The following is a 57109-nucleotide window of genomic DNA, read 5'->3' as shown; positions in this document are numbered from 1 at the left end:
GGCTGTACACGACGGCCGAGGCGATCAGCGCGACGTACCAGCGGAGACGGGAGACGAACGTCAGCACGAAGAACAACCAGGCGGTCGCGCTCCAGAGCAGCCCGACCAGCCACGTCGTTAGCAGGAGCAATCCGACGACCGCGATCCAGGCGGCCAGTCGCCGCCTTTCCCCGGGTTCGGGCCCTGCGTCGACCGGGGGCACCTCGACGGGAGTCGACGCCTCGTCCGGGGCCACCTCGTCCGCTGGGGCGCCCCGGCGCCGGGCGGCGGCCAGGCAGGCGAGGAGATGGGTCAGGGTCAGCGCGATCCCGGTGACGCTCACGGCGGTCGGGAACCATCTTGCGACCTCCGACAGCCCCTGGGTCGCGATCAGGGCGGACACGAACACCGCGAGAAGGGCGAGCGAGGTGAACAGATCCGATCGCAGTCCCGGGACCTTGACCTCTGTGTCCGACGGCGCCTGGCTGGTCCGCATCTATGCTCCCCTCATCGCGTGGCTGTTCTCGACGTTGAGCTTCTTGCGCAGCCGGATTCCGAGGTAGATCGACAGGGCCAGGAACGCGGCGAGGACGAGCACCCCTGGGCGTACGAGGAACTCGATGCCGTAGCGGTCCAGGCTGATGCGGAGGTAGCGCTCGATCGTCGGTCCGAGTACGAACCCGATCAGCAACGGCGGACGCGGCCAGTTCTGCCGCTTCATGAACCACCCGAGCAGTCCGATCGCGAACACCAGCACGACGTCACCCCAGCGCTGGCTGGCCTGGTAGCTGGCGAGGACGAGGATCACGAACAGGAACGGCAGCAGCAGCTTCGGGTCGACCTTGCTGACCCGTGCCAGGACGTTGGCGGTCCCGAAGCAGAACACGACGGCGATGACGTTCGCGATCGCCAGGCTCCATACGACGGTCAGGACGAACGGCATGCCCTCCGGCGTCATCAGGTCGGGTCCGACCTCGACTCCCAGGAGCAGCAGTCCGGCCAGGAAGACGGCGGCGGTCCCGCTGCCGGGAATCCCGAAGAACATCGTCGGCATCAGCGTTCCGGCGTCGACCGAGTTGGTGGACGCCTCGGGGCCGATCACCCCTCGGACGTCGCCCTTCCCGAACTTCGACTTGTCCTTCGACACGGCCTGCGTCGTTCCGTAGACCAGCCATTGCACCGCGGACCCGCCCACGCCCGGGATGACACCGAGCAGCACGCCCAAGCCACTGCTCTTCATCACGATCCCGAAGTGCCGGGCCGCGTCCTTCGCGCCGGTCACCAGTCCCCGGCCGATGCGTTCGACCCGGCCTCCCCCGGCGATCGCGCTGTTCGCCGCGGCCAGGCTGAAGAATTCCGGCACGGCGAACAGCCCGAGTGCCAGCAGGACCAGCGGCACGCCGCCGTAGAGGTACTCCCAGGCCAGCGTGAACCGGTCGCCGCCCGCCGGGGCGGCCCCCACACAGCTGATGAGCAGCCCCACCGTCGCGGAGAGAAGGCCGGCGCGCAGTGCCCCCTGGGCGAGAATGCCGACCACGGATATCCCGATCAGCGCGAACACCAGGAGCTCCGGCGCCTCGAGCGCCAGCACCAGGGGTCGGACGACCGGAAGCGCGATGACGATCGTGAGGGCACCGAAGATGCCGCCCATGAACGACGCGCCGAACGCCGCCCCGAGGGCGCGAGCCCCTTGGCCCATCTTCGTCATGGGATAGCCGTCGAGGATCGTGGCCTGGGAGCTCGACGATCCCGGAACCCCGAGCAGGACCGACGCGAACGTGTCCGTCGTGGCGGTGACCGCCATCATCCCGACCAGGAGCGCGATGCCCGAGACGGGATCGAGGCCATAGATGAAGGGGAGCAGGATCGCCATCCCGGCGAGGCTGCCGAGGCCGGGCAGGAACCCGATCGTCAGGCCGACCAGCACCCCCAGAAGCAGGTACTGAAGTCGCGTCGGATCGGCCAGCGCGATGATGGCGGTCGTCGCGGCGTCAAGCATCGGTTGACCCCCGGGCCGGACGTGGGACCGTCGGCCGGGTCGTCGGAGCGCAGTACGCGGTCACTGGAGATCCATCCCGTAGCGTGCGGCGAAGTCCTGCCGGAGCCATTCGATCGGCTCCTGGTCGACGTCGGTGAGACTCTGTTCGATCGATGTGCGGAGATCCGGACCGACGACCGGGGGGTAACCCCCGAGTTCGGCCGCGCTCTGCTCCAGGAAGCGGGGATCGGCGGCGATCTCCTCGACGGCTTGGAGGAGCGCCTCCTGTACGGGTTCGGGGGCGTCGCCGTGGACCCACAGTGTCTTCGACAGGGTGAGCCCGGCCGCCACCTGCATCTTGTAGGCCTCGAACTGCGGTCCCAGCGACTCGACGGGTGCGCCGTGCAGCTCCTCGTACACCTCGCCCACGTGCGGGAGCTCGGGGAAGCCGTCGGACCGCGCTAGTTCGCCGTCGACGATCTGGCCCATCGAGTAGAGCGGTACGGCCTCTCCGGCGTCGACCATCGGCTGGACCACCCGGATGAAGTCGGGCCCCGTCGCGCCGAGGATGTTCACTTCCCCCTGCTGAAAGGCGATCAGCGTGCTGCTGGCGCCCTCGTATCCCCACAGCTCCCGGATGTCGGGTCCGAGGAGGTGGTAGGAGGAGACACGGGACAGCTCCCCGCCTACCGGCTCCCGGCCGCCGGTGTAGAGCTGTACGTCCGGATCGAGGAGGTCGGAGGCGGACCTGAGGCCGGTGTTCGGGTTCGCGTAGATGATGGTGTCCATGGGGAATCCCATGAGCGGGGTGAACTCGCCCAGGTCGTAGCGCACGCTGGGAGAGCCGTAGAGCATCGCCGAATGCGTCGACTCCGACGCCATCAGGATCTGGGTTCCGTCCGGCCGGCCGTTGGCGTACTGGTTCGCCCCGACGCGGTGGTCTCCGTTCCCGGTCACGTTCACGACCTGGACGGTCGGGTTGCCGGGCAGGCGCTCCTCCAGGAACGGCGCCACCATCCGGGCAGTGACATCCACGCTACCGCCGGGACCGAACGGGACGACGAGCTCCAGCACCTGGTCCGCGTAGATCGGACCGTCACTCGACCCCGGGCCGACGTTCTGCGCGCAGCCCACCACGAAGAACATCACGCACGAGATCAGCAGACCGACGGCGCGTGGACCGGTGCGGCGCACCGGTCTCCTGACGCCCGTCGTCGTTGGCATACGGCCCATCGCGAACCCCTCTGGCATCGTTGTCGAGGTCGGGTCGGTTGGTGTCCTGCCGGCTGCAGGTGAGCTGGCCGCGATCCGTCTGGCTGGGCGAGGCGTCGCGGCGATCCTCGCTACGAAGGGGGCCGACGGGCGCCGTGCCGCGGTTCAGGCGCCTCCGCGGTCCACCCCGGAGCCAGCATCCCGCTGTCGGGAGCCCGGCGAACGCACACCGAGATTCATTGACGCGTACGGGTCGGTCCGGACCGCCGCGTCGGGCGCCACCGCAGGCCCCACTTGTGGGGTGGCGCCGCACTTACCGTCTCTCGGGATCGCGTCGTGTCCGATCACGCCAGGCTCCTCGGCGAGCACGGTCGGCGCGTCGGATGATGCGTCGTCGGTGATCGCATATATGAACAATCGTCCTGAATGGCGATTCGGACGCTACAGGGCCCGGCCCACCAAGGTCAACGTGGGTGCGCGCAGGGTGCCGCGGTCCGGGCGTCCCGACCCGGTCCGCGGCGACCGGAGCTCGGCGGCGGCCGAGCCGGCTACCAGCGCCCCGTCCGGTTGGGCAGGCGCAGCATGAGCGGCGTGGTGAGCAGCAGGATCGCCGCCAGGACCAGGTAGCCGATGGCTTGGGTGTACCCCGGGTCCGGGCTGCCGGTCACGACCGCGGTGAGTACCGAGATCCCCGCGATGCCGCCGGAGAAGCGGAACATTCCGCGCAGTCCGGCCACCGACGCGACGTGATCAGGGGCCAGGTGCAGGCCGGCGTTGCTCGAGGCCGGCGCCCCGAGCCCGATGCCGAGTCCGGTCAGCGTCGTGGAGGCCGCGATCCAGGCGACGACCGGGACCGGCGTCGGTGGAGGCATGGCGAGGATCACGAGCCCGGCCACGACGAGGAGCGATCCCCAGACCAGCAGCGGTCGGAAGCCGAGCCGGCGGATGACGGCCACGCTGATCGCCGACGCCGCGATCATGCCCACCGCGCGGAAGGTGAGGAGGCCGGCTGCGACCAGGGGGTCGAGGTGGTAGCGGGTGACGACGTACCACGGCACGAGCGCGGCCTGACCGAGGGCGGCGACGCCGAAGAGGAAGTTGACGAGGTTGAGCGTGGTGAAGGTCTTCCCGCGCAACAGACGTAGCGGGACCAGCGGGTTGGCCGACCGGCGTAGGTGACGCAGCAGCAATCCGGCGGACAGGCCGGCCACGACCGTGGCGCCGGAGGCGACGATCAGCTCGGTCCGCCAGGTCAGCCCGGATCCCGTGATGGTCACTGCGACCATGCCGCCCAGCAGCATCGCGACCAGCAGTCCGACGCCGATCCCGTCCACCCGCTCGCCGGGGCGGGGCGGGGTGCGCGGGATCAGGAACCAGGCCGCGACGAGGACGAGCGTCCCGACCGGCACGTTGACTAGGAAGATCCCGCGCCAGCCGGCCGTCGCGACCAGCAGGCCGCCGATCGTCGGGCCGATAATCGCGCCGATCGGGATGATCGTGGTGAACGAGGCGATCGCGCGGTCGCGCTCCCGGCCGAACAGGTCGGACACGATGCCGGTCGCGGACGGGAGGAAGGCGCCCGCGGCGAGGCCCTGCAGCAGCCTGCTGCCGACGAGCGCCTCTATCGACGGCGCGAGACCGCTGAGTACCGAGGCGACCGTGAACACGGCGACCGCGGTCAGGAAGACGCGGCGCCGGCCGAACTGGTCGCTGAGCCGCCCGGCGAGGGGGAGCGCGACGATCTGCCCCACCATGTAGACGGTGACGGTCCAGCCGACCCACGACAGCGGCGCCTGCAGGTCCGCCTGTAGCGCGGGCAGTGCGGCCGCGACCGCGGTCTGGTCGATGGAGCCCATCAGCAGGTTGGTGGCCACGACGGCGAAAACGAGCCGGCGCCGCCGAACTCCGGCAGCTGCGGTCGTCCCGGGCGGAGCGAAGGACTCGGTGGCTCCCGGGCCAGGCACGTCAGCCACCTACTCTCTCCGCGTCGACACTGCCAGATTAGTTGCTTGCAGATAGGCAATCAAGTGAGGAGCGACGGGTGGAACTGGATGCCGAGACTCTGGGCCGTCTCCGCCGGGCCATCGTCAAGGTGGGGCGGTTGCTGAACGAAGCCGCCACCGCCGAGGGGCTCACGCCGGCGCAGGCATCGGTACTCAACATCGTGTCCTCGCGCGGCTCGGTGTCGATGTCCCAGCTCGTGGCGATGGAGGGGATGAACCCCACCATGCTCTCCCGCGTGATCGCCAAGCTCACCGCGCACGGGCTCGTCGTCCGGGCGCCGGGTGCCGGCGACCAGCGGACCGCCGTCGTCGAGAGCACCGCGGTCGGACGCGAGCACAGCGACCGGATCCGGGCCCGGCGGGCCGCGCGGGTCGCCAGCCTGATGGAGGGGCTGGACGACGGTGTGGCGGCCTCGGTGATCGACGCCATCCCGGCTCTGGAGGCCCTCGCCGCGCGCGCCGACGAGGGCTAGCTCACCGGTGGGTCAACGGGTCGCGACGAAGCTGCCGGCCTGCATGGGAGGCGCGGCAGTCACGTCAACCAGTCACGTCAACGGGGTACCGCCCGTGCCTCCCACGACGGCGACGACCACCGTAGCGTGGTCGTGGTGGACAACAGGGCCGAGATCCGAGAGTTCCTGACCTCCCGCCGGGCCAGAATCACTCCGCAGCAGGCCGGGTTGCCGGTCTTCGGCGGCGGGCACCGCCGGGTCTCGGGCCTGCGACGGGAAGAGGTGGCGATGCTCGCGGGGGTCAGCATCGACTACTACACGCGACTCGAGCGGGGCGCCCTCGGCGGAGTGTCCGAGGGTGTCCTCGACGCACTGGCCGACGCACTGAACCTCGACGCGGCCGAGCGGGCCCACCTGTTCGACCTGGCTCGCAACGCGGGAACCTCGGCGGGGCGCATGCGGCGGCGACCGTCTCAGTCGCATGTCCGTCCGACCGTGCTGCGGGTGCTGGAGACGATGACGGCGCCGGCGTTCGTGCGGAACTCGAGGACGGACCTGCTGGCCGCCAACGACCTCGGGCGGGCGGTCTACTCGCCGCTGTTCGGCGGCGCGGCGCGGATGCCGGTCAACACGGCGCGGTTCACGTTCCTCGATCCGCGGGCACGTGACTTCTTCGGGGAGTGGGAGCGGAGCGCTCGCGACGTCGTGCAGACGCTGCGCAGCGAAGCCGGGCGAAACCCGTACGACAAGGCGTTGACCGACCTGGTCGGCGAGCTGAGCACCCGCAGCGCGGAGTTCCGGGTGTGGTGGGCGGCCCACGACGTGCGACGGCACCGGGCGGGGACGAAGCACCTGCGGCACCCGATCGTGGGCGACCTGCACCTGGCCTACGAGCTCATGGAACTGCCCGCCGACGACGGCCTGTCCCTCGTCACCTACAGCGCGGAGCGGGGGTCGGCGACGCAGGAGGCACTCGACCTCCTGGCGAGCTGGGCGGCGACGGGCGAGGACGCCCCCGGTCCGGACCGGGTCGTTGACTCCGCCCCCAACCGAACTTAGCGTCATCGCGATCTAGCATTCGCAATGACGAACTGAGGTCTCCCATGCAGACTATGTCGTCCGAGGCCGAACGCGCCTACGCCCGGCCCGAGGAGCGACCCGCTCGACGCATCGAGGGGTTCGCGGTGGCGGGCGGGGTGTGGGCCACGGCGATCCCGTTCCCGAGCCCGTTGGCCTACTCGTACTCCTACGCGCTGCGCTACGGCGAGGGCCTCGTCGTCGTCGACCTCGGTTGGGACTCCGACGACGCCTGGGACGCCCTGCTCGCCGGCCTCGCCCGGGCGGGGGCGAGCCTCGAGGAGGTGCGCGGCGTCGTCGTCACCCACGCGCACCCGGACCACTACGGGCTGGCCCCTCGCATCCGCGAGCACACCTCGGCCTGGATCGCCGCCCACCCCGCGGAGCGGGCCAACATCCGGGTCGACGCCGCGGAACGCCGGGCCCGGGTCGCCGAGATCTCGGCGTGGCTCGAGGACTGTGGCGTACCGGGTGGCCTGCTCGCCGAGCTCGACGGCGAACTCGGGGCGCTCGACGCCGTCCTGCCCGAGATCGAACCGGACGTCGAGCTCGCGGACGGCGTCCCGGTGCCCGGCACGGACGGCGCCCTCGTCCCGCTGCACACCCCCGGCCACACCGCGGGCCACCTCTGCTTCCACGACCGCGAGCGCGACCTGCTGCTGACCGGCGACCACGTCCTGCCGAAGGTCACACCGAACGTCGCCCGACGGCCGGGATCGGACCCGGACCCGTTGCAGGACTTCCTGTCCTCGCTGGACGCACTGCACGGCGTCTCCGACGGCGCCGTGATCCTGCCGGGGCACGAGTGGCCCTTCGACCGGGTGTCCCGGCGCCTCGGCGTCCTGCGGGAGCACCACCGGGCGCGGCTCGCCGAGATCGAACGGGCCGTGTGGGCCGGCTGCGACACCGTGTGGCGGGTCGCCGAGGCGGTGCCGTGGGCGCGGGAGTTCTCGGCGTTCACCCCGCGCTCCCTGCGGTCGGCGCTCGCCGAGACCTCCGCCCACCTCATGCGACTGGCCGAGGACGGGCGGATCCACCGGACCGGGGGTCGTCCGGAGCGATGGGGGAGAGCATGACCGGGACACAGTTCGTGCTGGTCCACGGTGGACGGCACGGGGGATGGTGCTGGCGGCCCGTCGCCCGTCGCCTCCGGGCCGCCGGGCACGAGGTGTTCACCCCGACGTTGACCGGGCTGGGCGACCGGGCCCACCTGCTCACGCGCGACGTGGGGCTGGCGACCCACGTCGCCGATATCGTCGCGACCTTCGAGTACGAGGACATCCGCGACGCCGTGCTCGTGGCACACAGCTACGGGGGAGTGCCGGCCACCGGGGCACTGGAGCGGATCGCGGACCGCGTGCGCGTGCAGATCCTGCTCGACGCCCAGGTCCCGCGGACCGGCGAATCCGTGTTCGACATCAACGGGCCCGACCGCGCGAAGGCGATGATCGCGCTGGCGGACGAGGGCGGCGAGGGCTGGTACATCCCGCCGGCGGACGCCTCCCGCTACGGCGTCACGGATCCGGTCGACGCCGCGTGGGCCAACGCCAGGATGACGGCCCAGCCGCTCCGGACCTACCAGGACCCCAGCGGGCCGACCGAACACGCCTGGCGGCACCCGGGTGTCTACGTCGAGTGCGTCCCGTCGTCCCAGGAGCCGCACATGCTCGAACGGATGCGGGCCCGGGCCGCTGTGGACCCGGGCTTCGACCACCGCGTCCTCCAGACCGCGCACAACGCGATGGTCACCGATCCCGCGGCCGTCACCGCGCTGCTGCTCGCGGCCCTCGACCGGAGTTGAGGACGGGCCGGCGCCGCGGCGCCGGCCCCGTCCTCAGATGATCCCGGCCTCGCGCAGTTCGGCGATGGCGTCGGCGGACATGCCGAGCTCGGTGGCGAGCACCTCGTCGGTGTGCTCGCCCGCGTCGCCCGAACGCGTCGGCTCGACCATCGGCGAGTCGGACAGGAACAGCGGGCTGCCTAGGGTCATGAAGGACCCCTGCTCGTCGGTGACGGTGCGCAGCACGCCCCGTGCCTTCACGTGCGGGTCTGCCAGCAGTTCGGGCAGGGTCACCACCGGCGCGCACGGGATCTTCAGCTCGCCGAGCCTGCGGGTCAGGTCGTCCTTGGTGCGGGTCACGGTCCAGCTCTGCACGACCCCGTCGAGGTCGTCCATGTGCCGGCAGCGACCCGCCATCGTCGCGAAGCGGGGGTCGGCGGTGGCCGGATCGTCGATCTGGGCGCACAGCCGCTCCCAGTGTGCCTGGGTCGGGCAGAGCAGCGTGACCCAGCCGTCAGCGGTCCGGTAGGCGTTGTACGGGGCGACGGCGAGGCTGCCGTGCCGATTGCCCGTGCGTTCGGGGCTCTCCGTCGCCGGGCTGAGCAACCCGGCGATGTTGGACGTCAGCGCCGGCACGATCGCGTCCTGCAGCGCGACCTCGACGTGCTGGCCGCGCCCGGTGCGGTCGCGCTGGAGAAGGGCCGCGAGCACACCCGCCATCATGTGGGTGCCCGCGACGAAGTCGACGACCGAGGGCCCGGTGCGGACGGGGGCGCCGTCGTCGAAGCCGGTGGTGGACATGATGGCGGTGCGGGCCTGGATGGTGAGGTCCATCGCGGACTCGCCGGCGTAGGGGCCGAACGACCCGAAGCCGGTGCCGGTGGCCATGATCAGCCGCGGGTTGACCTCGCGCAGCTGCTCCCAGCCCACCCCGAAGCGGTCCAGCGCACCGGGTGACAGGTTCTGCACCAGCACGTCGGCGCCGCGCACGAGGTCGCGCAGGACCTGCTGGCCCTCGGGCCTGCTGAGGTCGAGTGTGATGGTGCGCTTGCCGGAGTTGAGGAAGCGGAACTGGATCGGATACCCGTCGGCGTCGACCGTGGGCAGCCGCCGGTAGGGGTCACCCTGCGGGGACTCGACCTTGATCACGTCGGCGCCGAGGCGGGCCATCAGCATGGTGCAGTACGGGGCGAAGTAGAACTGTCCGACACAGATCACCTTCACGCCTTCGAGGGCGGACATACGGAGCCTCCGTGCTCGGTTCGGGGGGCACGCGTGACGACCACGCGGAGACCGGCGCCTCGCGAAGGACCGCGATGGGAGAGTGCGACACGCCACAATGGTTCGTAGTTGCGATCGCCAGTCCGCAACCCCGTCCCGAGGCTAGGAGTGGGCGGGGCTGTGCGTCAATGAGCCACCGTGCACGAGTCAGTGCGTGGGCGTCTCAGCGGATCACGTTCTCCCGGTGCAACGCCTGGACCTCGTGCTCCTCGAATCCCCAGTCGACGAGGGCCTCGTGCGTGTGCTCACCGGCAGCCGGCGGGCCGGTGCGCAGTGTTGCGGGCGTGCGGCTGAGCCGTGGCGCGGGCGCGGGCTGGGGGATCCCGTTCAGGCTGAGGAACGCGCCGCGGGCGCGGTGGTGCGGGTGGTCGGCGACCTCGCCGAGAGCGAGCACGGGGGAGTAGCAGCCGTCGACCTCCGCGAGCAGGGTGGTCCACTCGTCCCGGGTCCGGGTGGCGAACACGGTCGCGAGCCTGCGCTTCACCTCGTCCCACTCCTCGGGGTCGACCGCCGAGACCGGGACGGTCAGGCCGGTGAGGTCCACGCCGATCGCCGCGAAGAGCTCCTGCTGGAACTTCGGCTCGATCGCGCCGATCGCGATGTACCGGTGGTCGAGCGTCTCGTAGACGTTGTAGAAGGGTGCGCCGGAGTCGATGTAGTTCGTGCCGCGGGCGTCGTTCCAGGTGCCCATCATCCGGCGGCCGTGGAACAGCGTCATCAGAAGCGAGGCCCCGTCGACCATCGCGGCGTCGACGACTTGCCCGCGGCCCGAGCCTCGGGCTTCCAGGACGGCGCAGACGATTCCGAAGGCCAGCATCATCCCGCCGCCCGCGTAGTCGCCGAGCAGGTTCAGCGGGATGGTGGGCGGGCCCTGCGCGTGGCCGATGGGGTCGAGCGCGCCGGCGAGGGCGATGTAGTTGATGTCGTGGCCCGCGGTGTGGGCGAGCGGTCCGGACTGTCCCCAGCCGGTGCCGCGGCCGTAGACGATCCTCGGGTTGCGGTTCAGGCAGGCCTCCGGCCCGATGCCGAGCCGCTCCGCGACGCCGGGCCGATGGCCCTCGTAGATCGCGTCGGCCGCAGCGACGAGTCGCAGCACGACCTCCGCGCCCCGCTCGTGCTTGAGGTCGACGATCGCCGAGCGCCGGCCGCGGTTGTAGAGCTCCAGGCGGTGGTCGGGTGCCTGCGGCCGGGCCGGTGGGTTCGGCCGGTCGATGCGGAGGATCTCCGCACCCATGTCCGCCAGCAACATGCCTGCGAAGGGGCCCGGCCCGCGGCCGGCGATCTCGAGGATCCGAAGGCCTGCGAGGGGGCCTGGGTTCGCGTCCTGCATCGGGGGACTCCTCTGTCCTGGGGATCGGCTCGTTGACCGGCCCTGGACGGGGACTGTAACGTGATGCTTCGCAATAGCAGACATTAGTTCGTATATGCGATCACCGGCGATGCGCATGTTGTGCCGCGGTGGTGCTCGCACGAGGGAGACTGTCGTGATCGAGCGGGATACGATCTTCATCGACGGCAAGTGGGTCGACTCAGCCGACACCGGGGTGCTGACCGTCGTCGACCCGGCCACCGAGCAGCCGATCGCCACCGTGCCCCGGGGGCACGTGGACGACGTGGACCGGGCCGCCCAGGCCGCCGCACGGGCGTTCGAGACCTGGTCGCAGAGCTCTCCCGAGGAACGCACCGCGGTGCTCGTCCGGATCGCGGACATCCTCGAGGCCAAGGCCGAGCAGCTCGCCAGGTCCACGACCCGCGAGATCGGCACACCGATCGCGCTGGCCCGCAGCTCGCACGTCGCCACCCCCATCAACGACCTGCGGATCGCCGCGGCGAGCATCAAGGACATCGTCTGGGAGGAGCGGTTCGACGACACCGTCGTCCGCCGCATCCCCGCGGGCGTCGCCGGGGCGATCACGCCCTGGAACGGCCCGATGCGGATGATCACGTTGAAGGCCGGTGCGGCCATCGCGGCGGGCTGCACCATGGTTCTCAAGGGTACCGAGGTGGCTCCGCTGAGCTCGTTCGTCTTCGCCGAGGCGGCCGCCGAGGCCGGGCTGCCGGACGGGGTGTTCAACCTGGTCAGCGGCATCGGACCGGAGATCGGCGAGGCCGTCGCCGTGCACCCGCTGATCGACATCGTGTCGCTGACCGGTTCGGTGCGCGCGGGCAGCAGGGTCATGGAGCTGGCGTCGCAGCGGGTCAAGCGCGTCGCGCTGGAGCTGGGCGGCAAGTCCGCCAACGTGATCCTCGAGGACGCGGACCTGGAGCGGGCGATCAACGACGGCCTGACCGACGCGTTCCGCAACGCCGGGCAGGTCTGCGGTGGTCTCTCCCGCACGCTGGTTCCGCGGTCGCGCCTGGCCGAGGCCGAGGAGATCGCGCGGGCCCGGGCGGCCCGGTTCGTCATGGGCGACCCGTTCGACGAGGCGACGACCCTCGGCCCGGTCGTCTCCGAGGTGCAGCGCGACCGCGTCCGCGGCTACATCCGCACCGGCATCGACGAGGGCATGCGCCTGGTCACCGGGGGCCCGGAGGCGCCCGAGGGTATCGACACGGGCTACTTCGTGCGGCCCACGGTCTTCAGCGGGACCAACCAGGACACCCTGGCCCGCCAGGAGGTGTTCGGGCCGGTCAACGTCATGATCCCGTTCGACGACGAGGCCGACGCCGTCGCGATCGCCAACGACTCGGACTACGGGCTCGCCGGTGGCGTCTGGTCGGCGGACCCGGAGCGGGCCCGCACCGTCGGCCGCCGGCTCCGGACCGGGCGCGTGCGCATCAACGGTGCCCCGATCGACATGCGCGCCCCGCACGGCGGTCTCAAGCTCTCCGGCATCGGCCGCGAGATGGGCCGGTACGGGATCGAGGAGTACCTCGAGTACCAGTCCCTGATCAGCTGAGAACCGGCCACACCCGCGAGAGGAGAGTCAGTGTTGACCACCGTCAAGGCCAGGGCCATGTCGAGCCCGACCGCCCCGTTCGGCACGATCACGATCTCCCGGCGCGACGTCGGGCCGTCCGACGTCCTGCTCGACGTCGTGCACGCCGGGGTCTGCCACACCGACGTCCACCACGCTCGTGCCGAGTTCGGCCACACCCACTACCCGATCGTGCCGGGGCACGAGATCGCCGGCGTCGTCCGGGAGGTGGGCCCGGAGGTCACCGGGCTCGCCCCCGGTGACCATGTCGGGATCGGCTGCCTGGTCGACTCCTGCCGGGAGTGCGCGGTCTGCCGGTCCGGGCAGGAGTCCTACTGCCGGCGCGGGAAGGTGCTGACCTACAACGGCATCGGCCGGGACGGTCAGGTGACGCTCGGCGGCTACAGCGAGGCCGTGGTGGCCGACCAGCGTTTCGTCGCCCGCATCCCGGACAGCCTCCCGCTGCGGAACGCGGCGCCCCTGATGTGCGCGGGGATCACGATGTACCAGCCGCTGCGCTACTGGGGCGCCGGACCCGGCAAGCGGGTCGGCATCGTCGGGTTCGGCGGGCTGGGGCACGTGGGCGTGCAGATCTCGCACGCCCTCGGTGCGCACACCACCGTCCTGGAGCTCACCGACGATCGCCGCGCCGACGCCGAGCGCCTCGGGGCCGACGACTACCGTGTGACGCGGGAGGCGGGGGCCCTGGCCCGGCTGAAGGACTCGTTCGACCTGATCGTGTCGACCGTACCGTCGACCTACGACCTGTCCGCGCACCTGGACCTGCTGGACTTCGACGGTACCTTCGTCAACCTCGGCGTGCCGGACGAGTCGCTGCGGGTCGACCCCTACACGCTTCTGACGAACCGGCGGAAGCTGGCGGGCTCGATGAGCGGCGGGATGCCCGAGACGCAGGAGATGCTGGACTTCTGCGCCGAGCACGGTGTCCAGGCACAGGTCGAGATCATCGCGGCCAAGGAGCTGGACGAGGCCTACGACCGCCTCACCGCGGGGGACGTGCGTTACCGCTTCGTCCTGGACAACTCGACCATCGCCGACGCCTGAGCGTCCCCGGACGGCGGGCCCGGCACCGGGGCGGCGGGTGCCGGGCCTGCCGTGTGTCAGCGGGGTGTCCAGGTCTCGCCGGGACGACGGGGGTGCCGGTAGGCGTGCGTCGGAACGTACGGCTTGGCGTCCGCCGGCCATTCCCGGCGGACGGTCTCCCACCGCCCGATGAGGGCGTCCTCGTGGGCGTAGTCGAACGGGTCGCCGAGCCGCGACTCCTCGGGCCCGCCGGGGGCCGGGGGGTGCTCGACGAGCCCGTCGACCGTCGCGCCCAGGGCGTCCGCCGCCGACGTGGTGTCCGCGTAGCCGAGCTCGGCGCGGATCCGCGCGTTGCTGCGCAGCCGGTGGTCCGGCCCGTGGCGCCAGTAGGGGTGGCAGGGGGTCGCCATCGCGTAGGGAAGGTCGACGAGCTCCACCTCGGCGCCGAGCCGGGCGGCGACGAACTCGATGCGCTGCCGCATGGTGACCACCTCGTCGTCCGTGACGACGAACTTCCGCCCTGCCGCGGCTGCGGGGTCGTCCACCGCGAGCAGGACGGCGTGCACCGCGTGCTCGGAGTAGAGCCTGCTCTCCATCCGAACACCCCCGTCCGCGACGACGATCCGGCGCCTGCCGTCGAGGATCCGCCGCACGATGCACCACTCGTGCGGCGCCGGCTGCCTCGGGCCGTACACCACGGGATAGGCCAGCAGGGTCGCCGCGAAGGCACCGGCGTCGTGCGCCGCGAACAGCGCCTCCTCGGCGGCCGCCATCTTCACGGCGAGCCTCCCGCGGGCCGGGTCGCGCTCGAGGTGTTCGTGCTCCTCGGGGGGCGCTGCGGGCCTGCCCAGCGCCCCCCATCGCGGGTCGGCGGGGTGCGCCAGGGAGCCGTGCGCCCCACCGACGGCGATCAGCCGGTCGGTGCGGTGGGCGAGCACGCCCGCGGAGACCGCGAGCCGGCCGTACTGCGCCACGACCAGATCGAACTCGCGCCCGCCGAGCCCGTCGACGAGTGTCTCCGGCCAGTGCGGGTCGGTGTGGACGTGCTCCACCTCGGGCGGCAGCGGGACCTCGTGCTGGCCGCCGTGCAGGATGGTGACCGCGTAGCCGCGCCCGAGCAGCCCGGCCACCACCCCCGGTCCCGTCGGACCCGTCCCACCGATGACGAGCGCCGTGCCCCCCACGGCTACGAGGAGGCCGCGGCGGTCTCCGCCACGAGCTCGGCGCCGAGGGTGTGCTTGTCGACCTTCTCCGACCCCAGCACCGGCAGCTCCTCGGTCTGGAACCGCCAGCGGGTGGGGATCGAGAAGGAGGCCAGGTCCCCGCGCAGCACCCCGGCGACGTACTCCTCGAGATCCGGCCGGTCCGCGGTGACCCGGTCGACGACCACGACCGCGGCGACCTCCTCGCCGAGGTCGGTGTGCGGCAGGCCGAGCACGGCTGCGTCGAGCACCCCGGGTACCCCGACGAGCGCCTTCTCGACCGCGAGCGGGGCGATGTTCTCGCCGCCGCGCAGGATCAGGTCCTTGCTGCGCCCGGTGACCCAGAGGAAGCCGTCGGGGTCGAGGTGGCCGAGGTCACCGGTGTGCAGCCAGCCCTGCGCATCGATCGGGCCGCGGTCGATGCGGCCGTCCTCGCCGAGGTAGCCCAGCATCTGCGAGGCCGCCCGGACGAGCACCTCGCCGTCCTCGCCGAACGAGATCTCGACGGTGGGCAGCGGCACCCCGCACACCCCCGGGCGGTCCCGGGTGTCCCGCCCGGTCGCCGCCGTGGCCTGGCCGCCGTTCTCGGTCAGCCCGTAGCCGGTGGCGATGCGGGCCCGTACCGAGGGGAGCTCGTCCCGGATACGCCGGTAGAGCGTGGGGTGCGCCGGCGCGCCGCCGAGGGTCAGCGACCGCAGGCTGCTCAGGTCGACCGGGCGCTGTGCCTGGGCGTCGAGCAGCCTGCCGACCATGGTCGGGACGGCGCTCCAGCGGGTGACCCGGTGCTCGGCGATGAGGTCCATCGCCTCGTCCGGGTCGAACCGGCCGGTGGGGAACACGAGGGACTCGCCGACCACCACGCCCCGGGTGAGGGTCTGCACGCCGCCGACGTGGAACAGCGGGCCGGTGTGCAGCGCCACGCTGGCCGGGGCGCCGTCGAGGTCCTGCGGGAGCCGCCTGGTGACGGCGAGCAGCGGGTGCGTGCCCGAGATGACCGAGCGGTGCGAGAGCACCACGGCCTTCGGGGAGCCGGTGCTGCCCGAGGTGAACAGGATGACGGCGGGCTCGTTCTCGTCCCCGCTCGCGGGCCGGTCCGCCTGCCCGGCATCGCTGTCGGTGACCATCGCCCAGGGCAGGACCGTCGTGCCCGCGGGGAGCTTGGCCGCCAGCCGCTCGTGCGCCAGTACCGCGCGCGGGTGCAGCAGGTCGACGGCGTGCTCCATCTCGCGGTGGCCCCACCACGCGTTGGCGAACACGGGCACCGCGCCGCACCACAGGACGGCCCAGAATCCGACGACCCAGTCCAGCCCGTTCCAGCCCAGCAGCACGACCCGGTCACCCGGGCGGATGCCGTGGCGCTGCAGCTCCGCGGCCTTGCGCCGGACCGCGGGGCCCAGCTCGGCGAAGTCCAGCCGCACCGAGCCCTGCACCGCGTGCGCCCGGCCCGCCCAGCGGTCCGCGTGCTCCAGCAGCTCGGGCAGGCGCCGCGCCCGGGGCGAGTAGAGCCGGAAGGGCACGCCGTCGACCTCCTCGACGGACAGGTCCCGTCCCCAGGGCGCGATCGAGCCGGTCATGGTTCGTCTCCTCGTCGGACCGGACGGTGGGGCTGCCGGATCGGCGACCCCACCGCGGGGGTGTCAGCGGAACTCGCGGCGTTCGACCACGAGCGGATCGTGGCTCGGGATGACCTCGCACCCGAGCTTCTCGATCCGTTTCAGGCTGTCGTCGTACGCCACGATGTCGGTGAAGAAGCCCGACGGGATGTGGTCGTCCTGGGCGTCTCCGGCCCAGTTCTCGTACAGGTCGATGCAGTCACCCGCGAGCAGGTACCGCTTCGTCCCGGCTGCCACCACGACCCCCTGCGAGCCGGGAGTGTGCCCGGGCAGGGTGACCACCGAGATGCCGGGAGCCACCTCGGCGTCGCCGTCGATGGCGTCGATCCGGTCCTCGGCCCTTCGCCACGCCGCCGTCAGACCGGGCTGGGCCTCGAACTGCTTGCGGTGCCAGGGCACCGGGTCGCTCGCGTAGTCGATCTCACGCTGCTGCACGACGACGCGGGCGTTCGGGAACAGGTGGTTGTTCGAGCTGTGGTCCCAGTGCAGGTGGGTGTTGACGACGACACCGACCTCCTCCGGGTCGACCCCGATCTCCCGCAGGGCGGTCTCCGGCCGTTCCCGCGGGGACTGCTCCATGCTGATCCCGTGGTGTTCCTCGGCCCGGTCGATGTCGGCTCCGGTGTCGACGACCACCGGGGCGCCGAGCCCCTGGATCACGAACATGATCAACGGAATGTCGAGGGTCTCGCCCCACCCCCGCAGGTAGGTCAGCGACGGCTTGTGCAGCCCGAACACGCGGCCCACGGACAGCGCGGTGATGGTAGGGGTCATGCGGTGGTCTCTCCGATCGCGGGAGCGGGTGTGGTGGCCTCGATGAGGTCGCGGTCCTTGGTCTCCCGCACCGCCAGGGTGCAGAGGAAGCCGGCCAGGCAGTACCCGGCGAGCAGGACGCCGAAGAAGAAGCCGCCGTAGGTGCCGATGATCGCTGCGGCCATCAGCGGCGGGATCGCACCGCCGAGTACGCCGCCCAGGCTGTAGGTCAGCCCGGCCGCGGTGTAGCGGTAGTGGGTCGGGAAGAGCTCGGAGAGGAACGACCCGGCCACGCCGAAGCCGGTGCCGGCCAGCATGAAGGTCACGATCATGCCGACGTAGAAGGCACCGAGGCCGCCGATGTCGAGAACCGGGAACAGCGCCAAGGCCCACGGGATCCCGAGTGCATTCGCGACCAGCAGCACCTTCCGACGCCCGAAGCGGTCGGACAGGGTTCCACCGATGATGCAGAACACCGCATTCACCAGGTTGCCGACTATGCCCGCGACCAGCACCGACGGCCGGCTGAGCTCCAGAGTGGCGGTGCCGTAGTTGATCAGGAACGCGATCCCGATGTAGCCGAGCGAGAACGCCATCACTAGCGCGCCCGCGCCGAGCAACATCTGCTTCCACCCCTGGGCGATGGCCTCCTTGAAGGGCAGGCCGCCCTGGGCGCCCCGGTTGGCCTGGGCGGCGAACGCGGGAGTCTCCTCGATCTTGAGCCGCACGTAGAGGCCCACGACGAGGAGAAGAATGCTGAGCAGGAACGGGATCCGCCAGCCCCAGGTCATGAAGGTCTCGTCGCTCATGTAGAGCGCGGCGAGGAGGAACGTCCCGAGGGCGAGCATGTTCGCGACGGCGCCGCCGAGGTTGGTGAACATCGCCCAGAACCCGCGGCGTTCCTTGGGGGAGTGCTCGGAGGTGAACAGGGCGGCTCCGGCCCACTCCCCTCCGGCCGCAAGGCCCTGAGCGATCCGCAGGACGACCAACAGGATGGGCGCGACGACGCCGATCGCGGCTGCCGTGGGGAGGAGGCCGATGAGGACGGTCGCTGCGCCCATCAGCGTCATGGTCGCGATCAGCGTGCGCTTGCGGCCGAGCCGGTCTCCGAAGTGGCCGAAGAGGATCGAACCCAGGGGGCGGGCGACGAACGCGACGCCGAGCGTCGCGAACGCGACCGCCGTCCCGGCCTGGGTGCCCAGCGCAGGGAAGTAGACGTGGGCGAAGACGAGAGCGGCTGCTGTGCCGTAGATGGCGAAGTCGTAGAACTCGATGAGGGTGCCCATGAAGCTGGCGAGCGCCACCTTGCGCATCTTGCGCGGGGACGAGGCCTGCCCGGCGGGAACGGTCCCTCCGCCACCCGGCCCGTGGGGGGTAACGCCCTCGGCGGGCAAGTGTGTGGTCATCGGACAACTCCTCGGATACTCATCATTGAGGGCGACGGGCGCGGGCTTGTTCGTCCGTCTCGGGGTTCCGTGTCTTCCGGCTGCGGACCGCGTGGTCCGATCCACATCTCCCGAAGTTCGTACATAAGAACTCATGTGTGCCATCGGGAACTAACTGCAGGAAGCTAGCCAGGTGGGTCGCTGCAGGTCAATACTCTCTCCGGAGGATGGCCGGGCCGTTGACACTCGTGGACGCCCAATGCGAGCATGTCGACATATCGATCGATGGTTCGTAAATATGAACCTGGCCGAGAAGTCTGGAGACAACGATGTCCGCATCCACCGCGTGGCCGCAGCTGCCGACGCGTGAGGACGACCCCGTCGCCATGCTGATCGACGGCGAGTGGACGCGTGCGTCGGCGACGTCGTCCACCCCGGTCTTCGACCCGAGCACCGGCGCCGTGATCGCGTCCGTGCCCGACGCCGGGGTCGACGTGGTCGACGAGTCGGTGCGCGCGGCCCGCCGGTCCTTCGAGGAGGGGCGGTGGCGCGGGCTCCCGGCGGCCGAGCGCGGAGCGGTGCTGTGGCGGGTCGGCGATCTCATGCGCGAGCAGGCCGACGAGCTCGCCCGCCTGGAGAGCCTCAACCTGGGGCTGCCGGTCGCCCAGGCCACGGCAATGGTGCTCGAGGCCGCCGCCCAGTTCCGGTACTACGCGGGCTGGGCGGACAAGATCCACGGCCGGACCGTCGACCTCGGCCCCGGTGACCGCCGGGTCCAGGGCTACACCCTCCGCGAGCCGATGGGGGTGGCCGGCCTGATCACCCCGTGGAACGCGCCGCTGTCCATGGCGGCCAAGAAGCTCGCCCCGGCGCTGGCCGCGGGGTGCTCGTGCGTGCTGAAGCCGGCCGAGGAGACCCCGCTCACCTCGCTGTGGCTCGGGCAGCTGCTGGTGGAGGCAGGTGTCCCGGCCGGGGTGGTGAACGTCGTCACCGGTCTCGGTGAGCGCGCGGGAGCGGCGTTGGTCGAGCACCCGGACGTCGACACCGTCTCGTTCACCGGGTCGACCGAGGTGGGTCGGCTCATCGTGCACGCGGCGACGGGCAACATGAAGAAGCTGTCGCTGGAGCTGGGCGGCAAGTCCCCGGTCGTGGTGTTCGCGGACGCAGACCTCGATGCCGCGATCCCGGGGGCGGCATCGGCGGTGTTCTGGAACTCCGGGCAGGTGTGCGCGGCCGGGACCCGGCTCTTCGTGCACGAGTCGGTTTATGAGCAGGTCGTGCAGGGCGTGGCCGAGGTCGGTCGCTCGATGCGGGTGGGACCGGGATCCGACCCGACCGCCGATCTGGGTCCGCTGATCTCGCAGAAGCAGCTCGACCGGGTGTCGGGATACGTGGACCAGGGTCGCCAGGACGGGGCGCGGGTCGTCAGCGGGGGCGCTCGGGTCGGCGAGGAGGGCTACTTCTTCGAGCCGACCGTGCTGGTCGACGTCGACCAGTCGATGACCGTCATGCGGGAGGAGATCTTCGGACCGGTACTGGGGGTCATGCCCTTCTCCGGCACCGACGAGGCCGTCGCGCTGGCCAACGACAGCTCCTACGGTCTGGCCTCGAGCATCTGGACCCGGGACGGCGCTCTCGCGCACTCGGTGGCGCGCCGCCTGCGCGCGGGACGCGTCGGGATCAACGTGCACCGCGCGGGCGGTTCGTACATGCCCGCGGGGGGCTACCGGCAGTCGGGCTGGGGTCGGGAGAGCGGGCCCGAGGCCCTGGAGAACTACCTGGAGACGAAGTCGGTGGTCTCGCAGCTGGCCTGAGGACCTCGGCACCGGCGGCCCCCGACACGCGTGTCGGGGGCCGCCGTCGTGCGTCCCGGACCGGAACCGCCGCGGCGCCCTATCTCCGGGGAGGCCCCACGAGCCGGCGGGGGCCCGCCGCGCGGAGTGCCTCGGTGACCTCGTAGCGGAGCGGTTCGCCGGTGGGAACCGCGATCTCCCGGATCTCCTCGGCGGGGATGCGTTCGAGATGGCTGATCAGCACCCGCAGGACGTTGCCGTGGGCCACGATCAGGACGGTGCGTCCGGCGGCGAGGTCGGCGGCGACGACGCCGTGCCAGTGGGGCAGCAGCCTCCGCAGCACGTCCCGGAGTGACTCGCTCGTCGGGACCTCGAGGCCGCGGTAGCGCGGGTCCGCCTCGGCCGGCTCGCCGGCGGATCGTTCGCGAGCCGGCGGGGAGACGGCGTAGGAGCGCCGCCACGCCGCGAACAGATCCTCGCCGTAACGGGAGCGGACGTCCTCACGGAGGCAGCCCTCGAGAGCTCCGTAGTGCCGCTCGTTGAGTCGCCAGCTGCGACGGACCGGGATCCAGTGCCGGTCGGCGGCGTCGAGTGCGATGTCGGCCGTCGAGATCGCCCGGCGCAGCAGCGAGGTGTGCACGACGTCCGGGAGCAGCCCCGCGGCGGCGAGCCGCGCGCCGCACCCGGCCGCTTCCGCCCTGCCCGCGTCCGAGAGCGGCACGTCCGTCCAGCCCGCGAAGCGGTCCTCGGCGTTCCAGACGCTCTCACCGTGGCGGAGCAGGACGAGTGTTCGCATGGTGACGGTCCCGGATGTGGAACGTCGCGGTCGGGGCAGCCGCTGCTGGCCCCGACCGCGACGGGATCGGGACCCCTCAGGTGCGCGACCCGGTGGGGTCGTCCTCACGGTCGAGTTCGAGCTGGCGCGTCTCGCCGATCATCAGCACACAGATGAGACTGGTGAGGGCGATACCGGCCATGATCACGCCGAAGGTGAAGCCGCCGAACGCGGCGATGATCGGACCTGCTATCAGCGGTGGGACGGCGCCGCCGAGCATGCCGGCGAGGCTGTAGCTCAGCCCGGTGGCCGTGTAGCGGTAGCGCGTGTGGAAGACCTCGGACAGGAACGCACCGAGCGGACCGGTCGCCAGGCCCGAGATGGCCATCGTGATCGGCACACCGACGGTGAACGCGGTCAGTGTGCGGAGTTCCAGGATGGGGAACAGCGCCAGGGTCCACACGATCGCCGCGCAGGCGGCGACGAGGATGACGCGGCGCCGGCCGATCCGGTCGGAGAGCCACGCGCCCAGCACGACGGTCACCGAGATGGCGACGCCGCCCAGGATCGCGACGGCCAGAACGTCCGGCCGGGGCAGCTCCAGCACCGTCGTGCCGTAGCTGATCAGGTAGGTGCCGCCGACGTAGGTCAGTGACAGCGTCATCGTCGCGGTGCCGGTCGCCAGCGCGATCTGCTTCGGCTGGCTCCTGAAAGCGTCCAGGAACGGCGTGCGCGCGACGCCGGTCCGTGCGGCCTGGTTCTTGAACACCGGCGTCTCGCCGATGCTCAGCCGGATCCAGAGACCCACGAAGATGAGCACGATGCTGGCGAGGAACGGAATCCGCCAGCCCCAGGCCACGAACGTCTCGTTGCTCATCAGGATCGCGGTGAGGAAGAACGTCATGTTGGCCAGGATGATCGCGATGCCGCCGCCGAAGGACGGGAACATCGACCAGAAGCCCCGCTTGGCCTTGGGGGAGTTCTCCGAGGCGAACAGCACCGCCCCGCCCCACTCGCCACCCGCGGCCAGACCCTGCAGGATCCGCAGCACCACGAGCATGATCGGCGCGGCCACACCGATCGTGGCCGCGGTGGGCATCAGGCCGACGAGCAGCGTCGCGACACCCATCAGGAGCATGGTGGCGATCAGGGTCTTCTTGCGGCCGTAGCGGTCACCGAAGTGGCCGAACAGGATGCTGCCGAACGGTCGTGCGACGAACGCGACACCGAGGGTGGCGAAGGAGGCGGCCACGCCGGCGACCGGGCCGAGGGCCGGGAAGAAGACGATGGGGAAGACCAGCGCCGCGGCGACGCCGTAGATGTTGTAGTCGTAGAACTCGATGATCGTGCCGATGAAGCTCGCCGAGGCGACGCGCCGCATTCCCTGCGGCGTGCTCCCGTCGGCGACGGCCGGCGTCGCCCCGGTCTCCGGGGACGCCTCTGCCGAGTGCGTCATTGCCTCTCCTTGTCTCTTCGACGCGGGCACGAGTCCGCGGACGTGGTGACGGGTGTGGTGCGGGGGCCGGGCGCGCTCAGTCGAGGTGGCCGCCGGAGCGCAGCACGCCCTCGGCGACCTTGAAGGCTTCGCCTGCGGCCGGAAGCCCGCAGTACAGCGCGGTCTGCAGGAGGATCTCCTTGATCTCCTCGACGGTGGCGCCGTTCGCGATCGCGCCCTCGACGTGGTGCGCGAGCTGGGCCGGGCGCCCGAGCGCGGTCAGCACCGAGATGTTGACGATGCTGCGGGTCTTGCGGTCGATGCCGTCGCGCGCCCAGATCCGTCCGAAGCAGACCTCCTCGGAGTACTCGTGGATGACGTCGTTGAACGAGTTCTTGACCGAGTCCTTCTTCTCCACGTAGCCCTCGCCCATCAGCTCGTTCATGATGCGGCGGCCGGTGGTCCTGGTGTCGTCCACGTCGTCTCCTGTCGTCTCTATCAGGTCAGCTGGGTGGGGTGACCGTGCCGGTGCGCCCGGTCGGGGTGGGGTCCGGCGCTCAGCCACGGTCCAGGACCGCTCGGGCCTCGTCGGCGGAGATCTTGATGGTCACGCCGGCACGCTCGTTCTGGAGCAGCAGCGGGGTCTGCGAGTCCCGGTCGCCCCAGCCGCGGTCCAGCGCCTCGTGAAAGTCCTCCTGGACCAGCCGCGCCGAGCGCATCGGGACGTCGAACTCCTCGGCCAGCTCCAGGGCCAGACGCAGGTCCTTGTTCGCCAGGGCGAGCGCGAACGACGGCGGGTCGAACGCCTCCTGCAGGTAGCGGTCGCCGACCCGGTCGAACGTCCGGGCGCGGCCGATGGCGCCCTGGCGCAGGGCGTGCCACAGCATGGTCGGCTCGACGCCGGCCTTGACACCCATGGTGATCACCTCGGCGATGCCCGAGCGGATGATCATGCTGGCGCAGTTGTGGGCGAGCTTGGCGATGTTGCCCGCACCGATCTCGCCCACGTAGATGACCTGGTCTCCGATCGTGTCGAGCACGGACCCGACCGAATCGAAGGCGGCGCGGTCGCCGCCCACGTAGATCGCCAGCTTGCCGGTGTTGGCGCCCTTCGGGCCGCCGGAGACCGGAGCGTCGAACAGCTCGACGCCGTGCTCGCGGGCCTGGGCGTGCACCTCCCGCACCACCGTGGGGGAGTTGGTGGTCAGGTCGAACCAGGAGCTACCGGCGGCGAGCGCCTCCAGCAGCTCGGTGCCGATCGTTCGCATCTCAACCGGGCCGGGCAGCGAGGTGAGGACGACGTCCACCTGGCTCGCGAGGCCGGCCACGGAGTCGGCCCAGGTCGCACCCGCCTCTTGCAGCGGTGCGCCGCTCGCCCGGTTGAGGTCATGCACGACCAGGTCGTAGCCCGCGCGACGCAGGTTGAGGGCCATCCCCCGCCCCATGGTTCCCAGCCCGATGAAGCCGACCTTCATGGTTGCCCTTTCGTCGATGAACGGACAGCGGCGGCCTCGGGTGCCGCGGCTGAGTCATTGTTCGCGATTCCGAACAAATGACCGTATGCGCGAATAAACGGTAGGACCGTGTCGTGGCGGTGTCAACGGTGGACGTCCGTTGACACCGCCGGTTCGGCGGCCGTAGCCTGGCGGGTGTAAATACGGACTGTAGTTCATATTTACGAACAACGTGGTCCGTGACTGGGCACCTCGGTGTGGAGTGAGCCTCGACCTCGCCGGCGGTGCCGCGCCCGACGCGACGGAGGCAATCCCATGTCCGCCCTCGAAGGCGTGAAGGTGATCTGTGTCGGACAGTTCTACTTCGCCCCGTACTGCACCATGCTGATGGCCCGCCTCGGCGCCGACGTGATCAAGGTCGAGTCCCCGCAGGGTGACCCCTACCGGCGGCTGCCCACGGTCGACGCCGACGGGTATCCGATCCAGTTCCGCTTCCTCAACTCCGGCAAGCGCACCATCACACTCGACCTCAGCAGGCCCGAGGGCCAGCAGGTCCTGCGCGACCTCGTGCGCGGCGCCGACGTGCTGGTGCAGAACCTGTCACCCGGTGCGCTGGACCGCTTCGGGGTGGGCTGGGAGCAGCTGCGCGAGGTCAACCCGCGGCTGATCATGGCCACCGGCACCGGCTTCGGGTCGTTCGGCCCCTACGCCGGCGAGTCCGCGATGGACCTCACCATCCAGGCCCGCACCGCCATCATGTCCACCACCGGCTTCGACGACGGGGCTCCCGTGCGTACCGGACCATCGGTCGTCGACTTCATGGCAGGCACCCACATCCTCGCCGGCGTCCTGGCAGCGCTGTTCCAGCGCACCCGCACGGGGCGCGGCCAGCACGTCGAGGTCGCGCTGCAGGACGCGATCGTGCCGTCGCTGACCTCGAACATCGCCGGCCTGCTCAGCCCGGGCACCGCCACCCACGAACGGACCGGCAACCGCCACGGCGGGATGTCCGTGGCGCCGTACAACGCCTACCCCGCCGCCGACGGATGGGTGACCGTGCTCTGCCCGACGGACAAGCACTGGCAGCGGCTGTCGGTCCTGATGGGCGATCCGGCGACGGACGACCCGCGATTCGCCACCATGCAGGGCCGGTGCGACGCGATGGACGAGGTGGACGCGATCGTCGGTCGCTGGACCGCTACCCGGGCCAAGGACGACCTCGCAGCGACGTTGAAGGACCTCAAGATCCCGTGTGCTCCGGTGGTGACGCTGCCCGAGCTGCTCGAGGATCCGCATGTCGAGGCCCGCGGTGTGATCCGCAAGGTCACCGACGAGCGGGGGACGTTCACGACCCTCGGCAGCCCGCTGTTCCTCTCGGACTCCCCGATGGTCGAACCGACCCGGTCGGGCGAGCTGGGGGAGAGCACCGACCAGGTTCTCGCCGAGGAGCTCGGCATGTCGCCCGACGACATCGGGAAGCTCCGTGACGCCGGTGTCATCTGAGCCCGGAGGCGGAGCGGTCCGGCGCAGGAATGGAGCAGGCTGACATGACAGTGGAAGCGCGCATCGCGGTCCTGCCCCCCGGGCAGGAGCGGCTCGAGCTCCGTGAGGTGACGATCGGTGAACTCGGGCCGCACGAGGTCATCGTGCGGCAGCGGGCGTTCGGGGTCTGCCACTCTCAGCTCGACCGGATCTTCGACCTCAGCCGCACGGCCCCGATGCTGCTGGGTCACGAGTCCATCGGAACCGTGGTCGAGGTGGGTTCCGCGGTCGACTACGTGGAGCCGGGGGACGAGGTGTTGACCACCTGGATACCGCGCACTCCGTTGCTGGGCCGCCCGCCCCTCCCGTCGCGGGTGCGCTTCCCCGGCGGAGACCAGGCGAGCACACACAACACCTTCACCTGGGGTACGCACGCCGTCGTCGACGAGCAATGGCTGGTCAGGGCCCCAGCGGGCACCTCGCTGGACCTCGGCGCGACCATCGGCTGTGCGGTGATGACGGGGGCCGGCGCGGTGCTGAACAGCGCGGACGTGCAGGCCGGTGACGCGGTCGCGGTGTGGGGGACCGGCGGTGTCGGCCTGTGTGCCCTGGCCGCCGCCGTGGTCCGCGGGGCGTCCCCCATCGTCGCGGTGGACGTCGACGACGACAAGCTCAAGCTGGCCCGGCAGTTCGGAGCCACGCATGCGGTGAACGCTCGGTCGGTGGATCCGGTCGCGGTCGTCCGTGAACTCACCCCGCACCAGGACGGCACGAGCGGCGCGGACCACGTCTTCGACTGCACGGGCATCGGAGCGAACATCCCGGTGAGCCTGGCCGCGGTCCGGCCGGGCATCCGGGGGGCGGGTATCCGCGGTGGCGCCGACGTCATGGTCGGTATCCCGCGGGCCAGGTTCGAGCTGAGCGCCTTCGACCTCATCAACGGGGAGAAGCGTCTGGTGGGATGCGTCGGCGGCAGTACCGAGCCGTTGCGGGACTTCCCGACCTACATCGAGTGGACCCGTGACGGGCGGTTCGACCCGAGCGCGCTGGTCACCGACCGCTACTCCCTGGACCAGCTCAACACGGCGGTGGACGACCAGCACCACGGCCGCGTCCGAGGCCGGGCAGTAGTGCAGCTGGACCTGTGACGGCGCCGGGCGAACGGCCGCGGCCCGTCGCCGCGTACGTGCAACGGGTCGCATGTGCGATGTCCGGCGTGCGCGACCGAGCACCCGACGTAGGGGGTGCGACATCTCCGAAGGAGCGAGATCACATGAGCGCTGAACGCGACCTGGACCTCCGGCACACGACGCCGGCCTTCCGCACGTTCTGCGGGGACCGTGCACTGGCGGCGCTGCCGCGGGAGCTGGCACGTGTGGGCGCCCGTCGGGCCGTCGTCGTCTGCATACCGGCCGTCGCCGCCCACGCCGAGGCGATGGGTCGCGTGCACGAGGCGCTGGGCGAGCGGTTCGTGGGCCAGTACGACGGGGTGGAGGAACACAGTCCGATCCCGTCGGTCGTCGCGGCGCGGGAGTTCCTGGCGGAGCACGGCGCCGACGCGGTGATCGCGGTCGGCGGTGGCTCCTCCGTCGTCACCGCCCGAGCGGCCACGATCCTGCTCGGCGAGGGGCAGGACGTCCGGGACCTCTGCACCCGGCGGGTCGACGGGAAGCTGATCAGCCCGAAGCTGACGGCGCCGAAGCTGCCGCAATGGGTCGTGCCGAGCTCGCCGACCTCGGCGTACGCGAAGGCGGGCGCCGCGCTGCGGGACCCGGAGACCGGTGAGCGACTGGCGCTGTTCGACCCGAAGGCGCGCGCCCAGGGGGTCGTGCTCGACCCGGCCATGGCTCTCACCGCACCGCCCCGGCTGAGCTGGTCGGCCGCGCTGAACGTGTTCTCGATGGCGGTGGAGGGCCTGCAGTCCCGCAGCGTCGACCCGTTGGCGGACGCATTGCTGGCTCATGCCCTGCGCACGGTCGTCACCTGGTTGCCGCAGGTCGCCAAGGAGCCCGACAACGCCGGTCCCCGGTTGCAGCTGATGCTCGCCGCGGTGATGAGCGGTCAGGGCACCGACTTCACGGGCGGCGGCCTGGCACAAGCCCTGTCCCATGCCGTCGGCCCCCGCTCGTCCGCGCCGAACGGCGTGGTGGAGGCGCTGCTCCTGCCGCACGCGATGCGGTTCAACAGTGAGGTGGTTCCGGACCGGCTCGCCGCGATCGCCGACTACCTGGGGATCGCCGATCGCAGTGCTGAAGGGGTCGTCGCGCAGGTCGAGCACCTGCTGGACGTGTTCGACACACCGCGCAGGCTCCAGGACATCGGCGTACCGGAGCACTCCCTGCCCGCGGTCGTCGAGCACTCCATGGACGACTGGGCCATCACCGCGGGCCCGCGGGCACCCGAGGCGGACGAGGTCCGCGCCCTGCTGACGAGCGCCTGGTAACGGCGCACCCAACACGAGGAAGTGCGATGACGACGACCGAGTCCACCACCCAGAGCGACCCCGACTCCGGGTTCGGCAAGGAACTGGCCACCGGAAAATTCACCGACGCGATGATGACCAAGATGCGCGACCTCATCGGGACCGAGCTGCGCACGGACGCCTGCGTCAACAACGAGTACGCCACCCGGCTGTCCATCCTGCGGTTCGCCGAGGGCATCGGCGACGACAACCCGCTGTGGACCGACGCGGAGTACGCGGAGCAGGGGCCCTACGGCACCATCGTCGCCCCGCCGAGCTTCATCTTCGCCTGCCTGGGATCGGTGCAGGTCGGCTGGCCGGGCCTCGGCGGCTTCCACGCCGAGACCGACATCACCTTCCACGCCCCCATCAAGGTGGACGACAAGATCACCTCTCGGGTGTGGTTCGACGGCTTCGACGACCCGATCGAGAGCAACTTCGGCGGCCGCCGGATCAAGGACTACCTGCGTCAGGAGTACACCAACCAGGACGGCGAGCTGGTCGCGCGATTCATCTGCTCGCGGATGCGCTTCGAGCGCACCGAGATGCAGAAGCGCCGTGAGGGCCGAAAGATCGAGCTCCCGCACCCGTGGACGGACGAGCAGCTCGCCGCGGTCGAGCAGGACATCCTCGACGAGACCCCGCGCGGCGCCGAGCCGCGGTACTGGGAGGACGTCGAGGTCGGCGACGAGCTCGACACCATCACCAAGGGCCCGATCGGGCTCACCGACGAGATCGCCTACGTGGCGTCCGGCGCGGCCCCGATCCCACGGCTGTCCGCGCACGGTGTCGCGCTGCGTCGTTACAAGAAGCATCCGAAGTGGGCGTTCCGGGACCCGAGCACCTTCGCTCTCGAGCCCGTGTACTCGGTGCACTACAACGACTACGCGGCCCGGCTGCAGGGTGCGCAGATCGCCTACGACGTGGGCATCCAGCGCACCTGCTGGCAGATCCACACGCTCACCCACTGGATGGGCGACGCCGGCGCGGTGAAGGCGATCCACGGTCAGTACCGTTCGCACGTCTACCTGTCGGACGTCGTCCGGCTGGGCGGCGAGGTCGTCGGCAAGGAGATCGACGCCGACGGCGACGCCGTGGTGCACCTGGAGACCTGGGCCACCAACCAGCGCGAGCAGGCCTGCATGCCCGGTACCGCGACCGTGGCGCTCCCGCGGCGCGAGGAGCAGCCATGACCGGGGAGTGGAGCGGCGAGGCGTGGGGGAAGGAGATCGGCACCGAGATCGTCCGGGGCATCCCGTTCCGGGTGTACACCGAGCGGCCCACCGACATCGGGTCGCTGCTCGCCTTTGCCGACCGATGGGGCGACCGGCCGCACATCGTGCAGGGCGAGCACGTCGTGACGTTCGCCGAGATGCGCCGGGCCGCCGAGGCGAAGGCGGCCATCCTCGCCGGGGGCGGGCTGCGCCCGGGGGACCGGGTGCTGCTCACCGGGTTCAACAGCCCTGAGTGGATCATCAACTTCTGGGCACTGGTCACCGTCGGCGCGGTGCCCGTGCTGGGCAACGCCTGGTGGGGGCGGGGTGAGGTGGCCGACGCGCTGGCGCTGCTCGAGCCCGCGCTCGTCCTCGCCGACCCGCGCGCAGCCCGTGGACTGCCCCCGGGCGCCCCCTTCGGACCGTGGGATACCCCGGCACCGGCAGCGGACGAGGAGATGGTCGGTGTGTCCCGGGCTGCGGGCCACCACGAGGACGACCCGGCCGCGTTCGTGTTCACCTCCGGGACCTCGGGCAAGCCCAAGGCCGTCGTGCTCTCGCACCGGTCCCTGCTGGCCGGGCTGCAGATGCTGCTGCACATCACCCGGCGGCTGCCCCAGCTGGTCGACTCCTCGACCGGGGACGCGGGCCTGCACACCGGCCCGATGTTCCACATCGGCGGCATCCAGACCCTGATCCGGGCGATCACGGTCGGGGACACTCTCGTCATGCCGGCCGGGAAGTTCGACCCGGCCGAGGCGTTGTGGCTCATCGAGCAGTGGAAGATCGCCCGGTGGAGCGCGGTGCCCACGATGGTCTCCCGCGTCCTGGAGCACCCGGACGTGCGGACCCGGGACCTGACCTCGATCACCTCGGTGACGGTCGGCGGGGCCCCGGTGCACGGGGAGTTTCTGGCCCAGCTGCGTGCGGGACTCCCGGGCGTCGAGCCCCGGGTCGCGACCGGCTACGGGCTGACCGAGAACGGCGGCCAGGCCACCGCGGCCTCGGGCAGGGACACCACGCAGCGCCCCGGCAGCACCGGTCGCCCGCTGCCGCTGGTCGAGCTGTCCATCCTCGATCCCACCGACCTGCAGGACGGCGAGATCCTGATTCGCTGCCCCACCCAGATGATCGGGTACTTCGGCGCCGCCGACTCCCCGATCGACGACGACGGCTGGTTGCACACCGGCGACCTGGGCACGGTCGACGACGACGGGTATCTCTGGATCACCGGACGCGCCAAGGACATGATCATCCGAGGAGGCGAGAACATCGCCCCGGCCGCGGTGGAGCACGGCCTGGCCGCCATCGACGGGGTCGTCGAGTCCGCGGTGTTCGGCGTGCCGCACCCGGACCTCGGTGAGGAGGTCATGGCTGTGGTCGTCGTCGAGAAGGATCTCTCGGCCGAGGACCTGGCGGCGGCGCTGACGGCCGGGCTGGCGTCCTTCGCGGTTCCGAGCCGTTGGCGGATCACACGGGAGCCGCTGCCCATGACCCACTCGGGGAAGATCGACAAGAAAGCGATCGCGGCCGCCGAGCTGGCCTCGACGGGAGGTATCGCGTGACCGAGGTCGTGCTGGAGACGGTGGCCGACCGGGTGGCCCTGCTGGAGATGCGACGGCCCCCGAACAACTTCTTCGACGAGGCACTGCTCACCGAGCTGGCCGACGCCTACCTCGCGCTCGACGACGGGAAGGACGTCACGGCGGTCGTGCTCGGAGCGCAGGGGAAGCACTTCTGTGCCGGTGCCGACCTGCGCGGGATGGGAGCGGCCGGGATCCGGCGGGTGTACCGGCAGGCGTTCCGGCTGTTCTCCGGGCGGACACCGATCGTGGCCGCCGTCCAGGGCGGCGCGATCGGTGGTGGCCTCGGACTGGCGATGGCCGCGGACTTCCGGGTGGCCGCCCCGGCGGCCCGGTTGACCGCCAACTTCGCGAAGCTGGGTTTCCACCAGGGCTTCGCGCTGTCGGTGACGCTCCCGAGGGCCGTCGGTCCACAGCGGGCCCAGGAGCTGTTCTACACGGGTCGCTCCGTCTCGGGTGAGGAGGCGGCCGCTCTCGGGCTCGTCGACGCCGTCGCCGACGACCCGCGGGCCGCCGCGATCGAGCTCGCGACCCGGATCGCCACCTCGGCGCCGTTGTCCGTGTCCGCCATTCGGGCCACGCTGCGCCGGACACTGGTCTCGGACGTGTCCGCCGCCCTGGACCTGGAGGCGGCCGCCCAGGCCGCACTGCTGGACACCGCGGACTTCGCCGAAGGGATCGCGGCGTCGGTCGGGAAGCGGCCGCCGAACTTCGTCGGTTCGTAATGACGAATGATCCGCCGTGGCTCGGCTAGGGTGGCGTGCGTGACCGACGACGCCACCGAGACCGAACCCGGCGGCCCGAAGAACCACCGCACCATCGACCGGGTGACCCAGATCCTCGAAGAGGTCGTCTACCACCCGGGGATCGGCTTCGCCGAGCTCTCCCGTGCCCTGGACGCACCCAAGAGTTCGGTGCACGGCTTCATCCGGGGCCTGCAGGCGAAGGGATGGCTCTACGAGGCCGACCGGCGGTTCTATCTGGGCCCCGCCATTTACGGGTTGACCCTGGCCAGCGGGCACATCCGCGCCGGCCAGGTCAGCCAGGCCGATCTGGACGCGCTGCACAAGGAGACCGGGATGACGGTCTTTCTCGGTGTCGAGGCGGGCGCCCACCTCATCTACATCGGGGAGTCCGGCACCGACGCGCTCACCGGGTTCGCCGCGCGCAGCAACATCCGGCGCAAGCTGATCAACACGGCGGGCGGCAAGGCGCTGCTCGCGGAGAAGACCGACGGCGAGCGGGACGCCTACCTACGCCGCCAGCAGGGGGAGGACAGCGAGGCGGTCTCGGAGTTCCTCGCCGAGTTCGGCGAGATCCGCAAGTCCGGCGTCGCCCGCAACTTCCGGCATCACGGCGCACAGATCGCCTTCGCCTCGGTCGTTCGCAACCAGGTCGGAGACAGCGTGGCCGCGGCGGTCCTGATCGGGCAGACCGCGGAGGTGGAGCCACGGGAGCAGAAGGTCCGCCGAGCGCTGCTCAAGCACGTCGCGTCCTGGACGCGGCGCAAGGACTCCCCGCGCGAGCCGGTCTAACCGGGCAGACCGTGGATCGGCCGGGTCAGGTCGACGCAGGCCGGGGCGACCGCCTCGAACAGGTCCGAGACCAGCGGGTCGTGCCCGGGAGCGACGGCGGTGCCCGGGCGTGCGCCGAGACTGCGGAGCTCGTCGAGCGCGCGGTAGGACGCTGCGAGGTCGGTGAAGATGTGGAACGGCCGATCGCGTTCGAGCATCTCGTAGTAGAGCGCGGCATCCGAGGCGAGCACCACCCTGCCGGTGGCGGTCGGGACGTCGACGATCAGCTGGCCGGGCGTGTGGCCGGGCAGGGTGGTCACCCGGATCCCCGGTGCGAGCTCGTCGCCGCGGCCGTCGGTCAGGTACAGCCGGCCCTCCCGGCCGAGCCGCTGGACCTGCGCGAGCTCATCGGCCTCGACCGCCCAGCCGATCGTCGTGCGGCTGCCGAGGGGGCCGGCCCAGAACTCCAGCTCCGCCCGGGCGATGCTGAACGTGGCGCCCGGGAAGAGCCCGATGTTGCCCACGTGGTCGAAATGCATGTGGGTGAGCACGACGTGATCGATGTCCGTCGCCCGCACGCCGAGCCGGGCGAGCAGCTCGAGCGGCGTCGCGGTGAAGCCGCGGCCGCGGGCCGCCGCCTTCGTCTCGCTGTAGCCGCAGTCGACCAGGACGGTGCGCGACGCGTTGCGGATCAGCCAGAAGTAGTAGCCGGTGGTGACGGGGCCGTCGGGCTCGTCGTACAGCTCGTAGCGGTAGAAGGTGCCGCTGCGGGTCGTGTTCGACCGGGTGGCGTAGCGGAGGGCGTAGACCTCGTAGAGGTCGGTCGTCGCGTCCATGTGTGCGCTCCCGTCGTCGGGGGGTCGGCGATCGGCCGGTGACCGGACACCGCGGTCGCCGCGTCGGCGTCGATCGCCATCATGACCCTGGTCCGTGGGGGTGCAGCTCGGGGGCGTGCCGCTGAGGCCGTTGACACCGCCGGGGCACGCTCGTAACGTGGTGGCCGCTATCACGATCACTAGTTCTGATATGCGAACCACCCTAACGCGGCAACAGTGACGATGCTCAAGGAGCGTGCCCGGTGATCGACCGCGACAAGATCTTCATCGACGGCAGGTGGGTGCCCTCCACCGGCATCGAGGTGATCACCGTCGTCAACCCGGTGACCGAGGAGCCGGTCGCCACCATCCCGGACGGGACACCGGAGGACGTCGATGCCGCGGCGAAGGCCGCCGCCGCCGCGTTCTCCGCCTGGTCCAGAACCTCGGTCGACGAACGGGTGCGGCTCACCGAGCGCCTCGCCGAGCTGACCGAGAAGCGGGCGGAGGAGATCACCCGCGCCGTGGTCGGCGAGATCGGCCAGCCGTACTCCGCGGCCGTCGACCAGCAGGGTGCGTTCGCGGTCACCGATCTGCGGAGCATCGTCACCAGCCTTCGCGAGATCGTCTGGTCGGAGGAGGTCGACCACACGGTCGTCGCCCGCGAGCCCGCGGGCGTCGTCGGCGCGATCACCCCGTGGAACGGCCCCATGCGGATGGTCTGCATGAAGGCGGGCGCGGCCATGGCCGCCGGCTGCGCCGTGGTGCTCAAGGGCACCGAGGTCGCGCCGCTGAGCTCGTTCATCTTCGCCGAGATGGTCGAGGAGGCGGGTTTCCCCGCGGGCGTGTTCAACCTGGTCTCCGGCACCGGGCCCGTCGTCGGCGAGGCCATCGTGACCCACCCGCTGGTCGACATGGTCTCGCTGACCGGCTCGGTCCGCGCGGGGCGCCGGGTGATGGAGCTGGCCTCGCAGGGGGTGAAGAAGGTGGCCCTCGAGCTGGGCGGCAAGTCGGCCAACATCGTCCTCGAGGGGGCCGACCTGAAGACGGCCGTCGAGGTCGGCATCGAGGACGCGTTCCGCAACTCCGGCCAGGTCTGCGGCGGACTGTCCCGGGTGCTGGTGCCGCGGTCGCGGCTGGCCGAGGCCGAGGAGGTGGCCGCCCGCAAGGCCGAGAGCTACGTGCTGGGGGATCCGTACGACTCCGCCACGACCCTGGGCCCGGTCGCCAACGTGAACCAGCGTGACCGGATCCGCAGCTACATCGAGTCCGGCCTCGAGCAGGGCGTGAAGCTGGTGACCGGCGGCCCGGAGGCCCCCGAGGGACTGGATAAGGGCTTCTTCGTGAAGCCCACGGTGTTCTCGGGCGACAACACCTCCCGCGTCGCGCGCGAGGAGATCTTCGGTCCGGTTGTCGTCATCGTCCCGTTCGACGACGAGGAGGACGCCCTCCGGATCGCCAACGACACCGACTACGGCCTCGCCGGAGCCGTCTGGGCCGAAGACGACGCGCACGCCCGGGCCGTGGCCGGCCGGCTCCGCGCCGGCCGTATCCGCATCAACGGTTCCGCGATCAACCCGCGGGCACCGCACGGCGGGTTCAAGCTCTCCGGCATCGGCCGGGAGTTCGGCCGGTACGGCATCGAGGAGTACCTCGAGTACAAGTCCATCGGCTGACCGGCATGATCTCCGTCAATGCCCGCGCCGTGGCGGGCCCCGAGGACTCGTTCGCACCGCTCACGATCGAGCGTCGGGACGTCGGTGCGGGCGACGTCCTGATCGACATCGCCTACTGCGGTATCTGCCACACCGACGTGAGCCGCTCACGCAGCGAGTTCGGCCAGACCTTCTACCCGATCGTGCCCGGCCACGAGATCGCCGGCGTCGTGTCCGCGGTGGGCCCGCAGGTGCGGCGGTTCGCGGTGGGGGACCGGGTTGGTGTCGGATGCCTGGTCGACTCGTGCAGGGAGTGCGACTACTGCCGGGCCGGGATGGAACCGTACTGCCGCAACGGCAACACCCTCACCTACAACGGCCTCGATCGATGGGGCGGACGCACCCGCGGCGGGTACAGCGAGAAGATCGTCGTCGACGAGGGGTACGTCGTCCGGATCCCGGACGAGATCCCGCTGGAGGCGGCCGCGCCGCTGCTCTGCGCCGGGATCACCACCTACACCCCGTTGCGGCACTGGAAGGCCGGACCCGGCATGCGGGTCGGGATCGTCGGGTTCGGCGGGCTGGGGCACGTGGGCGTGCCGATCTCGGCGGCGCTGGGGGCGCACACCACCGTCTTCGACATCACCTCGGCCAAGGAGCCGGACGCCTACCGTCTGGGGGCCGACGACTACCGGCTCAGCACTGATCCGTCGATCTTCGACGACCTCCGGGGTACGTTCGACCTGATCGTCTCCACGGCGCCGGCGAACGTGGACTACGACGCGTTCCTCGGCCTGCTGGCTCTGGACGGGACGTGGGTCAATGTCGGCGTGCCGACGAGACCGGTCACCCTGGACGTCTTCTCGTTGCTGAACAACCGCCGTTCGCTGGCGGGCACGCTGGTCGGCGGGATCGCCGAGACGCAGGAGATGCTGGACTTCTGTGCGCAGCACGACATCGCCGCCGAGGTGGAGGTGGTGACCGCGGACGACATCGACAAGGCGTTCGACCGGCTCGCCGCGGGCGACGTGCGATACCGCTTCGTGATCGACATCGCGACGATGGCGCGGGCCTGAACCCCGGCCGTCGAGGGACACGGCTCCCGGGCGGAGCCCACAACGTTGTGGAAGGGCTGGTCGTAGATGACGACGCACTGGGTCATCGACGCGGTGAAGCTCGGTGAGCTCCGCGGTGTCGAAGCCGAGCTGGTCTACCTCGATGATGCGACCGGGCGCAGGATCAGCCTGCCGCTGGTGATGTTCGTGCTGCGCTCGGGCGATCGGACCATCGTGGTGGACACCGGGGGGCCGGCGGACGAGGAGTTCATCCGCGGGCAGATCTCCCACGGTTATGTGGTGGAGGAGCCCGAGCTGCTGGAGAATGCCCTCGCCCGGATCGGGGTGCGGGCCGAGGACGTCGACCTGGTCGTCAACACGCACCTGCACTGGGATCACTGCTCGAACAACGCGGCCTTCGGCAACGCCGAGATCCTGATCCAGCGGGCCGAGCTGGGTCACGCCGTGGCACCGTGCTCGGGGCACCATCTCGCCTACGGCATCGGTCCGGGCGTGATCCCGCCCTTCGCGCGGTTCCTGGACCGGGTCCGTCCTCTCGACGGTGCCGCCGAGATCGCGCCGGGAGTCGGGGCGGTACCGCTGCCGGGGCACTCGCCGGGCTCGCAGGGCGTCCACGTCGCCACGGGCGAGGGCACCTTCGTGATCACCGGCGACTGCGTGGACACGTTCGAGAACTGGGAGAACGGGGGCGCCGACCACGCACTCCCGTCCAGTCGGTTCACCGACCTCACGGCCTACCGAGCCAGCCTCGCGCACCTGCGGGCCACCGGGTGGACCCCGCTGCCCAGCCATGACCACGTGGTGGTCGAGAAGTCCCGTTTCGGCTACTGACATCGCAGCGCGACCGGATCAGAGAGGAACCTCCATGCCGGTGACGGCCCCCACGACCCTGACGGGCACCCTCGCGGAGTACGCCGTGAGCACCTCGGCAGCGGCGCTGCCCGAGCAGATCCGCGAACGCGCCAAGCTCGTGATCCTCGACGAGCTGGCCAGCTCCTACTTCGGCGCGGGTTGCCGGGCGGGGCAGCTGGCCGCGGGTTACGTCACCGGCCAGGTCGCCTCCTCCGACGCGGTCGTGTACCGGACGGGCCGGCGCTCCTCGGCCGAGCTCGCGGCGCTGGCCAACGGAACTGCGGCCCATGCGGACGAGATCGACGGGGCGCACGTCGTCGGCGGTCACCCGGGATCGACTCTGGTGCACGCCGCCTTCGCGGTGGCGCAGCTACGCGGCTCCGGCGGTGCCGAGCTGATCAACGCCGTGGTACTCGGCTACGACGTCGGCACCCGGCTGATCGACGCCTGCGGCGGCACGTTCAGTCTCAAGGACACGTACCACGTGCACGCCGACTTCCTGCACGCCGTGGGCGCGGCCGTCGCGTGCGGCAGAGTTCTCGGGCTCGACGTCCGGCAGCAGGCGAACGCGATCGCGCTGGCCACGTTCCGCGCGAACGGGCTCGTCGCCCTCTTCCGCGAGGACGACCACATCAGCAAGGCCTTCTGCAACGGCCAGTACGCCTCGGCGGGTGTCGGGGCGGCCCTGATGGCCGAGGCGGGGCTGGAGGGGGTCGCCGACGTGATCGGCGAGCGGCACGGGCTGCTCGACGCCTGGGGTGTCGAGGACGGCGCCGAGCGCGTGGTGCGCGGGTTGGGGACCGAGTTCGGCATCAGCGGCGCGAACTTCAAGTTCATGCGGGCCGGCTACCCGATCCACGCGGCGGTCGAGGCGGCGCTGGCCGTCGCGGACGAGCTGGGCGCGGAGCCGGCGACGATCGAGTCGGTGCAGGTCGGGATGCCGGGACACGCGAGGCGTGTGGTCGACGGGCGGACCATGCACAACATCTGCCTGCAGGACATGATGTCGGTCGCCCTGATCCACCACGGGATCAGTCTGTCCGGCTCCTACTTCCCGCAGATCCAGAGCGATCCCGTCTTCGCCCGGCTCCGCGAGCGGGTAACCCTGCGGACCGACCCCGACCTCGACCGGGACCAGCCGGACGGCCGCGGATCGGTCGTCACGATCGCCCTCGCCGACGGCAGGAGCGGAACGCGGCGGGTCGACCACCCGCGAGGACACAGCCTGCGCGGAGAACCGACCTGGTCGGAACTCGCCGCGAAGTGGCGCGACGCGCTCCCCGGCGTCGACACCGATTCCTGGATCGCGACGGCCTCCCGTCTGGAGGACGTCGGGGACACCAGGTCGTTCGCCGAGCAGCTCGCCGACGCTCCCCGTGCCTGAGGGCTTCCGACGTTCGTTCGAGAGGATCGGTGACGTCGGCCGAACCGGCGCGCCGGCACACCCATGCCCTGCCCGCACGGGAGCAGCCGGCAGATGCGCCGGATCGCGGTCGCGCGCTTCACCGGCACCGTGATCGAGTTCTGCCTGGTCGGCCCGGTGTGCGCGTTCGGCCTACCCGCGGACCCGCCCTCGGGACCTGGCCGATGTGCTCGCCCCCGGGCCGTGACCTGGTTCCGGTGGGGGGCACGGGCAGTACCGGTGACGACCGTGCCTCCCGGACGCGGTCTCGTCGCGGTGGACTGGGGCCATGACGACGTCGACGGATACGGAGCGGCAGTGAGGCGTGATCACGAAGTACCGGGCGACCGGGTGCTGGGGCGGCGCGGACTCCTCACCGGAGGGCTCGCGCTGGCTGTGACGGGTGGCCTGACGGCATGCGGAGCTGCTGCGACACCGCCCGGCGAGCCGCCCACCGAGCTGCAGCGGGAGCGCCCCGGAGCCCGAGTCCTGCTGGCCTACTTCTCCCGAGCCGGGGAGAACTACCACTACGGTGGCCGGACGACCCTGCAGGTCGGCAACACCGAGGTCGTGGCGGGCCTGATCGCCGAACGGATCGACTGCGACCTGCACCGTATCGAGGCCGCCGAGCCGTACCCGGACGGCTACGACGACACCGTGGCCCGCAACGTGGACGAGCAGCGCGCCGCCGCCCGGCCGCAGATCGTGAACCCGGTACCGGACGTGGCGGGCTACGACGTCGTGCTGCTCGGCAGCGGGCTCTGGAACGTCCGCCCGCCCATGATCATGAACACCTTCGCCGAGGCCCTCGATCTGCGGGACCGGACCGTGCTGCCCGTCGTCACCTACGCGGTGAGCGGGATGGGGTCGGCGCCGGAGGTCTACGCCGAGGCATGTCCGGGTGCGCGGATCGGCGAGGGGCTCGCGGTCCGCGGCGAGGAGGCGGCGCAGGCCGGTCCGCAGGTCGCGGCCTGGCTGGAGCGCGTGGGTCTGGGGTAGTCCCGATGAGCGACGAGGAGCACGAGAGCACGACGATGAGTGGTTGGACCGCGGACGAGCTGGATCGCGTCGGAGAAGCCACGGAGCTGCAAATCAACTCGATCCGGGCGGACGGGACGCTGCGTCCGTACACGACGGTCTGGGGCGCCCGTGTCGGAGACGAGCTCTATGTCCGGTCCGCCCACGGCAGTGGCAACGGGTGGTTCCGGCGGGCGGCCGCCGCCGGAACGGGACGGGTCCGTGCGGCCGGCGTCGAGCGAGACGTGGTCTTCCGAAGGCCAGACGACGCGCCGCATGCAGCGATCGACGCGGAGTACCACCGCAAGTACGACCGCTACGGGCGGTCGATCGTCGGCCGAGTCGTTGGATCCGCGGCCGCCGAGGCCACGCTGAGCCTGGACGGCGAACCCGGCGTCTGATCCACACCACTTCCGAGATCATCGGCGCGCTACCTGACGGTGTTCATGATCCAGAACCGTAGTTCGCGTTCAGGTTCATGCCTTGCTCGGACGTCGTTCGTGGCGTCGCCATTGACAGGCCGTGGGCCGGGCCATACTGTCAATTCGCGCATACGGTCAATAGTTCGTATTTACGATCTCACTGATGATGGTGAGCATTCCGGCCGGCGTGCATGACCTCCTCAGTCGGGTGGCAAGCGAAGGATCAACGAAGATGCTCTTCAGCAGACGCACGGCCCGAGCGGTACCCGCACGGCAACACGGCGTCGCAGACCTATTACCGGTACGAGCTCTACGACGAGCCCGAGCAGACCTTTTCGATGGACTACTTCTTCTGGGTGGTGCGCAACTCCCGGCGTACAGTGCTGTTCGACTGCGGATACACCGAACAGCGGGCGCTCCAGCGGGGTCGGACCCTCGTGGCCTCCCCGACGGACCTGCTGGGGCGGGTCGGCATCACGGCCGCCGAGGTGGACCACGTCGTGCTCTCGCACATGCACTGGGACCACATCGGCAACGTCGGCCTGTTCCCCAATGCGACCTTCAGCCTCGCCCGGCGGGAGTTCGACTTCTGGCGGGACCCGATCGGCAAGCGCCCTTGTACCGGACTCGCCAACGGCGACGAGGAACTCGCGGCGGTCGAGGGTCTCGAGCGTGCGGGGCGGCTGTTCCAGATCGAGACCGACCACCACCGGCTGTACCCGGGTATCGACCTCGTCACCACGCCTGGGCACACGCCGGGCCAGCTGATCGCCGACGTCGCCACCACGAACGGCTCGGTGGTGCTCGCCTCCGACGCGCTGCACTATGACGACGAGATGACGCTTGACCGGCCGTTCCATGTCTTCACCGAGATCGGCGGCATGTACCGGACCTACGAGCTCCTGCGCAGCCTGTCCGCACGTCCGGACACAGCGGTAGTCGCTGGCCACGATCCGGCCGTCACGGCGCGTTACAAGGAGGCCGCCGAGAACTGCCTGGACCTGACCGCCCCGGCCTGAGGTTCGGCCGCGCCGGGCTTCGCTTCCTGGTGATCGCAAGGAAGGAACGCCGAGATCGTACACACGATCTCCGCCGCCTGGCGTGCCCCGGTCCGGGGTGACACGAAAGCACTCATGTCGTCGACGCCGACGGTGCACACGATCGACGGTGCATTCGGCCGATGTCGGCGCAGACGAAGGAGTCGGGAATGCCTGTCGATGCAAGTCCAGTCCGAGGTGGGCGACGGTCGTTGTCCGGGCGGCTGCTGGCCCTCGCGGCCGTCGCGGCGATGTCCCTGGCCGGTTGTGCGAGCGGCGGCGGGTCGGAACCGTCGGCGGACGGGGCGCTCCCGGTCAGCATCATCTCCACCACTCCCACGTTCACCGACATGACCGGAGCCGTGATCGCCGCCCGGGACCTCTACGGCAGGGTCGGCCTGGACGCCACGATCGACTACGGTGCCGACAACGCCTCCCTGATCACTCAGGCTCTCATCGCGGGCGAGGCGGACGTGGGGTCCTCCGGCACCGGCGCGCTGTACAACGCCTACGCCGAGGGGATGACCGACCTGGTCAGCATGGGATCGAGCAACAACAGCATCACGTTCGGCCTGGCGCTGAACCAGCAGACCGTCGATCAGCTCGCCCAGCTCGGGGTCACCGCCGAGTCCCCGGTGGAGCAACGGGTTCAGGCGCTGCGCGGGCTCACCATCACCTCGGGCCCGGACGGCTCGACCGGCAGCGCCTACGTGCGGATGATGCTCGGGCAGTACGGCATCGACCCGAACCGCGACGTCACGCTGATCCCGAACAACGACGCGTCCGCCCAGATCGCGAGCACCCGCAACGGCCGGGCGAACGGATTCGCCCAGTCGTTCCCCCGGTCGAACCTGCCCGACGCGGAGGGATGGGGGACCCTGTGGCTCAACTGGTCTCAGGATCTGCCTCAGGTGCTCCCGATGGCCTCGCACGACCTCTACACGACGCGAGCCTGGATGCAGGAGAACCCGGAGGCGGCCAAGCGGGTGATGCAGGCGGTCTGGCTGGCACACCAGGAGCTGCAGAATCCGACCCCGGAGCTGCGCGAGGCCGTGAAGAACCTGCCCGCGTTCCGGGAGCTGAGCCAGGCCGCGTTCGACGCCGGCTGGGAGTCGGCGATCGGGTCCTACGAAGGCGCCTCCCCGCTGACCACGCAGGAGATGTTCGACAACGAGCTCGAGCTCGTGAACTTCAACCGCCCGGCGCCGGTGTCGGTCACCTTCGGCGACCTGTACGACCTGAGTGCTGCCGAGGCCGCGAGGCCCTGAGCGCCGACCGCCCCCGGGAGGAGTCCGGATGTCGACGACGGCGGGTGAACCCACGACGCTGGTCCTGCTCCACGGGGGAAGGCACGGCGGCTGGTGCTGGCGGCCGACCTCCAGGCTGCTGCGGGCCGCCGGGCACGAGGTGCTCACCCCGACCCTGACCGGAGTGGGGGAGCGGGCGCACCTGCTCGACCGGTCCGTCGACCTGGCCACCCACGTGCGTGACCTCGTGGCCGTCTTCGAGTTCGAGGACCTCCACGACGTCGTGCTGGTGTGCCACAGCTACGCCGGGACCGTCGTGGCCGGCGCGATGGAGTGGATCGCCGATCGTGTCCGCTCACTCGTACTGCTCGACGCGCACCTCCCGCTCGAGGGCGAGTGCGTGCTCGACGTCATCGGCCCCGAGCGGGCCGCCCATCTCCGTGAGCTCGCCGAGCGCGAGGGGGACGGCTGGTACGTCCCCGTCGAGGGTGCTGCCCGGTACGGCGTCGCCGATCCCGCGGTCGCCGCCTGGGTGGACGCCCGCCTCACGCCGCAGCCTCTGCAGACCTATCTGGACCCGTGCGGTCCGCGGGGTCGGGCCTGGCATCACCCCGGCATGTTCATCGAGTGTTCGCCGTCGTCGCTGGCTGCCGGCCAACGTGACCGGGCGCGGGCGCGAAGTGCCGCGAACGCCGGCATTTCCCATCGCGTTCTCGCAACTCCGCACAACGCCATGATCACGGCGCCCAGGGACCTCGCCGCGCTGCTCAGTGAGGTCTGTTCGATGAATGATGATCGCTCAACGCCATGACGGCGAAAGGCGGTCTGTTGACACTATCGGACTGCCCACTTATGGTCTTGCGTGTCGTAAGTATGATCAAAAGTTCGTATATACGAATCACATCGATCGGGAGCGGCGACCGGTGATCGACCGGGTCCTCGCCGGCAAGGCTCTCGCTCGTCCGACGACGACGATCCAGTGCGTGACAAAGGAGTCCGGATGTCGTTCTGGCGATCTCTGCGCCCCATCCCCGGGCGGGCCGCGTCCCGGCTGCGGGTCGTCGGCGCCGCCGCCCTCGTACTCGCACTGATCTCGTGTGCGAGCCCAGCCGACCAGCAGGACGCTCCGGAGGGAGCGATCCCGCTGCGGGTCATGTCGACCTCGGCGACCTTCACCGATCTGCCGACCATCGTGATCGTCGCCCAGAACTATTTCGAGCAGGTCGGCCTGGACGTCGAGTTCGAGTTCGGGTCGGCGAGCAACGCCTCGCTGATCACCCAGTCGGTGATCGCCCGCCAGACCGACGTCGGGATCTCCGGAGCGGGGGCGCTCTACAGCGCCTACGCGGAGGGCATGACCGACCTGGTCAGCCTGGGCACCGCCAACCCCAGCATTACGTTCGGGGTGGCGCTGAATCAGCAGACCATCGACGAGCTGGCGGCACGTGGCCTCACGCCGGACTCGCCGGTGGCCGATCGGGTGCAGGCCCTGCGCGGGATGCAGATCACCGCCTCGCCGCAGGGGTCCACCGGCAACTCCTACCTTCGGGTCGCCCTGCAGGAGCACGGCCTGAACCCCGACACCGATGTGACGATCGTGCCGAACAACGACGCGTCGGCGCAGATCGCCTCGACCCGTAACGGCCGCACCGACGGGTTCGCCCAGTCGTTCCCGAGGATCAACTTCCCGCAGGCGCAGGGCTGGGGGGCGGTGTGGCTGAACTTGGCCCGCGACGTCCCCAGCATCACCCCGCTGGCCTCCCACGACTACTACACGACGCGGACGTTCCTGCGGGAGAACCCCGAGGCCGCCACCCGGCTGATGCGGGCCATGTGGCTCGCCCAGCGGGACCTGCAGAACCCCACCCCGGAACTGCGGGAGAAGGTCAAGGCGCTGCCGGAGTTCCGCGAGCTGGAGCCGGCGGCGTTCGATGCGGGGTGGGAGCTGTCTATCGAGGCGTACCGCGGAGCCACCCCGGTGACGACCCAGCAGATGTTCGACAACGAGGTGCGACTGGTGAACCTCGGCCGGGACACGCCGCTGAGCTTCGACTTCGCCGACCTCTACGACCTCGGGCCGGCCGAGGCGGCACGACCGACCCAGGGAGGGTGACCACAGTGAGCGACACGACCATCGAGACGGCGGTCCACCAGGCGAGCGCGGACGACGCCGACGCACTGGAGTTCTCGTTCCGCGGGGTGACCCGGCGGTTCCGCTCCGGCGACGGCGAGGAGTTCACCGCGCTGCAGTCGGTCGATCTGGACATCGAGAGCGGATCCTTCGTCTGTTTCATCGGCCCCAGTGGCTGCGGGAAGACGACCCTGCTGAACATATCGGCCGGTCTGCTGGGTGCCAGTGAGGGCACGGTCATGTTCCGCGGACAGCAGTTGACCGGCGTCAACACCGGCGTCGGCTTCATCACCCAGCACGACAACCTGCTCCCCTGGCGCACGCTGGAGAAGAACGTCGGCATCGCGCTGGAGATCGAGAAGGTCCCCCGTGCCGAGCGCCGGCGCCGGGTCGACGAGGTGATCGAGCTCGTCGGGCTCAAGGGATTCAACAAGCGGTACCCCTCGCAGCTCTCCGGCGGGATGCAGAAGCGCGCCTCGCTCGCCCGTGGCCTGGTGTACGAGCCCTCCACGCTGCTCATGGACGAGCCCTTCGGCGCCCTGGACGCCCAGCTGCGATTCACCATGCAGAACGAGCTACTCCGGATCTGGGAGCGGGACCGCAAGACGATCATCTTCGTGACCCACGACCTGGACGAGGCGATCCTGCTCGCGGACAAGATCGTCGTGTTCGGCACCCGCCCCGGGCGGGTCGTGCACGTCGAGGACGTCCCGCTCGAGCGGCCCCGCGATCTCGCGGACCTGCGCGGCAACGCCGTCTACGGCGAGATGTGGGAACGCCTCTGGAAGCTGCTGGACCACTCGACGATCAAGGAGGAGGAGGCGTGACCGAGACGAGCGCACCCACCAGGAGTCCTGCCGAAGCCGGTACGGTCACCACTCCCGACCCGCCGCGGAGCACCGACGGTTCCCCGGGCGGGCGCAGCCGTTCGGAGATCCGCAAGCGGATCGTGCAGGTCGGCCGGGTCGCCCTGCCGCTCGCCATGCTCGCGATCTGGGAGTTCGCCTCTGGCGACCCCGCCACCCAGCCGAACGTGCTGATCGACAGCTTCTACATCAGCAAGCCGTCGGAGATCTGGACGGCCCTGGTCGGCTGGGTCGACGAGGGCGTGCTCCTGGAGAGCATCCAGGCCACCGTGGTCGCGATGCTCTACGGCTTCGGGATCGGCGCGTCGCTGGGCATACTGGTGGGGGTCGCGCTGGGCAGCAGCCCGCTGCTCGGCGGGATCTTCCGACCGACGGTCGTGGCGCTCAACGCCATCCCACGCCTCGCCCTGGTCCCGCTGTTCATCCTCTGGTTCGGCTTCGGTCTCGGGTCCAAGGTCGCCCTGGTCACCGTGATCGTGTTTTTCCTGGTGTTCTCCAGCACCTACGAGGGTGTGCGCGACGTCGAGCAGCGGCTGCTCGACGTGCTGAAGGTGATGAACGCGAACCGGCTGACCCTGCAGCTCAAGGTGCGGCTGCCCTCCGCGGCCACCTGGATCATCCAGGGCCTGCAGGTCTCGGTGCCCTACGCGCTGGTCGCCGCGGTCACCGCCGAGATCGTCGGGTCCAACACCGGCATCGGCTACCTGATCCAGCGCTCGGCGGGCAACTTCAACACCGCCGGCGTGTTCGGCGGCATCATCGTGCTGGTCCTGGTGTCCGTCCTGATCAGCGCGCTGGTCACGTTGCTGGAGAAGCGGTTGCTCCGGTGGAAGCCGCGCAACCTCAACCCGGCGAACGCCCTCTGACAGTAAGGACGCAAGGTGGGCCCCGTCCGTCCCCGCCGCGGGACAGACGGGGCTCACCTGCGCCCGCCACCCTCGGTCAGGTTCGGGAGGTAGGGCGGGCACGCCTCCAGGGCCAGGCGCTCCGCCCCGTCCGGGTCGTCGATCGTACGGGGTGTGGAGGCGAGCACCATGGTCGACCGTCCGGGCGTGCGGTAGGGGGCCCAGCGGGGGAGGCCGGGATGGTTCGGGTCGCCGTCGCGGGCGAAGGCGACCCACGCGTCCGCCATCCGGCTCTCCAGCTCGCGCTGCTCATGGCCCTCGCCGACGAGCCCCGCCGCGGCATCGGTGGTGCCGAACACGAACGGCAGGCAGAGCGTGTGCGGGGAGCGCAGGACCCCGCCCGCGACCGGGGTCCGCCAGGACAGGCGGTAGAGGTAGGTGGGTGCGTGCCCGGCGGCGGCCCGGAGCTCGGCGGCTCGCGTCGCCGACCGGCGGTACCGGTGGTCTCCGTAGATCTGTGCCGTCAGGTCTCCGGGGGAGTCCTCCGGATGGTGCACCCGGTAGGTGGCGAGCAGATCCCCGGTCTGCTCCTGGGGGGCGCCGACGAACGCCGCGACGCGGTCTCGTGCGCTCTCCCAGGTCTGGTCCATGAACTCCGGGTCGAGGGACGCCCGCAGCCGGTGCTCGGTCTCACACCAGCCGACGATCATCGGCACGTCGGCGCCGAGTGCGGGCGCGGCCGGGTCGAACGGATGCTGCGGCAGCACCGTCCCGTCGACGACCGGACGGAAGTCGTAGACGCCGCCGGCCGCCCGCACGGAGCGCTGCATCGCCTCGAGCAGCCGGTCGGCGGGGAGCTCGGCGAGCCCGGCGACGTCGGCGGGCCCGAGGCCCGCCGCGGCGAGGAGGTGGTCGCGTGCCGCGGCCGCCTCGTCCGGAGTCGCCATCCGCTGGATCGAGGACGCGCTCTGCGAGATCGCGCGATGGAACAGCCCGCGGGCGGCCGGCATCGCCATCAGCACGCCGACCTTCGAACCGCCACCGGACTGGCCGAACACGGTGACGTTGCCGGGATCCCCGCCGAAGTTGCCGATGTTGTCCCGCACCCATTTCAACGCGGCGACGATGTCGAGCATGCCGACGTTGACGGAGCCGCTGAAGCGCTCGTCCCCGGTGTCGGCGAGGTGCAGGAAGCCGAGGACGTTGAGCCGGTGGTTGAGCGTCACCACCACGGCGCCGCGCCGTGCGAGCCCGTGACCCTCGGTAACCGCGGGGCCGCCCGACCCCATCCGGTAGCCGCCACCGTGCAGGAACACCATGACCGGTAACCCCGCGGGGCCGTCGGTCGGCGACCACACGTTCAGGACGAGGCAGTCCTCGTCCATCGGGGCGGTGTCCCGGTTCCACACAAGATGCGGTGCCTCCGACGTGAAGCGCGAGATCTGCGGCGCCCGCGCGCCCAACCGCGTCGCTTCCAGGACCCCCGACCAGCGCCTGCGGCGCGGTGGCTGGAAGCGGAGCGGACCCGCGGTCGACTCGCCGTACGGGATTCCACGGTGCGTATGGATCCCGTCCTCGACGACACCGCGCACGGCGCCACCGGTCGTCTCGATCGGACTCGTCGCCACGGCTGCCGGCCCCTCAGGCCTCCGGGATGTCCCGCCCGAAGTCCTCGAGGGTGATCGCCTCGGGCTCGGGACCACCCCGCACGTCGGTGGTCAGCGCGTCGATGGCACCGAGCTCGTCGACCGTCAGGTCGAAGTCGAAGACGTCGAAGTTCTCCGCGATGCGGGCCGGCTTGGTCGACTTCGGGATCGCCGAACGCCCCTCCTGGAGGTGCCAGCGCAACATCACCTGGGCCGGCGTCTTGCCGTGGGCCTGGGCGATCCCGCCGATGACCGGGTCCTGGAGTGTGCTGCCGTGCTGCCCGTCGCGGTAGAACGTGATGCCGCCGATGGGCGACCAGGCCTGGGTCAGGATGCCCAGCTCCTCGTTCGCTGTACGGACTACGGGCTGGGAGAAGTACGGGTGCACCTCGACCTGGTTGACCGCGGGGACGACCGACGTGTTCTTCACCAGGTCGTCGAGGTGGGCCGGCATGAAGTTGGAGACCCCGATCGCCCGCACCCTGCCGTCGGAGAGCAGCTTCTCCAGCGCGCGGTAGGCGTCGATCGTCAGGTCGAAGCGCCCCGGCAGGGCCTGGTGCAGGATGAACAGATCGATCTGATCGAGGCCGAGCTTGCCCGCGCTCTTCTCGAAGGCGTGCAGCGTCGCGTCGTAGCCATAGTCGCTGATCCACACCTTCGTCTCGACGACGATGTCGGCGCGGTCGACGCCGGACCGACGGAGGGCCTCGCCGACCTCGCGCTCGTTGGCGTACGCCGCGGCCGTGTCGATGTGCCGGTAGCCCGTGTCCAGGGCGGTCACGACCGCGTCGACGGTGTCCTGAGGCGGGGTCTGGAAGACGCCGAAGCCCAGGGCCGGCAGCTCGACGCCGTTGTTCAGGGTCACGCTCATGGTCATGGGATCAGTTTAAGGAGCGGGGCCGGGGGCGGGGGAGGTCCTGCCGGTGCCCCCTTGCGCGGCGCGCGGTGACGAATTTCGCAATGGCAACGATATGCTTGCCATAAGGCAAGGATTCGTGGTCCTCTGAGACCGCACCCTTCATCGAGGAGAAGCGCCCTGTGACCGCCGTCGCGGCAAGTGCCCGTCCCGTTCTGCCCACTCCCGCCGCCCGCGGTGCCACCGGTGCCATCGTCGCCCTGGGGCTGAGCGGCCTGCTCGTCTCTCTGTTGCAGACCGCCGTCGTCCCCCTCATCCCGCAGTTCCCGGCCCTGCTGTCGGTCAGCTCGTCGTCGGCCACCTGGCTGCTCACCGCCACCCTGGTGGCGGGCGCGGTGTCCGCGCCGGTGCTCGGCCGTCTCGGCGACATGTACGGCAAGCGACGCATGCTGCTGGTCTCGCTGGGGGTCATCCTGGTGAGCGCCGTGCTCGCCGCGGCCGCCCCCAACTTCGCCGTCCTGCTCGTGGCCCGCGCGATGCAGGGTGTGGGATTCGGCGTGCTCGCCCTCGGGATGAGCCTCATGCGGGACGTCCTGCCGCCGGCCAAGGTGGCGGGCGGGGTCGGGCTGATGAGCTCGTCGCTCGGGGTCGGTGGGGCGATCGGGCCGCCGGTGACGGGGATCCTGGCCGGGCACGGCGGATGGCGCGTGCTGTTCGCGGCCGTGGCGGTCGGTGCGGCCGTGCTGCTGCTGGTCGTGTCGCGGATGGTGCCGGAGTCCCGGCTGCGCAGCGGCGGCCGGTTCGACGCCATGGGTGCGGTCGGGCTGACCGTCGGCCTGGTGTGCCTCCTGCTGGCGGTCTCGAAGGGATCGGCCTGGGGCTGGGCGAGCCCGGCGGTCCTCGGACTGCTGGTGGGCTCGGCCGTGGTCCTGACGGTGTGGGGGCGTTACGAGCTGCGCCGCTCGTCGCCACTGGTCGATCTGCGGGTCGCGGCGCGACCGGCGGTACTGCGCACCAACATCGCGTCGGTGCTGTTGGGTTTCTCGATCTTCGCGACGTTCGCCCTCGCCACCCAGATCCTGCAGGCCCCGGTGGCCACCGGGTACGGGTTCGGACTGTCGATGCTCATCGCGGGGCTCCTGCTGCTCCCCATCGGCGGATCCATGATGATCTTCTCGGCGGTCTCCGCCCGGATCTCCCGGCTGCACGGGCCACGGGCGACGGTCGCCGCGGGATCGGGATTGCTGGTGATCGGCAACGCGGGGATCGCGAGTCTCCCGGGAACGGTCTGGCTGATCGTCGTCTGGGCCACGGTCGGCGCGGTCGGGGCGGCGCTGGCCTACTCGGCGCTGCCGTTGCTGATCATGCGGGCGGTGCCGGAGACGGAGACGGCGGCCGCCAACAGCTTCAACACGCTGATGCGCCAGCTCGGCACGTCGACGGTCACGGCCGTCGCGGCCGCGGTGAGCGGGGCACTGGTCGTGCAGGCCGACGGCCACCTGCTGCCTGCGGGCTCGGCGTACACGATCGTCTTCCTGGCCGCCGCGGCGGCCGCGGTCGTCGCGCTCGTGATCGCGGCGCGCACGCCGGCACCGCCGGCACCGCCGGCCCGGCGGACCCTCGGCGTCGAGCCGGCTGTGAGCTCCGCCGGGTGAGAGACCGGCCCTGACAGAACCTCCCTCGGCGAGCGCGACCGGAGTTGACTGACGGATGGGACGGCGCTGTCCCGCCCGACGAGTCGACGAGGAGGAGACGATGGCGACCTGGCTCATCACGGGCTGTTCGACCGGACTGGGGCGGGCGCTCGCCGAGGCCGTGCTCGCGAACGGACACCGGGTGGTCGTGACCGCCCGCCGGGACTCCGCGGTGCAGGATCTGGTCGATGCTCACCCCGGCACCGCGCTGGGCCTGCCGCTCGACGTCACCGACCCCCGGCAGGTCACCGCCGCGGTCCGCAGCGCCGAGGACCGTTTCGGAGGAGTCGACGTGCTCGTGAACAACGCCGGCTACGGCTACCGCGCCGCCGTCGAGGAGGGCGACGACGCCGACGTGCGCCGGCTGTTCGACACCAACGTGTTCGGCGCGGTCGCGTTGACCAGGGCGGTGCTGCCGGGCATGCGCGCCCGGCGGTCCGGGACCGTCGTGAACATCTCGTCGATCGGGGCGCGCGCCTGCCCGCCCGGCTCCGGGTACTACTCCGCGACGAAGGCCGCGCTGGAGTCGCTGACCAGCGCCCTGCGCAAGGAGGTCCGGCCGCTGGGGATCACCGCGTTCGCGGTGGAGCCCGGCGCGTTCCGCACGAACTTCGCCGGTCGCTCGCTGACCCAGTCGGCCGAGGCGATCGCGGACTACGCCGACACCGCGGGCAGGCGCCGCAAGGAGAACGACGCCACCCACGGGACCCAGCCGGGTGACCCGGCGCGGGCCGCCGCCGCCCTGATCGACGTGGTCACCTCGGGCAAGGCCCCCGCGCTGCTCGTGCTCGGCTCCGACGCGCTCACCGCCGTCCGCTCGGTGTCCGACGAACTGCGCGCCGAGGTCGACGAGTGGGAGCACCAGCACCAGCACCGACGTCGACACCCCTGAACCGGGCACCCCGTCCCGCGCCCCTGAACACGGCACGCCCGACACGAACGGAACCCAAGGAACATGAGCGAGACACAGAAGACCGCCGTCATCACCGGAGCGTCGTCCGGCATCGGCGCGGCAACCGCCCGGGCCCTGGCCGCGGACGGCTACCGGGTGGCGCTGCTCGCCCGGCGGGCCGACCGCATCGACGCCCTCGCCAAAGAGCTCGACAACGGCTCGATCGCCGTCGAGGCGGACGTGACCGACCGGGAGGCCCTCGTCACCGCGGCCGCGCGCGTCCGGCAGGAGCTGGGTGGCGCGGACGTCCTGGTCAACAACGCCGGCATCATGCTGCTCGGCCCCTTCGGCCCGGAGCAGCACGAGGACTACCGGCGCATGATCGAGGTCAACCTCCTCGGCGCCCTGACCAGCACCGAGGTTTTCCTCGATCAGCTCAAGGCCGACGGCGGGGACATCATCAACATCTCTTCCGTCGCGGGTCGCACGGCGCGTCAGGGCAACGGTGTCTACGCGGCCACCAAGTGGGGCATCAACGGCTGGTCCGAGTCGCTCCGGCGCGAGCTACTGCCCGATGTCCGGGTCACCCTGATCGAGCCCGGCGTCGTGGCCACCGAACTGCCGACCCACATCACCCACGCCGAGACGAAGGTCGGGGTCGGGCAGCTCTACGACCAGGCGGAGGTCACGGCGGAGGATGTCGCCGAGGTGATCGCCTTCGCGATCGCCCGGCCGCGGCGGCTGGCCATCCACGAGATCCTGCTGCGCCCGGCCGGCCAGGAGGGCTGAGCGAGCGTGGACTATCGACCGCTGGGACGGACCGGCGTGTCCGTGAGCCCGCTGGCCCTCGGCACGATGATGTTCGGACCGTGGGGCAACCCCGACCGGGCCGACTCCATCCGGGTCATCCACCGCGCGCTCGACGCGGGGATCAACGTCGTGGACACCGCGGACGTCTACTCCGCCGGGGTCTCGGAGGAGATCGTCGGCGAGGCGCTGCGGGGGCGGCGCGACGACGTCGTCCTCGCGACCAAGTTCTTCGTCCCGATGGGGGAGGACCCCAACCGGCGTGGCGGGTCCCGCCGCTGGATCATGCGCGAGGTCGAGGACTCGTTGCGCCGGTTGCGAACCGACCACATCGACCTCTACCAGGTGCATCGGCCCAGCCCGGGCACCGACGTCGAGGAGACCCTCGGCGCCCTCACCGACCTCGTCCGGCAGGGGAAGGTCCGCTACATCGGGTCGTCGTCCTACGCCGCGAGCCAGATCATCGAGGCACAGTGGACCGCCCGCTCGCGCAACCTCGAGCGGTTCGTCACCGAGCAGCCGCCCTACTCGATCCTCGTCCGGGGGATCGAGGAGGACGTGCTCCCCACGACCCGGCGCCACGGGATGGGGACGCTGACCTACAGCCCGCTGTCCGGCGGCTGGCTGTCCGGCACGTGGAGGCAGGACTCCTCGCCGACGTCACCGGCGCGCAAGCGGCTCGCCTCCCGGTACGACATGACGTCGCCGGCGAACCAGCGCAAGCTGGAGGTCGTCGAGCAGCTGGCCGAGCTGGCCGACGGTGAGGGCCTCAGTCTGATCGAACTCGCGATCGCCTTCGTGATCAACCACCCCGGCGTCACGGCCGCGATCATCGGGCCCCGCACGGTCGAGCAGCTCGAGTCACAGCTGCCGGCCACCGAGGTCACGCTCTCGTCCGAGGTGCTGGACCGGATCGACGAGCTCGCCACGCCCGGCGTGACGATCAACCCGGAGGACAACAGCTACGGAACGGCCGACCTGGCGCCGTCGGCCCGCCGACGTTGACGCACCGACCACGGCAACGACGCACGCGAAGCAGGGAGGGACGATGACCGATCAGCCGGCCGGGACCCTCGTACTCGTCGAGGACCGGGACGGGGTGCGGCTCATGACGCTGAACGAGCCTCAGCGCCGCAATGCGCTCTCCGTCGAGATGCGCGGGGAGCTTCGTGACGCGCTGAACACCGCGGCGGTGGACGACGCCGTGCGTGTCGTCGTGGTGGCCGGCGCCGGGGACTTCTTCTGCGCCGGCGGCGACATCTCGACGATGAGCGACGACGAGCAGCTGGGCATCGTCCGCCTCCAGCTGCTGGCGGACCTGATCGAGGCGATCGTCGGCGGACCGAAACCGGTCGTCGCGGCGGTCGAGGGAGGTGCCTTCGGCGCCGGTCTGTCGCTCGCTGCGGCGGCGGATCACGTGGTCGCCGCGCAGGACGCGCGGTTCTGCGCCTCCTTCGGCGGTATCGGTCTCGCGACCGACGGAGGTCTCGCCTGGACGCTCCCACGACGAGTCGGGCAGGGCCGGGCCGCGGAGATGATCCTCTTCGGCGAGGTCGTCGGCGCCGAGCGGGCCACCTCCATCGGGCTCGTCGAGAAGCTCTCCGACCCAGGGGGCGCCGTGGAGCTGGCGTTGGAGCGCGCCGCACTGCTCGCCGCCCGCTCCCGCCCGGCCCTCGCGGCGACCAAGGCGACCTTCGCGGCAGCGGGCCACGCCGACCTGCGCCAGATCCTCGCGTCCGAGGCGCGGGAGCAACGACGTCTGTTCGACCAGGCCGATTTCGCCGAAGGAGTCGCGGCCTTCCGGGAGAAGCGCCGACCCGACTTCCGCGACTGAACGCGGCCACACCGACCGAACCACCGGACGACAGAGCCGGATGACAGAACGGGATCCGATGACCGACACACCCCAGCTCAGCCGCGCCCAGCAGCTGGTCGGCGACTTCGCTCCGAAACTCGCCGAGCTGACCGACGACGTCCTCTTCGGAGACGTCTGGGCCCGGCCGGAACTGAGCCGGCGCGACCGCAGCCTCGTCACCGTCGCCAGCCTGGTGACCTCCGGCAGCACCGAGCAGCTGGTCAGCCACCTGACCCTCGCCAAGCAGAACGGTCTCACCGAGGTCGAGATCAGGGAGGCGATCACCCACCTCGCGTTCTACGCGGGTTGGCCGAAGGCGATGTCCGCGATCCTGGTGGCGAAGAAGGTCTTCGCGGAATGAGGATCGAGCCGAAGCCGGCCACCACCAAGGCTCCTGCCACGACGTTCACCGGCGACGTGTGGGTCGATGCGATCGCCCGACCCGTCGATGCGGGTCAGCGGATGACCTGTGCTCGAGTCCGCTTCGCCCCCGGGGCACGCACGGCATGGCATTCGCACGTGAACGGTCAGACCTTGCACGTCACCGACGGGATCGCGCTGATGGGGACCCGGGACGGCACGGTCGTGCAGGTGCATCCCGGGCAGACGGTGTACACCCCGCCGGGTGAGGAGCACTGGCACGGCGCCACACCCGAGGACTTCATGGAACACCTGGCCATGCTCGACGGCGCCGAGGACGCCACCACCACCACGACGTGGGGCGAGCACGTCACCGAAGAGGAGTACCGGCGCCCGTAGGCCGCGGCCCACGGTCGCCTGGAGGCGTCCCGATCTCGGTTGCCGCCCCGGGAACTTTCCGCGACGACCTCAGGACGCCAGGTGGAGCCGGACCGGGATCGAACCCGGCTCTTCCCAGATGAGGGTGTAGGTCGGCCGGGCGCGTCGGTCCGCAGATAGACGTCGAGGTCTCCCGACGATGGAGGTTCCTACGCCATCCATCCGAAAGACCTCGACGTGTCCGACGCTACCCCGCCGGCCGGGTTCGGCCGCCCTGACCTGACCGCCTTCGCGGCTCATCCCAATCGACCCTGATCGGGTCTGCTGACCCCCTCGACGAGAACGCAGCGACATCACAGCCACCCAACCCCGACCGTCCGGGAAGCCGGGGCACGTCACATGGCCTGTGCTGCGGGCGTGTCGAGTGGGTCGTCCAGGGGCGACGCAGGAGCGTCGACGCGACGTGCTGAGAGGTGGTTCCAACCGAGCGCTAGGACACCGGCTACAGGCATGGCGATAGGTCAGGAACGGCGTCGCTCCCTGCGCAGGAGGGAGCGCAGAGTCTCGGCGTTCGCGTAGCCGACCCGTCGCGCGATCTCGGCGGAGGTGAGGTCCGTGGTTGCTGAGAGGTGCCGAGCTCGTTCGATGCGAAGCCGTTGGACGAAGCCGAGCGGAGTGAGGTTGAGCGCCGCACGGACTCGTCGTTCGAGGGTGCGCCGGCTGGTGCCGAGCGACTGCGCGACGACGGCGACGTTGAACGGTTCGTCCAGGCGGACGCGCACGAAGCGTTCGAACTCGACGACGATCGGGTCCTCGTGCCGGAGATGTTCGTAGGCGACGAAGGCCGCCTGCGACGGGCGCTCGTCGATGATGAGGAGCTTGGCGACATGTTGGGCCAGGTCGGGGCTGATCGATCGCACGAGTGAGAGCGCGAGGTCGATGTGGGCGAACGCGGCGCCGGCGGTGACGAGGTTCCCGTCGACCACGACCATGGTGTCGAGATCGAGGGCGACGGTCGGATAGCGCTTCAGGAACTCCGGCCCCAGGAACCAGCTGGTCGTCGCCCGCCGATGATGCATCCGTCCGGTCTCGGCGACGGCGAACACGCCGGTGCACGCCGCGGCGATCCGGGTGGTCGCGTCGTCGAGGCGCCCGAGTGAGGCGATGACCGAACGTGCATCTCGGCTCTGGAGGGCGTCGTGGGTAGCGGCGGCCGTGAGGGTTCCAAGCGCAGGGACGACGACCACGTCGAACTCTCCGGACTCCGACAGCGGGTGGTCCACCGACAGGGTCATCGATGCCGTCGTGGTCACTCGCCGTTTCGGTCCGAGGATGGCGAGTTCGATCGGGTCGATCCGCGGGTCGATATCGCCGCGGGCTCCGTCGGCCACCCGCACGATGTCGATGACCGACGCGACAGCCGAACCGAAGCAGCCGTCGATCGCGATCAGTCCGATACGCATGGCGCGAACAATAGCAATACTGCCGTATACGCCACTCCCCACCGGCCCTCGCTCGTCATACGCTGAACTCGCCCCACGAAGAACCCCGACTTCAAGGAGAACCCCTCATGTCCACACCCGCATCACTTCCGTATGCCTTCGTCGCCAAGATCGTCGCGGCCGATGGACAGCACGACGCGCTCGCCGATCTGCTCGCTGGCGCTGTCGCACTCGCCAACGAAGAAGTAGGAACGATTGTCTGGTTCGCGGCTAGGACCCACGCCGACACCTTCTGGATCTTCGATGCATTCCCCGACGAGGCCGCTCGCGACGCCCACGCCAACGGCGCCATCGTCGCAGCCCTGATGGCCAACCAGCACCTCCTCGGCGCAGCACCCGAGATCCTGGCGGCCGACGTCCTCGCGTCCAAGCTCCCGTAGTCCGCCAACGCACGAGACGATCGCGCCCCGCCGAGCCGTCGGACCCGACCGCCTCGACACCCGCACCACGTTGACGATCCCCGACGGGCCGATCACGAGGAGGCCAGGCAACACCAGGCGCAAGCCTGGAGCGGCACTGTTTCACCGGTGGTCATCGAGAGGGCCAGCGCGGTTCCATGGCAGCGCAACTGTGTCAACTTGCCCTCCGTCCCGCGAGGCGCCGTGGGCGGGTCGTGGTTGCGATCCGTTGCCGTGACGGGAGACGCGTTGCGCGTCGCAGCGATGACGGGTCGTTGGCGTTCCGGGGCGTTGCGTTCGTGCGCGCCGCGCGTGCGGCATGGAGCATCTCGCTGCGCACACAACGATCGCTGCGCCGACGCACCGTTGACACCTCGCACGTCCAGGTCGCGACACAACGCCACGCTGCGTTGCCGAGCGGAGCGAGGCCTATCGGCACACGGACAGGATGCCGGCCGCGAGCGCTCAGCCGGCGAGGGGTCCGTCGCAGAGGAGAGCGACGTCGGTGTCGGGCAGAGCCGTGAGGCCAGCGCATCGCGCGACCACCAGAACCGAACCGCCCCTGCCCTGTGTTTGCGCAGGTCAGGGGCGGTTCGCCGGAGCCGCCTGTCGGAATCGAACCGACGACCTAATCACGTCGGCTCTGCGTCTATCGCTTGATGCGCCCACTGGGTGAACGAGCCGCTGACCTGCGCAAACGCCGAGCGTGGGGGACGCTGCCATCCGGTGGTGACCGACGACGACCGACCAGTACCGACCGTTTTACCGGAGTTTCACCGGAGCTCGCGGCGGCGTCGAAGCCGAGCAAGCTCCATTCTTTAGCTCACCGCGCCTTGCTCCTAGCCGGTCCCGTCGTCGTCGAAGACGTTTCAGGGCTCTTCCCAGATGACGGTGTAGGTCGGCCGGGCGCGTCGGTCCGCAGATAGACGTCGAGGTCTCCCGACGATGGAGGTTCCTACGCCATCCAT

At 70.7% G+C, this 57109-nt stretch carries 52 protein-coding genes (1 of these 52 cut by a window edge); 34 read left to right on the top strand and 18 right to left on the bottom strand.

Annotated elements, in window-relative coordinates:
• The 4 genes from ACVJO7_RS29890 to ACVJO7_RS29875 all read right to left on the bottom strand — a co-directional run.
• Nucleotides 1–475, bottom strand: the 5' portion of a protein-coding gene (locus ACVJO7_RS29890; RefSeq protein ID WP_491675713.1) for a hypothetical protein. The gene continues 77 nt to the left of window position 1, outside the view; 475 of the gene's 552 nt are visible here — the first part of the coding sequence; the start codon lies at nt 473–475; its stop codon lies off the left edge, out of view.
• Complete coding sequence (locus tag ACVJO7_RS29885; protein WP_491675712.1) at nt 476–1978, bottom strand: tripartite tricarboxylate transporter permease; 1503 nt, start codon at nt 1976–1978, stop codon at nt 476–478.
• 60 nt (nt 1979–2038) lie between these two features.
• Nucleotides 2039–3031: a type 2 periplasmic-binding domain-containing protein gene (locus tag ACVJO7_RS29880; RefSeq protein ID WP_491675711.1), complete on the bottom strand. Its 993-nt coding sequence runs from the start codon at nt 3029–3031 to the stop codon at nt 2039–2041.
• A 686-nt stretch (nt 3032–3717) separates the two neighbouring features.
• The gene (locus ACVJO7_RS29875; RefSeq protein WP_491675710.1) at nt 3718–5043 is read right to left on the bottom strand and encodes an MFS transporter; all 1326 of its coding nucleotides are present in this window, start codon (nt 5041–5043) and stop codon (nt 3718–3720) included.
• A 227-nt stretch (nt 5044–5270) separates the two neighbouring features.
• Between ACVJO7_RS29875 and ACVJO7_RS29870 the strand changes: the two genes are divergently transcribed.
• The 4 genes from ACVJO7_RS29870 (at nt 5271) to ACVJO7_RS29855 (ending at nt 8502) form a co-directional block, all read left to right on the top strand.
• A complete protein-coding gene (locus tag ACVJO7_RS29870) occupies nt 5271–5645 on the top strand; it encodes a MarR family winged helix-turn-helix transcriptional regulator (RefSeq protein ID WP_491675709.1) in 375 nt (124 codons plus the stop codon).
• Between the two features lie 126 nt (nt 5646–5771).
• On the top strand, nt 5772–6683 hold the full coding sequence (locus ACVJO7_RS29865; protein WP_491675708.1) for a helix-turn-helix transcriptional regulator: 912 nt from the start codon (nt 5772–5774) through the stop codon (nt 6681–6683).
• Between the two features lie 53 nt (nt 6684–6736).
• A complete protein-coding gene (locus ACVJO7_RS29860; protein ID WP_491675707.1) occupies nt 6737–7777 on the top strand; it encodes an MBL fold metallo-hydrolase in 1041 nt (346 codons plus the stop codon).
• Nucleotides 7774–8502, top strand: a complete 729-nt coding sequence (locus tag ACVJO7_RS29855; protein ID WP_491675706.1) for an alpha/beta hydrolase — start codon at nt 7774–7776, stop codon at nt 8500–8502. Before ACVJO7_RS29860 ends, ACVJO7_RS29855 begins: the two co-directional genes overlap by 4 nt.
• A 33-nt stretch (nt 8503–8535) precedes the next feature.
• Here the strand turns inward: ACVJO7_RS29855 and ACVJO7_RS29850 are convergent, their stop codons facing one another.
• Together ACVJO7_RS29850 and ACVJO7_RS29845 are read right to left on the bottom strand one after the other, a co-directional pair.
• Nucleotides 8536–9723, bottom strand: a complete 1188-nt coding sequence (locus tag ACVJO7_RS29850; RefSeq protein WP_491675705.1) for a CaiB/BaiF CoA transferase family protein — start codon at nt 9721–9723, stop codon at nt 8536–8538.
• 202 nt (nt 9724–9925) lie between these two features.
• The gene (locus ACVJO7_RS29845; protein ID WP_491675704.1) at nt 9926–11092 is read right to left on the bottom strand and encodes a CaiB/BaiF CoA transferase family protein; all 1167 of its coding nucleotides are present in this window, start codon (nt 11090–11092) and stop codon (nt 9926–9928) included.
• Between the two features lie 154 nt (nt 11093–11246).
• Here ACVJO7_RS29845 and ACVJO7_RS29840 point away from each other — a divergent pair, with 154 nt between their 5' ends.
• Together ACVJO7_RS29840 and ACVJO7_RS29835 are read left to right on the top strand one after the other, a co-directional pair.
• Complete coding sequence (locus ACVJO7_RS29840; RefSeq protein ID WP_491675703.1) at nt 11247–12662, top strand: aldehyde dehydrogenase family protein; 1416 nt, start codon at nt 11247–11249, stop codon at nt 12660–12662.
• Nucleotides 12663–12692: 30 nt separating this feature from the next.
• Entirely contained in the window at nt 12693–13745 is a 1053-nt protein-coding gene (locus ACVJO7_RS29835; RefSeq protein ID WP_491675702.1) for an NAD(P)-dependent alcohol dehydrogenase, read from the top strand.
• Nucleotides 13746–13801: 56 nt separating this feature from the next.
• Here the strand turns inward: ACVJO7_RS29835 and ACVJO7_RS29830 are convergent, their stop codons facing one another.
• From ACVJO7_RS29830 to ACVJO7_RS29815, 4 genes are all read right to left on the bottom strand, one after another.
• Complete coding sequence (locus ACVJO7_RS29830) at nt 13802–14854, bottom strand: Rossmann-fold NAD(P)-binding domain-containing protein (protein ID WP_491675701.1); 1053 nt, start codon at nt 14852–14854, stop codon at nt 13802–13804.
• A 56-nt stretch (nt 14855–14910) separates the two neighbouring features.
• On the bottom strand, nt 14911–16500 hold the full coding sequence (locus tag ACVJO7_RS29825) for a class I adenylate-forming enzyme family protein (protein WP_491675700.1): 1590 nt from the start codon (nt 16498–16500) through the stop codon (nt 14911–14913).
• Between the two features lie 63 nt (nt 16501–16563).
• Nucleotides 16564–17313, bottom strand: a complete 750-nt coding sequence (locus tag ACVJO7_RS29820) for an N-acyl homoserine lactonase family protein (RefSeq protein WP_491675699.1) — start codon at nt 17311–17313, stop codon at nt 16564–16566.
• Nucleotides 17310–18698: an MFS transporter gene (locus tag ACVJO7_RS29815; RefSeq protein ID WP_491675698.1), complete on the bottom strand. Its 1389-nt coding sequence runs from the start codon at nt 18696–18698 to the stop codon at nt 17310–17312. The genes ACVJO7_RS29820 and ACVJO7_RS29815 overlap by 4 nt, the downstream gene beginning before the upstream one ends.
• A gap of 308 nt (nt 18699–19006) precedes the next feature.
• On the opposite strand from ACVJO7_RS29815, the gene ACVJO7_RS29810 reads away from it, so the two are divergent.
• The gene (locus ACVJO7_RS29810) at nt 19007–20491 is read left to right on the top strand and encodes an aldehyde dehydrogenase family protein (RefSeq protein WP_491675697.1); all 1485 of its coding nucleotides are present in this window, start codon (nt 19007–19009) and stop codon (nt 20489–20491) included.
• A gap of 79 nt (nt 20492–20570) precedes the next feature.
• On the opposite strand, the gene ACVJO7_RS29805 is transcribed toward ACVJO7_RS29810, so the two are convergent.
• The 4 genes from ACVJO7_RS29805 to ACVJO7_RS29790 form a co-directional block, all read right to left on the bottom strand.
• Complete coding sequence (locus tag ACVJO7_RS29805) at nt 20571–21266, bottom strand: 2,3-bisphosphoglycerate-dependent phosphoglycerate mutase (protein WP_491675696.1); 696 nt, start codon at nt 21264–21266, stop codon at nt 20571–20573.
• Between the two features lie 76 nt (nt 21267–21342).
• Nucleotides 21343–22701 (bottom strand): MFS transporter, encoded by a 1359-nt coding sequence (locus ACVJO7_RS29800; RefSeq protein WP_491675695.1) that lies wholly within the window; start codon nt 22699–22701, stop codon nt 21343–21345.
• A gap of 76 nt (nt 22702–22777) precedes the next feature.
• On the bottom strand, nt 22778–23158 hold the full coding sequence (locus ACVJO7_RS29795; protein WP_491675694.1) for a carboxymuconolactone decarboxylase family protein: 381 nt from the start codon (nt 23156–23158) through the stop codon (nt 22778–22780).
• Between the two features lie 79 nt (nt 23159–23237).
• Nucleotides 23238–24173 (bottom strand): NAD(P)-dependent oxidoreductase, encoded by a 936-nt coding sequence (locus ACVJO7_RS29790; RefSeq protein WP_491675715.1) that lies wholly within the window; start codon nt 24171–24173, stop codon nt 23238–23240.
• Between the two features lie 276 nt (nt 24174–24449).
• Between ACVJO7_RS29790 and ACVJO7_RS29785 the strand changes: the two genes are divergently transcribed.
• The 7 genes from ACVJO7_RS29785 (at nt 24450) to ACVJO7_RS29755 (ending at nt 32409) form a co-directional block, all read left to right on the top strand.
• On the top strand, nt 24450–25637 hold the full coding sequence (locus tag ACVJO7_RS29785) for a CaiB/BaiF CoA transferase family protein (protein ID WP_491675693.1): 1188 nt from the start codon (nt 24450–24452) through the stop codon (nt 25635–25637).
• A gap of 44 nt (nt 25638–25681) precedes the next feature.
• Complete coding sequence (locus ACVJO7_RS29780) at nt 25682–26764, top strand: zinc-binding dehydrogenase (protein WP_491675692.1); 1083 nt, start codon at nt 25682–25684, stop codon at nt 26762–26764.
• 125 nt (nt 26765–26889) lie between these two features.
• Complete coding sequence (locus ACVJO7_RS29775) at nt 26890–28059, top strand: iron-containing alcohol dehydrogenase family protein (RefSeq protein WP_491675691.1); 1170 nt, start codon at nt 26890–26892, stop codon at nt 28057–28059.
• 26 nt (nt 28060–28085) lie between these two features.
• Nucleotides 28086–29270, top strand: coding sequence for an FAS1-like dehydratase domain-containing protein (locus ACVJO7_RS29770; RefSeq protein ID WP_491675690.1), 1185 nt, complete (start codon nt 28086–28088; stop codon nt 29268–29270).
• On the top strand, nt 29267–30856 hold the full coding sequence (locus tag ACVJO7_RS29765; protein ID WP_491675689.1) for a class I adenylate-forming enzyme family protein: 1590 nt from the start codon (nt 29267–29269) through the stop codon (nt 30854–30856). Before ACVJO7_RS29770 ends, ACVJO7_RS29765 begins: the two co-directional genes overlap by 4 nt.
• Nucleotides 30853–31599 carry an enoyl-CoA hydratase/isomerase family protein gene (locus ACVJO7_RS29760; protein ID WP_491675688.1) on the top strand — a complete coding sequence of 249 codons (747 nt, stop codon included), beginning with the start codon at nt 30853–30855 and terminating at the stop codon, nt 31597–31599. The genes ACVJO7_RS29765 and ACVJO7_RS29760 overlap by 4 nt, the downstream gene beginning before the upstream one ends.
• 39 nt (nt 31600–31638) lie before the next feature.
• Complete coding sequence (locus ACVJO7_RS29755) at nt 31639–32409, top strand: IclR family transcriptional regulator (protein ID WP_491675687.1); 771 nt, start codon at nt 31639–31641, stop codon at nt 32407–32409.
• Here the strand turns inward: ACVJO7_RS29755 and ACVJO7_RS29750 are convergent.
• The gene (locus ACVJO7_RS29750; RefSeq protein ID WP_491675686.1) at nt 32406–33224 is read right to left on the bottom strand and encodes an N-acyl homoserine lactonase family protein; all 819 of its coding nucleotides are present in this window, start codon (nt 33222–33224) and stop codon (nt 32406–32408) included. The two genes, ACVJO7_RS29755 and ACVJO7_RS29750, sit on opposite strands and share 4 nt — an antisense overlap.
• A 242-nt stretch (nt 33225–33466) precedes the next feature.
• On the opposite strand from ACVJO7_RS29750, the gene ACVJO7_RS29745 reads away from it, so the two are divergent.
• The 12 genes from ACVJO7_RS29745 to ACVJO7_RS29690 all read left to right on the top strand — a co-directional run bounded on the left by ACVJO7_RS29745 (nt 33467) and on the right by ACVJO7_RS29690 (nt 45774).
• Nucleotides 33467–34879, top strand: coding sequence for an aldehyde dehydrogenase family protein (locus tag ACVJO7_RS29745; RefSeq protein ID WP_491675685.1), 1413 nt, complete (start codon nt 33467–33469; stop codon nt 34877–34879).
• 5 nt (nt 34880–34884) lie between these two features.
• Nucleotides 34885–35934, top strand: a complete 1050-nt coding sequence (locus ACVJO7_RS29740; protein WP_491675684.1) for an NAD(P)-dependent alcohol dehydrogenase — start codon at nt 34885–34887, stop codon at nt 35932–35934.
• Nucleotides 35935–36000: 66 nt separating this feature from the next.
• On the top strand, nt 36001–36765 hold the full coding sequence (locus tag ACVJO7_RS29735) for an N-acyl homoserine lactonase family protein (RefSeq protein WP_491675683.1): 765 nt from the start codon (nt 36001–36003) through the stop codon (nt 36763–36765).
• Nucleotides 36725–38170, top strand: a complete 1446-nt coding sequence (locus tag ACVJO7_RS29730; protein ID WP_491675682.1) for an MmgE/PrpD family protein — start codon at nt 36725–36727, stop codon at nt 38168–38170. The genes ACVJO7_RS29735 and ACVJO7_RS29730 overlap by 41 nt, the downstream gene beginning before the upstream one ends.
• Nucleotides 38171–38506: 336 nt before the next feature.
• On the top strand, nt 38507–39187 hold the full coding sequence (locus ACVJO7_RS29725; protein ID WP_491675681.1) for a flavodoxin: 681 nt from the start codon (nt 38507–38509) through the stop codon (nt 39185–39187).
• Between the two features lie 5 nt (nt 39188–39192).
• Nucleotides 39193–39606 carry a DUF2255 family protein gene (locus tag ACVJO7_RS29720; protein WP_491675680.1) on the top strand — a complete coding sequence of 138 codons (414 nt, stop codon included), beginning with the start codon at nt 39193–39195 and terminating at the stop codon, nt 39604–39606.
• 212 nt (nt 39607–39818) lie between these two features.
• Nucleotides 39819–40646, top strand: coding sequence for an N-acyl homoserine lactonase family protein (locus tag ACVJO7_RS29715; RefSeq protein WP_491675679.1), 828 nt, complete (start codon nt 39819–39821; stop codon nt 40644–40646).
• A 230-nt stretch (nt 40647–40876) separates the two neighbouring features.
• A complete protein-coding gene (locus tag ACVJO7_RS29710) occupies nt 40877–41932 on the top strand; it encodes an ABC transporter substrate-binding protein (protein ID WP_491675678.1) in 1056 nt (351 codons plus the stop codon).
• Nucleotides 41933–41960: 28 nt separating this feature from the next.
• A complete protein-coding gene (locus ACVJO7_RS29705) occupies nt 41961–42722 on the top strand; it encodes an alpha/beta fold hydrolase (protein WP_491675677.1) in 762 nt (253 codons plus the stop codon).
• A gap of 189 nt (nt 42723–42911) precedes the next feature.
• A complete protein-coding gene (locus ACVJO7_RS29700) occupies nt 42912–44024 on the top strand; it encodes an ABC transporter substrate-binding protein (protein ID WP_491675676.1) in 1113 nt (370 codons plus the stop codon).
• 5 nt (nt 44025–44029) lie between these two features.
• On the top strand, nt 44030–44869 hold the full coding sequence (locus ACVJO7_RS29695; protein WP_491675675.1) for an ABC transporter ATP-binding protein: 840 nt from the start codon (nt 44030–44032) through the stop codon (nt 44867–44869).
• Complete coding sequence (locus ACVJO7_RS29690) at nt 44866–45774, top strand: ABC transporter permease (protein ID WP_491675674.1); 909 nt, start codon at nt 44866–44868, stop codon at nt 45772–45774. Before ACVJO7_RS29695 ends, ACVJO7_RS29690 begins: the two co-directional genes overlap by 4 nt.
• Before the next feature lie 53 nt (nt 45775–45827).
• Here the strand turns inward: ACVJO7_RS29690 and ACVJO7_RS29685 are convergent, their stop codons facing one another.
• Together ACVJO7_RS29685 and ACVJO7_RS29680 are read right to left on the bottom strand one after the other, a co-directional pair.
• On the bottom strand, nt 45828–47381 hold the full coding sequence (locus tag ACVJO7_RS29685; protein WP_491675673.1) for a carboxylesterase/lipase family protein: 1554 nt from the start codon (nt 47379–47381) through the stop codon (nt 45828–45830).
• A 13-nt stretch (nt 47382–47394) separates the two neighbouring features.
• Nucleotides 47395–48276 carry an aldo/keto reductase gene (locus ACVJO7_RS29680; protein WP_491675672.1) on the bottom strand — a complete coding sequence of 294 codons (882 nt, stop codon included), beginning with the start codon at nt 48274–48276 and terminating at the stop codon, nt 47395–47397.
• Between the two features lie 161 nt (nt 48277–48437).
• Here ACVJO7_RS29680 and ACVJO7_RS29675 point away from each other — a divergent pair, with 161 nt between their 5' ends.
• The 7 genes from ACVJO7_RS29675 to ACVJO7_RS29645 all read left to right on the top strand — a co-directional run bounded on the left by ACVJO7_RS29675 (nt 48438) and on the right by ACVJO7_RS29645 (nt 54262).
• Entirely contained in the window at nt 48438–49910 is a 1473-nt protein-coding gene (locus tag ACVJO7_RS29675) for an MFS transporter (protein ID WP_491675671.1), read from the top strand.
• A gap of 100 nt (nt 49911–50010) precedes the next feature.
• Nucleotides 50011–50841: an oxidoreductase gene (locus ACVJO7_RS29670; RefSeq protein ID WP_491675670.1), complete on the top strand. Its 831-nt coding sequence runs from the start codon at nt 50011–50013 to the stop codon at nt 50839–50841.
• Nucleotides 50842–50904: 63 nt separating this feature from the next.
• Entirely contained in the window at nt 50905–51630 is a 726-nt protein-coding gene (locus ACVJO7_RS29665; protein WP_491675669.1) for an SDR family oxidoreductase, read from the top strand.
• A gap of 6 nt (nt 51631–51636) precedes the next feature.
• On the top strand, nt 51637–52653 hold the full coding sequence (locus ACVJO7_RS29660) for an aldo/keto reductase (RefSeq protein WP_491675668.1): 1017 nt from the start codon (nt 51637–51639) through the stop codon (nt 52651–52653).
• Nucleotides 52654–52696: 43 nt separating this feature from the next.
• Nucleotides 52697–53482 carry an enoyl-CoA hydratase/isomerase family protein gene (locus ACVJO7_RS29655; protein ID WP_491675667.1) on the top strand — a complete coding sequence of 262 codons (786 nt, stop codon included), beginning with the start codon at nt 52697–52699 and terminating at the stop codon, nt 53480–53482.
• A 58-nt stretch (nt 53483–53540) separates the two neighbouring features.
• Nucleotides 53541–53864: a carboxymuconolactone decarboxylase family protein gene (locus tag ACVJO7_RS29650; RefSeq protein WP_491675666.1), complete on the top strand. Its 324-nt coding sequence runs from the start codon at nt 53541–53543 to the stop codon at nt 53862–53864.
• Nucleotides 53861–54262 carry a (R)-mandelonitrile lyase gene (locus ACVJO7_RS29645; RefSeq protein WP_491675665.1) on the top strand — a complete coding sequence of 134 codons (402 nt, stop codon included), beginning with the start codon at nt 53861–53863 and terminating at the stop codon, nt 54260–54262. Before ACVJO7_RS29650 ends, ACVJO7_RS29645 begins: the two co-directional genes overlap by 4 nt.
• Nucleotides 54263–54762: 500 nt before the next feature.
• On the opposite strand, the gene ACVJO7_RS29640 is transcribed toward ACVJO7_RS29645, so the two are convergent.
• A complete protein-coding gene (locus ACVJO7_RS29640) occupies nt 54763–55704 on the bottom strand; it encodes a GlxA family transcriptional regulator (protein ID WP_491675664.1) in 942 nt (313 codons plus the stop codon).
• Nucleotides 55705–55811: 107 nt separating this feature from the next.
• Here ACVJO7_RS29640 and ACVJO7_RS29635 point away from each other — a divergent pair, with 107 nt between their 5' ends.
• On the top strand, nt 55812–56123 hold the full coding sequence (locus ACVJO7_RS29635) for a putative quinol monooxygenase (protein ID WP_006247389.1): 312 nt from the start codon (nt 55812–55814) through the stop codon (nt 56121–56123).
• Nucleotides 56124–57109 lie beyond the last annotated feature (986 nt).

It is taken from the genome of Pseudonocardia sp. DxW, assembly GCF_058448985.1.
The sequence above is the reverse complement of the archived record's forward strand: the minus strand, read 5'-3'. Positions and strand labels throughout refer to the sequence as shown.

What these genes read in the sequence shown, in the direction of transcription:
- ACVJO7_RS29715 (WP_491675679.1), top strand. Translation starts at nt 39,819, where the DNA reads ATGACCTCCTCAGTCGGGTGGCAAGCGAAGGATCAACGAAGATGCTCT.
- ACVJO7_RS29670 (WP_491675670.1), top strand. Translation starts at nt 50,011, where the DNA reads ATGGCGACCTGGCTCATCACGGGCTGTTCGACCGGACTGGGGCGGGCG.
- ACVJO7_RS29700 (WP_491675676.1), top strand. Translation starts at nt 42,912, where the DNA reads ATGTCGTTCTGGCGATCTCTGCGCCCCATCCCCGGGCGGGCCGCGTCC.
- ACVJO7_RS29810 (WP_491675697.1), top strand. Translation starts at nt 19,007, where the DNA reads ATGTCCGCATCCACCGCGTGGCCGCAGCTGCCGACGCGTGAGGACGAC.
- ACVJO7_RS29720 (WP_491675680.1), top strand. Translation starts at nt 39,193, where the DNA reads ATGAGCGACGAGGAGCACGAGAGCACGACGATGAGTGGTTGGACCGCG.
- ACVJO7_RS29885 (WP_491675712.1), bottom strand. Translation starts at nt 1,978, where the DNA reads ATGCTTGACGCCGCGACGACCGCCATCATCGCGCTGGCCGATCCGACG.
- ACVJO7_RS29665 (WP_491675669.1), top strand. Translation starts at nt 50,905, where the DNA reads ATGAGCGAGACACAGAAGACCGCCGTCATCACCGGAGCGTCGTCCGGC.
- ACVJO7_RS29845 (WP_491675704.1), bottom strand. Translation starts at nt 11,092, where the DNA reads ATGCAGGACGCGAACCCAGGCCCCCTCGCAGGCCTTCGGATCCTCGAG.
- ACVJO7_RS29765 (WP_491675689.1), top strand. Translation starts at nt 29,267, where the DNA reads ATGACCGGGGAGTGGAGCGGCGAGGCGTGGGGGAAGGAGATCGGCACC.
- ACVJO7_RS29735 (WP_491675683.1), top strand. Translation starts at nt 36,001, where the DNA reads ATGACGACGCACTGGGTCATCGACGCGGTGAAGCTCGGTGAGCTCCGC.
- ACVJO7_RS29640 (WP_491675664.1), bottom strand. Translation starts at nt 55,704, where the DNA reads ATGCGTATCGGACTGATCGCGATCGACGGCTGCTTCGGTTCGGCTGTC.
- ACVJO7_RS29855 (WP_491675706.1), top strand. Translation starts at nt 7,774, where the DNA reads ATGACCGGGACACAGTTCGTGCTGGTCCACGGTGGACGGCACGGGGGA.
- ACVJO7_RS29805 (WP_491675696.1), bottom strand. Translation starts at nt 21,266, where the DNA reads ATGCGAACACTCGTCCTGCTCCGCCACGGTGAGAGCGTCTGGAACGCC.
- ACVJO7_RS29730 (WP_491675682.1), top strand. Translation starts at nt 36,725, where the DNA reads ATGACCACGTGGTGGTCGAGAAGTCCCGTTTCGGCTACTGACATCGCA.
- ACVJO7_RS29815 (WP_491675698.1), bottom strand. Translation starts at nt 18,698, where the DNA reads ATGACCACACACTTGCCCGCCGAGGGCGTTACCCCCCACGGGCCGGGT.
- ACVJO7_RS29635 (WP_006247389.1), top strand. Translation starts at nt 55,812, where the DNA reads ATGTCCACACCCGCATCACTTCCGTATGCCTTCGTCGCCAAGATCGTC.
- ACVJO7_RS29655 (WP_491675667.1), top strand. Translation starts at nt 52,697, where the DNA reads ATGACCGATCAGCCGGCCGGGACCCTCGTACTCGTCGAGGACCGGGAC.
- ACVJO7_RS29680 (WP_491675672.1), bottom strand. Translation starts at nt 48,276, where the DNA reads ATGACCATGAGCGTGACCCTGAACAACGGCGTCGAGCTGCCGGCCCTG.
- ACVJO7_RS29800 (WP_491675695.1), bottom strand. Translation starts at nt 22,701, where the DNA reads ATGACGCACTCGGCAGAGGCGTCCCCGGAGACCGGGGCGACGCCGGCC.
- ACVJO7_RS29740 (WP_491675684.1), top strand. Translation starts at nt 34,885, where the DNA reads ATGATCTCCGTCAATGCCCGCGCCGTGGCGGGCCCCGAGGACTCGTTC.
- ACVJO7_RS29750 (WP_491675686.1), bottom strand. Translation starts at nt 33,224, where the DNA reads ATGGACGCGACGACCGACCTCTACGAGGTCTACGCCCTCCGCTACGCC.
- ACVJO7_RS29825 (WP_491675700.1), bottom strand. Translation starts at nt 16,500, where the DNA reads ATGACCGGCTCGATCGCGCCCTGGGGACGGGACCTGTCCGTCGAGGAG.
- ACVJO7_RS29770 (WP_491675690.1), top strand. Translation starts at nt 28,086, where the DNA reads ATGACGACGACCGAGTCCACCACCCAGAGCGACCCCGACTCCGGGTTC.
- ACVJO7_RS29820 (WP_491675699.1), bottom strand. Translation starts at nt 17,313, where the DNA reads ATGACCCCTACCATCACCGCGCTGTCCGTGGGCCGCGTGTTCGGGCTG.
- ACVJO7_RS29775 (WP_491675691.1), top strand. Translation starts at nt 26,890, where the DNA reads ATGAGCGCTGAACGCGACCTGGACCTCCGGCACACGACGCCGGCCTTC.
- ACVJO7_RS29705 (WP_491675677.1), top strand. Translation starts at nt 41,961, where the DNA reads ATGTCGACGACGGCGGGTGAACCCACGACGCTGGTCCTGCTCCACGGG.
- ACVJO7_RS29785 (WP_491675693.1), top strand. Translation starts at nt 24,450, where the DNA reads ATGTCCGCCCTCGAAGGCGTGAAGGTGATCTGTGTCGGACAGTTCTAC.
- ACVJO7_RS29645 (WP_491675665.1), top strand. Translation starts at nt 53,861, where the DNA reads ATGAGGATCGAGCCGAAGCCGGCCACCACCAAGGCTCCTGCCACGACG.
- ACVJO7_RS29860 (WP_491675707.1), top strand. Translation starts at nt 6,737, where the DNA reads ATGTCGTCCGAGGCCGAACGCGCCTACGCCCGGCCCGAGGAGCGACCC.
- ACVJO7_RS29650 (WP_491675666.1), top strand. Translation starts at nt 53,541, where the DNA reads ATGACCGACACACCCCAGCTCAGCCGCGCCCAGCAGCTGGTCGGCGAC.
- ACVJO7_RS29850 (WP_491675705.1), bottom strand. Translation starts at nt 9,723, where the DNA reads ATGTCCGCCCTCGAAGGCGTGAAGGTGATCTGTGTCGGACAGTTCTAC.
- ACVJO7_RS29780 (WP_491675692.1), top strand. Translation starts at nt 25,682, where the DNA reads ATGACAGTGGAAGCGCGCATCGCGGTCCTGCCCCCCGGGCAGGAGCGG.